This window comes from Agreia sp. Leaf244 (genome assembly GCF_001422695.1).
Lineage (GTDB): Bacteria > Actinomycetota > Actinomycetes > Actinomycetales > Microbacteriaceae > Agreia.
In genome coordinates this window covers 1-57671 of record NZ_LMLX01000008.1, presented here as the reverse complement: position 1 = coordinate 57671, position 57671 = coordinate 1, and the positions used below count along the sequence as shown (strand labels likewise).

The 57671-nt window shown below is 68.1% G+C and carries 48 protein-coding genes (1 of these 48 running past the window's edge); 22 read left to right on the top strand and 26 right to left on the bottom strand.

Features of this window, described 5'->3' with window-relative positions; translation table 11 throughout:
• Positions 1-508: the start of an MFS transporter gene (locus ASF06_RS18445; RefSeq protein WP_082501087.1), read on the bottom strand. The gene continues 884 nt to the left of window position 1, outside the view; 508 of the gene's 1392 nt are visible here — the first part of the coding sequence; the start codon lies at positions 506-508; the stop codon falls past the left edge of the window.
• Positions 509-781: 273 nt separating this feature from the next.
• On the opposite strand from ASF06_RS18445, the gene ASF06_RS18440 reads away from it, so the two are divergent.
• Complete coding sequence (locus tag ASF06_RS18440; RefSeq protein ID WP_055950565.1) at positions 782-2215, top strand: L-serine ammonia-lyase; 1434 nt, start codon at positions 782-784, stop codon at positions 2213-2215.
• Between the two features lie 7 nt (positions 2216-2222).
• On the opposite strand, the gene ASF06_RS18435 is transcribed toward ASF06_RS18440, so the two are convergent.
• Positions 2223-2792, bottom strand: coding sequence for an MOSC domain-containing protein (locus ASF06_RS18435; RefSeq protein WP_055930502.1), 570 nt, complete (start codon positions 2790-2792; stop codon positions 2223-2225).
• Between the two features lie 81 nt (positions 2793-2873).
• Here ASF06_RS18435 and ASF06_RS18430 point away from each other — a divergent pair, with 81 nt between their 5' ends.
• Positions 2874-3251: a hypothetical protein gene (locus tag ASF06_RS18430; RefSeq protein ID WP_157439258.1), complete on the top strand. Its 378-nt coding sequence runs from the start codon at positions 2874-2876 to the stop codon at positions 3249-3251.
• Here the strand turns inward: ASF06_RS18430 and ASF06_RS18425 are convergent.
• On the bottom strand, positions 3207-4007 hold the full coding sequence (locus ASF06_RS18425; RefSeq protein ID WP_055950561.1) for a DeoR/GlpR family DNA-binding transcription regulator: 801 nt from the start codon (positions 4005-4007) through the stop codon (positions 3207-3209). The two genes, ASF06_RS18430 and ASF06_RS18425, sit on opposite strands and share 45 nt — an antisense overlap.
• 105 nt (positions 4008-4112) lie before the next feature.
• On the opposite strand from ASF06_RS18425, the gene galT reads away from it, so the two are divergent.
• The 6 genes from galT (at position 4113) to ASF06_RS18395 (ending at position 13863) form a co-directional block, all read left to right on the top strand.
• The gene (gene galT / locus ASF06_RS18420; RefSeq protein ID WP_055950554.1) at positions 4113-5234 is read left to right on the top strand and encodes a galactose-1-phosphate uridylyltransferase; all 1122 of its coding nucleotides are present in this window, start codon (positions 4113-4115) and stop codon (positions 5232-5234) included.
• On the top strand, positions 5231-6397 hold the full coding sequence (gene galK / locus ASF06_RS18415) for a galactokinase (protein ID WP_055950551.1): 1167 nt from the start codon (positions 5231-5233) through the stop codon (positions 6395-6397). Before galT ends, galK begins: the two co-directional genes overlap by 4 nt.
• A 107-nt stretch (positions 6398-6504) precedes the next feature.
• Positions 6505-9567, top strand: coding sequence for an FtsX-like permease family protein (locus ASF06_RS18410; RefSeq protein ID WP_055950548.1), 3063 nt, complete (start codon positions 6505-6507; stop codon positions 9565-9567).
• Positions 9564-12242, top strand: coding sequence for an ABC transporter permease (locus ASF06_RS18405; protein WP_055950545.1), 2679 nt, complete (start codon positions 9564-9566; stop codon positions 12240-12242). Before ASF06_RS18410 ends, ASF06_RS18405 begins: the two co-directional genes overlap by 4 nt.
• Positions 12239-13138, top strand: a complete 900-nt coding sequence (locus ASF06_RS18400) for an ABC transporter ATP-binding protein (protein ID WP_055950542.1) — start codon at positions 12239-12241, stop codon at positions 13136-13138. The genes ASF06_RS18405 and ASF06_RS18400 overlap by 4 nt, the downstream gene beginning before the upstream one ends.
• Complete coding sequence (locus tag ASF06_RS18395) at positions 13135-13863, top strand: ABC transporter ATP-binding protein (protein ID WP_055950539.1); 729 nt, start codon at positions 13135-13137, stop codon at positions 13861-13863. The genes ASF06_RS18400 and ASF06_RS18395 overlap by 4 nt, the downstream gene beginning before the upstream one ends.
• On the opposite strand, the gene ASF06_RS18390 is transcribed toward ASF06_RS18395, so the two are convergent.
• From ASF06_RS18390 to ASF06_RS18370, 5 genes are read right to left on the bottom strand one after another with little or no spacing between them, the layout of a single operon-like run.
• On the bottom strand, positions 13831-15690 hold the full coding sequence (locus tag ASF06_RS18390) for a thioredoxin domain-containing protein (RefSeq protein ID WP_055950535.1): 1860 nt from the start codon (positions 15688-15690) through the stop codon (positions 13831-13833). The genes ASF06_RS18395 and ASF06_RS18390 overlap by 33 nt on opposite strands.
• 28 nt (positions 15691-15718) lie before the next feature.
• On the bottom strand, positions 15719-16555 hold the full coding sequence (locus ASF06_RS18385; protein WP_055930531.1) for an aldo/keto reductase: 837 nt from the start codon (positions 16553-16555) through the stop codon (positions 15719-15721).
• Complete coding sequence (locus tag ASF06_RS18380) at positions 16552-17982, bottom strand: aromatic amino acid lyase (protein WP_055950532.1); 1431 nt, start codon at positions 17980-17982, stop codon at positions 16552-16554. Before ASF06_RS18380 ends, ASF06_RS18385 begins: the two co-directional genes overlap by 4 nt.
• On the bottom strand, positions 17982-19283 hold the full coding sequence (locus ASF06_RS18375; RefSeq protein WP_055950529.1) for an NtaA/DmoA family FMN-dependent monooxygenase: 1302 nt from the start codon (positions 19281-19283) through the stop codon (positions 17982-17984). The genes ASF06_RS18380 and ASF06_RS18375 overlap by 1 nt, the downstream gene beginning before the upstream one ends.
• Before the next feature lie 50 nt (positions 19284-19333).
• Positions 19334-20380: a PLP-dependent cysteine synthase family protein gene (locus ASF06_RS18370; RefSeq protein WP_082501086.1), complete on the bottom strand. Its 1047-nt coding sequence runs from the start codon at positions 20378-20380 to the stop codon at positions 19334-19336.
• 129 nt (positions 20381-20509) lie between these two features.
• On the opposite strand from ASF06_RS18370, the gene ASF06_RS18365 reads away from it, so the two are divergent.
• Both ASF06_RS18365 and ASF06_RS18360 read left to right on the top strand, forming a co-directional pair.
• On the top strand, positions 20510-21373 hold the full coding sequence (locus tag ASF06_RS18365) for a patatin-like phospholipase family protein (protein ID WP_055950526.1): 864 nt from the start codon (positions 20510-20512) through the stop codon (positions 21371-21373).
• 2 nt (positions 21374-21375) lie between these two features.
• Positions 21376-21972, top strand: coding sequence for a gamma carbonic anhydrase family protein (locus tag ASF06_RS18360; RefSeq protein WP_055950521.1), 597 nt, complete (start codon positions 21376-21378; stop codon positions 21970-21972).
• Here ASF06_RS18360 and ASF06_RS18355 read toward each other — a convergent pair.
• Positions 21933-23126 carry an MFS transporter gene (locus tag ASF06_RS18355; RefSeq protein WP_055950517.1) on the bottom strand — a complete coding sequence of 398 codons (1194 nt, stop codon included), beginning with the start codon at positions 23124-23126 and terminating at the stop codon, positions 21933-21935. The genes ASF06_RS18360 and ASF06_RS18355 overlap by 40 nt on opposite strands.
• A gap of 38 nt (positions 23127-23164) precedes the next feature.
• Here ASF06_RS18355 and ASF06_RS18350 point away from each other — a divergent pair, with 38 nt between their 5' ends.
• The 3 genes from ASF06_RS18350 (at position 23165) to ASF06_RS18340 (ending at position 26404) form a co-directional block, all read left to right on the top strand.
• Positions 23165-24160 carry a LacI family DNA-binding transcriptional regulator gene (locus ASF06_RS18350; protein WP_157439257.1) on the top strand — a complete coding sequence of 332 codons (996 nt, stop codon included), beginning with the start codon at positions 23165-23167 and terminating at the stop codon, positions 24158-24160.
• A 346-nt stretch (positions 24161-24506) separates the two neighbouring features.
• On the top strand, positions 24507-25811 hold the full coding sequence (locus ASF06_RS18345) for an HNH endonuclease signature motif containing protein (RefSeq protein WP_055950512.1): 1305 nt from the start codon (positions 24507-24509) through the stop codon (positions 25809-25811).
• Between the two features lie 179 nt (positions 25812-25990).
• Positions 25991-26404 (top strand): SRPBCC family protein, encoded by a 414-nt coding sequence (locus ASF06_RS18340; RefSeq protein ID WP_055950509.1) that lies wholly within the window; start codon positions 25991-25993, stop codon positions 26402-26404.
• Here ASF06_RS18340 and ASF06_RS18335 read toward each other — a convergent pair.
• The gene (locus ASF06_RS18335) at positions 26379-26879 is read right to left on the bottom strand and encodes a GNAT family N-acetyltransferase (protein ID WP_055950689.1); all 501 of its coding nucleotides are present in this window, start codon (positions 26877-26879) and stop codon (positions 26379-26381) included. The genes ASF06_RS18340 and ASF06_RS18335 overlap by 26 nt on opposite strands.
• A gap of 74 nt (positions 26880-26953) precedes the next feature.
• Between ASF06_RS18335 and hrpA the strand changes: the two genes are divergently transcribed.
• The 3 genes from hrpA to ASF06_RS18320 are packed head-to-tail and all read left to right on the top strand — an operon-like array spanning position 26954 to position 32698.
• Complete coding sequence (gene hrpA / locus ASF06_RS18330; protein WP_055950506.1) at positions 26954-30796, top strand: ATP-dependent RNA helicase HrpA; 3843 nt, start codon at positions 26954-26956, stop codon at positions 30794-30796.
• Between the two features lie 12 nt (positions 30797-30808).
• A complete protein-coding gene (locus tag ASF06_RS18325; protein WP_055950503.1) occupies positions 30809-32020 on the top strand; it encodes an MFS transporter in 1212 nt (403 codons plus the stop codon).
• A gap of 24 nt (positions 32021-32044) precedes the next feature.
• Positions 32045-32698: a pyridoxine/pyridoxamine 5'-phosphate oxidase gene (locus ASF06_RS18320; RefSeq protein WP_055950500.1), complete on the top strand. Its 654-nt coding sequence runs from the start codon at positions 32045-32047 to the stop codon at positions 32696-32698.
• Positions 32699-32707: 9 nt separating this feature from the next.
• On the opposite strand, the gene ASF06_RS18315 is transcribed toward ASF06_RS18320, so the two are convergent.
• From ASF06_RS18315 to ASF06_RS18285, 7 genes are all read right to left on the bottom strand, one after another.
• Positions 32708-33880, bottom strand: a complete 1173-nt coding sequence (locus tag ASF06_RS18315) for a glycoside hydrolase family 1 protein (protein WP_055950497.1) — start codon at positions 33878-33880, stop codon at positions 32708-32710.
• A complete protein-coding gene (locus ASF06_RS18310; protein WP_055950495.1) occupies positions 33880-34707 on the bottom strand; it encodes an alpha/beta fold hydrolase in 828 nt (275 codons plus the stop codon). The genes ASF06_RS18315 and ASF06_RS18310 overlap by 1 nt, the downstream gene beginning before the upstream one ends.
• Complete coding sequence (locus tag ASF06_RS18305) at positions 34704-36374, bottom strand: ABC transporter ATP-binding protein (protein WP_055950493.1); 1671 nt, start codon at positions 36372-36374, stop codon at positions 34704-34706. Before ASF06_RS18305 ends, ASF06_RS18310 begins: the two co-directional genes overlap by 4 nt.
• Positions 36371-37309, bottom strand: a complete 939-nt coding sequence (locus ASF06_RS18300; RefSeq protein ID WP_082501083.1) for an ABC transporter permease — start codon at positions 37307-37309, stop codon at positions 36371-36373. The genes ASF06_RS18305 and ASF06_RS18300 overlap by 4 nt, the downstream gene beginning before the upstream one ends.
• Positions 37306-38340 carry an ABC transporter permease gene (locus tag ASF06_RS18295; RefSeq protein ID WP_442853938.1) on the bottom strand — a complete coding sequence of 345 codons (1035 nt, stop codon included), beginning with the start codon at positions 38338-38340 and terminating at the stop codon, positions 37306-37308. The genes ASF06_RS18300 and ASF06_RS18295 overlap by 4 nt, the downstream gene beginning before the upstream one ends.
• Entirely contained in the window at positions 38333-39985 is a 1653-nt protein-coding gene (locus ASF06_RS18290) for an ABC transporter substrate-binding protein (protein WP_055950490.1), read from the bottom strand. Before ASF06_RS18290 ends, ASF06_RS18295 begins: the two co-directional genes overlap by 8 nt.
• 134 nt (positions 39986-40119) lie before the next feature.
• Positions 40120-41184 (bottom strand): LacI family DNA-binding transcriptional regulator, encoded by a 1065-nt coding sequence (locus ASF06_RS18285; RefSeq protein WP_055950488.1) that lies wholly within the window; start codon positions 41182-41184, stop codon positions 40120-40122.
• A gap of 96 nt (positions 41185-41280) precedes the next feature.
• Here ASF06_RS18285 and ASF06_RS18280 point away from each other — a divergent pair, with 96 nt between their 5' ends.
• Positions 41281-42105: an aldo/keto reductase gene (locus tag ASF06_RS18280; RefSeq protein WP_055950485.1), complete on the top strand. Its 825-nt coding sequence runs from the start codon at positions 41281-41283 to the stop codon at positions 42103-42105.
• 61 nt (positions 42106-42166) lie between these two features.
• On the opposite strand, the gene ASF06_RS18275 is transcribed toward ASF06_RS18280, so the two are convergent.
• Positions 42167-43471 carry a hypothetical protein gene (locus ASF06_RS18275; RefSeq protein ID WP_055950482.1) on the bottom strand — a complete coding sequence of 435 codons (1305 nt, stop codon included), beginning with the start codon at positions 43469-43471 and terminating at the stop codon, positions 42167-42169.
• 99 nt (positions 43472-43570) lie between these two features.
• A complete protein-coding gene (locus tag ASF06_RS18270; protein WP_055950479.1) occupies positions 43571-44554 on the bottom strand; it encodes an aldo/keto reductase in 984 nt (327 codons plus the stop codon).
• Positions 44555-44665: 111 nt separating this feature from the next.
• On the opposite strand from ASF06_RS18270, the gene ASF06_RS18265 reads away from it, so the two are divergent.
• Together ASF06_RS18265 and ASF06_RS18260 are read left to right on the top strand one after the other, a co-directional pair.
• A complete protein-coding gene (locus ASF06_RS18265; protein ID WP_055950473.1) occupies positions 44666-45526 on the top strand; it encodes a DUF4349 domain-containing protein in 861 nt (286 codons plus the stop codon).
• A 78-nt stretch (positions 45527-45604) separates the two neighbouring features.
• A complete protein-coding gene (locus ASF06_RS18260) occupies positions 45605-46741 on the top strand; it encodes a bifunctional 2-methylcitrate synthase/citrate synthase (RefSeq protein WP_055950470.1) in 1137 nt (378 codons plus the stop codon).
• A gap of 21 nt (positions 46742-46762) precedes the next feature.
• Here ASF06_RS18260 and ASF06_RS18255 read toward each other — a convergent pair whose 3' ends face one another.
• The 4 genes from ASF06_RS18255 to ku are packed head-to-tail and all read right to left on the bottom strand — an operon-like array spanning position 46763 to position 50560.
• Positions 46763-47986 carry a glycoside hydrolase family 3 N-terminal domain-containing protein gene (locus ASF06_RS18255; protein ID WP_055950467.1) on the bottom strand — a complete coding sequence of 408 codons (1224 nt, stop codon included), beginning with the start codon at positions 47984-47986 and terminating at the stop codon, positions 46763-46765.
• Positions 47973-48482, bottom strand: a complete 510-nt coding sequence (locus ASF06_RS18250) for a gamma carbonic anhydrase family protein (RefSeq protein WP_055950464.1) — start codon at positions 48480-48482, stop codon at positions 47973-47975. The genes ASF06_RS18255 and ASF06_RS18250 overlap by 14 nt, the downstream gene beginning before the upstream one ends.
• Positions 48479-49633, bottom strand: a complete 1155-nt coding sequence (locus ASF06_RS18245; protein WP_055950461.1) for an acyl-CoA dehydrogenase family protein — start codon at positions 49631-49633, stop codon at positions 48479-48481. Before ASF06_RS18245 ends, ASF06_RS18250 begins: the two co-directional genes overlap by 4 nt.
• Before the next feature lie 9 nt (positions 49634-49642).
• A complete protein-coding gene (gene ku / locus ASF06_RS18240) occupies positions 49643-50560 on the bottom strand; it encodes a non-homologous end joining protein Ku (protein WP_055950458.1) in 918 nt (305 codons plus the stop codon).
• A 71-nt stretch (positions 50561-50631) separates the two neighbouring features.
• Between ku and ASF06_RS18235 the strand changes: the two genes are divergently transcribed.
• Both ASF06_RS18235 and ASF06_RS18230 read left to right on the top strand, forming a co-directional pair.
• On the top strand, positions 50632-53052 hold the full coding sequence (locus ASF06_RS18235) for an ATP-dependent DNA ligase (protein WP_055950455.1): 2421 nt from the start codon (positions 50632-50634) through the stop codon (positions 53050-53052).
• A gap of 18 nt (positions 53053-53070) precedes the next feature.
• On the top strand, positions 53071-53505 hold the full coding sequence (locus ASF06_RS18230; RefSeq protein WP_055950452.1) for a DUF3592 domain-containing protein: 435 nt from the start codon (positions 53071-53073) through the stop codon (positions 53503-53505).
• Between the two features lie 23 nt (positions 53506-53528).
• Here the strand turns inward: ASF06_RS18230 and ASF06_RS18225 are convergent, their stop codons facing one another.
• Positions 53529-53996: an NUDIX hydrolase gene (locus ASF06_RS18225; RefSeq protein ID WP_055950449.1), complete on the bottom strand. Its 468-nt coding sequence runs from the start codon at positions 53994-53996 to the stop codon at positions 53529-53531.
• Between the two features lie 47 nt (positions 53997-54043).
• Between ASF06_RS18225 and ASF06_RS18220 the strand changes: the two genes are divergently transcribed.
• Entirely contained in the window at positions 54044-55540 is a 1497-nt protein-coding gene (locus ASF06_RS18220) for an SDR family NAD(P)-dependent oxidoreductase (protein ID WP_055930613.1), read from the top strand.
• 19 nt (positions 55541-55559) lie between these two features.
• Here ASF06_RS18220 and ASF06_RS18215 read toward each other — a convergent pair whose 3' ends face one another.
• Both ASF06_RS18215 and ASF06_RS18210 read right to left on the bottom strand, forming a co-directional pair.
• Positions 55560-55739, bottom strand: a complete 180-nt coding sequence (locus ASF06_RS18215; RefSeq protein WP_055950443.1) for a hypothetical protein — start codon at positions 55737-55739, stop codon at positions 55560-55562.
• A 66-nt stretch (positions 55740-55805) separates the two neighbouring features.
• Positions 55806-57512, bottom strand: a complete 1707-nt coding sequence (locus tag ASF06_RS18210; protein ID WP_055950440.1) for an AMP-binding protein — start codon at positions 57510-57512, stop codon at positions 55806-55808.
• Between the last annotated feature and the right edge of the window lie 159 nt (positions 57513-57671).

Genomic DNA, 57671 nt, shown 5'->3' with positions numbered 1-57671 from the left:
GCCAACCGACGTTCTCATCGAAGACGTCGGGGTTAAGCAGGAACAGGTTCGCGGCCGAGCCCAGGGCCGCCCCGCCCCAGTAGGTGCCGTTGATGGCGATGTCGACGCGGCCCCGGTACTTCGACGGGATGAGCTCGTCGATGGCCGAGTTGATGGCGGCGTACTCGCCGCCGATGCCCATGCCCGCGAAGAACCGGAAGACGAGCAGGAACCACATGTTCGGGCTCAGGCCCGCGATGCCGCTGGCGATCAGATAGATCGCGAGGGTCAGGATGAACAGCTTCTTGCGCCCGAGCTTGTCGGAGAGCCGTCCGAAGATGAGCGCGCCGGCGATCTGCCCGAACAGATAGACGGTTCCGAGCAGTCCCACCTCGGCGGCGGTCATGTCGAGCGACTTCTGGAACCCGGCCGAGGCCACGATCTGGATCTCGAGCCCGTCGAGCACCCACGAGAAGCCCAGCCCGACGACGATCGACCAATGGAATCTGGTCCACGGCAGACGGTCCATACGGGCGGGCACGAGGCTCCGGACTCCGCCATCCTTGTCGCGAGCTGGTGTAGACGTGGACACCGGAACTCCTTCTCGTCGGTTGCAGAACGTCAACAGGTTAGTCACCCCGAGAAAGTGCTCCGCAGCCGGTGCGGATCGGGCCTCGGGAGGTCTAAACTCCGCGCGGCGATTCGTGCCATCCACGCCTCGAAGCGCTCGCTTTTCCCGCGAGCCGAGCCAGGATGTTGCGCGGCGGATGCTCGTGCGCCGGTCGAGCATTAGGGTCTGGATGTGACTGCTTACGTCTCCCTCTTCGACCTGTTCTCGGTGGGCATCGGCCCCTCGAGTTCGCACACCGTCGGCCCCATGCGCGCCGCACTCGATTTCGTCGACCGACTCCGCGCATCCGGTTCTGTCGATGCCGTGAGCCGCGTGACCTGCACGCTGTACGGCTCGCTGGGGGCCACCGGCCTCGGCCACGGCACGCCCGACGCCGTGGTCGCCGGGCTCATGGGCCTCGACCCGGAGACATGCGATCCGACCCTCGTTCACGGCGCCTGGTCAGGACTGGTTCGCGGGTCGTCGACCGCGCTGCGCGACGCGGGCTTCCTCGAGCTCGCGTCGGGCGGCGACCGGCGATCGATCGAGCTGGGCGGCACTCATCCGGTCGCGTTCGAACAGTCCGACATCGCGTTCGAGCCGCACACCCGACTGCCCGCGCACCCGAACGCCCTCAGCCTCACGGCCTGGGGCGACTCGGATGCCCTGCCCGTGCTCAGCGAGACGTACTACTCGGTCGGTGGCGGGTTCATCCAGCGCGACGGCGACGACTCGTCGAGCATTCAACTCGTCGAGCATCCCCTGTCGTTCGCGAGCGCCGACGCGCTACTCGAGGTCTGCGAATCGACCGGGCTCAGCATCGCCGAGGTCGCGTGGCGCATCGAATCCGAGTTGCACGGCGAAGAGGCCGTTCTCGCGCAGCTCGACCGCATCTGGAACGCCATGGAGGCGTGCATCGACGCCGGCCTGCACAACACCGGCACCCTTCCCGGAGGACTCGGCGTGCCCCGCCGGGCCGCGCGCCTGCGCGAGCGCCTCGAACTCGAGCGCCTGACCGCCACGGGCGACCACGACACGTCGACCGAGTGGCTGCACGCCTATGCCCTCGCGGTGAACGAGGAGAACGCGTCGGGCGGCCGGGTCGTCACGGCACCCACCAACGGCGCCGCCGGCATCGTGCCCGCGGTCGGCCGCTACTACCTCGACTTCGTGCGCGGCGCCGACCGCGAGGGAATCCACCGCTACCTGCTGACGGCCACCGCCATCGGCTCGCTGTTCAAATCGAACGCATCGATCTCGGGCGCCGAGGCCGGATGCCAGGGCGAGGTCGGCTCGGCCTGCGCCATGGCGTGCGGTGCGCTGTGCGCAGTGCTGGGAGGTACGCCGCGCCAGGTCGAGAACGCGGCGGAGATCGCCATGGAGCATCACCTCGGCCTCACGTGCGATCCGGTGGGCGGCCTGGTGCAGGTTCCGTGCATCGAGCGCAACGCGATCGCCTCGTCGACCGCCGTGAGCGCGGCGCGGCTTGCCATGAACGGCGACGGCACCCATCTGGTGTCGCTCGACATGGTGATCGAGACGATGCGCCAGACCGGTGTCGACATGTCGACGAAGTACAAGGAGACGAGCGAGGGCGGGCTCGCCGTCAACGTGATCGAGTGCTGACGGCGGATTAGAAGAGCGTGGCGTCGCCGTCGTCGAGGCGGTGCGACGAGCGCAGCACGGCCGGTCCTCTGGCGAGCTCACCGCTGCTCAGCGGTTCGCAGCGCAGCCCGCCTCTGCCGCGCAGCGCCTTGTGCGCGCCGGGGGCGAGCATCACGTCCATCCACGCGCACGGGTTGGCCGGACGGTGCGCGTGGAAGAGCACCGGACCGGAGCCCGAGTCGAGAGAGAAGTCGGCTCCGCGCAGGCGGTCGACATCCACACCGCGAATCAGGATGTTGCGGCGCGTGTCGAGCGGGTCGAGCGCGTGGGCGAGACCCAGGGTTCGTTGCACGTGTTCGACTGATTCGACGGCCATGATCGTGACAGAGGCCGTGCGGTGCGCCGCCTTGCCGAAGTGGCGGTCGCCGACGATACCGAGGTGCGCCCTCACGGTCACCCGCGCAAACTCTTCCGGACCGACCGCGGGCCTGGGCCCGTCCGACGGGCGGCCCTCGTAGCGGTGGATGCTCGACGCCAGCAGGTGTTCGATGCTCACCCGGTATTCGAACTCGAGAGCGGTTCCGGATGCGTCCTCCACAGCACACAGGCTAGCCGAGGCTTTGTTACCCCCGCTTACGAGGGAGGCTGCGCTGTCGGTGGCCCGGGTTAGCGTATGCGTGTGAACACCGTTACCCCGCTCGCGCCTGGGCCCTACCTCGCGTCGCCCTCCGTGTCGACCCAATGGCTCGCCGACCACCTCGGGGCCGACAACCTCGCCATCGTCGAGGCCGCGAATCGGGTCCGGCTCCGCTCACTCCAGCTCGATGTCGCCGCCACCACGGTCGTCGTCTTCGACGCGAGCGACGGGCTGTGCGCGCAGGAGTCGGCACGGTCGCTCCGCGAGGCCGGCTACGAACGCGTCGCAATTCTCACCGGCGGCCGCGCACGCTGGCTCCTCGAAGAGCGACCGGGCGACCTCGACTCCCTGGCGCATCGCGGCGGCAGGCCGCCTCTATACCCGGGTCACGTCGAGCCCCGCCTCGCGCAGCTCGGCTAGCGGCTTCGCGCGGGCCGAACCGCCCGTGATCACTCCGTCGACCTGCGAGACCTCTGCCACGCGGCCCAGATGCACCTGGCCGATCTTCGACCCGTCGGCCAGAACGATCCTGCGGGTCGCGGCCCCGAGCATCCGTCTCTTCACCTCCGCCTCGGGCAGGTTGATGTTCGTGATGCCCCGCTCGGCATCGACACCGTTGCATCCGATGAAGGCGATATCGGCGTGCAATGTGTCGAAGAGACTGTCGGCCAGCGGATTGACGAGGGAATGCTGCAGCGCCCTGAGCGTGCCGCCCGTCACGATCACGGTGAAACGGGGCAGCGCCCGCTCGAGCTCGAGGGCGATCTTCAGGCCGTTCGTTATCACGACCACATCGTGCAGCTCGCTGCGTTCGACCAGCGCTCGCGCGAGCGCCGCGGCCGTCGTTCCCACATCGACGATCACGGAGTCTCCCGGCGACACCAGCGACGCGGCGTGGCGCGCGATGCTCAGCTTCTCCCGCCGCTGCGAACCGAGCGCCTCTTCGAAAGCGGGCTCCGTGCGCCTCGGCGAGGCGGCCATCACGGCGCCCCCGTGCACCCGAGCGAGGTCGCCCGACGCCTCGAGCGCGTCGAGATCGGATCTGATGGTGACCTCGGAGACGCCGAACGATGCGCTCAGCTCGGTGACCCGCACGAAGCCGACGGCCGACAGCAGGTCGAGAATGCGCGTGCGTCGAACGGCGGCGGGCGCGCTTGCGAATTCGTGGTCGACCATGGTCTGACTTTCGTTTATTTGCGATTGCTTGTCAATTCTTGCCGTGCCATACTTTCGCATGTTCTGATCTCGAGCGCGCCGCGCGCTCCCACCGAAGGGTTCGCCATGACCGCCATCGTTGTTCGCGAGACCGTGCTCGCAGACGGGCGCCAGCTCATCTATTTCGACGATGCCGACACGACGCTCCCTCCCGAGCGCCGGCCCGACGAGCGAATTCTCGACCCTCGCCCCGTCACCGCGACCATGAGGCAGGATGTGCTCACCGGCGAGTGGGTCTCGATCGCCGCGGCACGCCAGAACCGGGTCTTCCTGCCGTCCAACGACGCCGATCCGCTCGCGCCGGCGACCCCCACGAACCCCTCCGAGATTCCCGACAACTACGACGTGGCCGTCTTCGAGAACCGCTCCCCCTCGTTCGGCCCCCTGCTGCAGGACGACGACGCGCCTCTCGGCCTGGCGGACCTCGCCGAGCTGGGACTCGAGCGCACCCGCACGTCGGTGGGCCGCTGCGAGGTCGTCTGCTTCAGCCCGGCGCACACCGGATCGTTCGCGTCGCAGACGCCCTCGCGCGCCCGCACGATCGTCGAGGCATGGGCCCAGCGCACGGCGGCACTGAGCGCGATGCCCTCGATCGAGCAGGTCTTCCCGTTCGAGAACCGTGGCGCCGAGATCGGCGTCACCCTCAACCACCCCCACGGCCAGATCTACGCGTACCCCTACGTCACGCCCCGCACGACGAAGCTCCTCGACTCGATCGACCGCTTCGGTCCGGACATGTTCGCTCAGATCCTCGAGCGCGAGCAGTCCTCTGAACGCGTTCTCCTCCGCGGCGAGCACTTCACGGCGTTCGTGCCGTTCGCGGCACGCTGGCCCATCGAGGTGCATATGCTCCCGCACCGCCACATCCCCGACCTCGCGGCGACGACCTCCGAGGAGCGCGACGAGCTGGCCGTGCTCTACCTGCGGCTGCTGCGCGGTATCGACGCTCTCTACGACACCCCCACCCCCTACATCGCCGCCTGGCACCAGGCCCCCGTGAACCGTGGCCGCGATGACGTGAGGCTCATGCTTCAGGTCACCTCGCCCCGCCGCGCAGCGAACCGCCTCAAGTTCCTCGCCGGATCCGAAGCAGCCATGGGCGCCTTCATCGGCGATGTGCCCCCCGAGACATCCGCGGCGCTCGTGCGCGACGCGATCGCCCGCGCAGACCTGGAGAACCCCGTATGACCCACGACGATTTCACTTCGCAGGCGGCGGCCGACTTCCTCGACCGCTTCGGCCGTGCAGCCGACGGCGTCTGGTCGGCACCCGGCCGCGTCAACCTCATCGGCGAGCACACCGACTACAACGAGGGCTTCGTGCTTCCCTTCGCCATCGATCGACGCACGTGGGCTGCGGTCGGGCTGCGCGACGACAACACCGCGCGGGTCACGAGCACGTTCAGCGAAGACGAGGTCGAGGTCGAGCTCGCACAGGTGAGCCCAGAGATCCTCGACGGCTGGTCCGCCTACCCGCTGGGTATCGCCTGGGCCCTCGGAGAGAACGGCATCGACCTCGCCGGCCAGGCGGGATTCGACGTGCACATCTCCTCCGACGTTCCCGTCGGCGCGGGGCTGTCGTCGTCTGCGGCCATCGAGTGCGCCGTCGCGATCGCCCTCGACGAGCGCTGGCAGCTCGAACTCGACAGGCCGACGCTCGCACGCGTCGGGCAGCTGGCCGAGAACAAGGCCGTGGGCGCTCCCACGGGCATCATGGACCAGTCGGCGTCGCTCCTCGGGCGACGCGATTCCGCAGTCTTCCTCGATTGCCGCTCGCTGCGCTCCGAGATCGTCGACCTCGGCTTCCAGGCCGCAGGGCTCGAGATCGTCATCATCGATACCAAGGTCAGCCACTCTCACGCGACGGGCGGCTACGCGGCGAGACGCGCATCCTGCGAGGCCGGCGCCGCCGCCCTCGGCGTCGAGAGCCTCCGCGACGTCGGCGTGGCCGATCTCGATCGCGCTCGCGAGGTCATGGACGACGAGACCTTCCGCCGCGTTCGCCACGTCGTCACCGAGAACGCCCGCGTGCTCGCCACCGTGCGGGCGCTGCGCGAAAGCGGCCCCCTGGCCATCGGCGAGATCCTCGACGCCTCACACGTCTCGATGCGCGACGACTTCGAGATCTCGGTTCCCGAGCTAGACCTCGCTGTCGTCGCGGCTCGTGAGGCCGGCGCCATCGGCGCCCGTATGACCGGTGGAGGATTCGGCGGAGCCGCTATCGCGCTCACCCCGTCGCACCTCGTCGCCGAGGTCACATCTCAGGTCGCCGCGGCATTCGCCGAGGCCGGATACACGGCCCCGGAGATCTTCACGGTCAAGCCCTCGGACGGGGCGAAGCGCGAGCTCTAGTCGTCCGTTTCACTGAGCGTCACACCCGCCGGCTCGTAACCTACCCATAGACTCGAACAGCGCTCACGTAAAGAGGCGGGCGCCACACGGTTGGAGTTGTTGGTTCAGTGACGAGACTTCGTGAGAGCGCTCCCATCCTGGTGGCGATCCTCGTTGTCGTGGCTCTCGTCTGCGCTTTCTCCGTTGCGACGTCCGCGTACCTCGATCGGCAGGCCACAACCGGTGTCCGTGCCGAGCTCTCCGCTCAGACGGGTGAAGACCTCGCCCTTCGCGCATCCCTCGATATCGCCGACGATGCCGATCAGCAGGATGCCGAAGTCAGGCGCGCGATCGCGAAAACGTTCGATCGCGTCGAGGTCGAGTTCGAGACCACTCGAACGCTGGAAGCCGGCGCCATCTACTCGACCAGCGACCGGTCGGGTCCGGCGGAGGCGCTCACCGTTCCCGATCTCGCGTCTCGCGCCGACTTCGAAACGGGAGCCGCACCCGTCGGCGCCGACGAGGTGGCAGTGCAGGCGGATGCAGCGGCCACTCTCGGCCTGCACCTCGGCGACGAGGTCATTCTCAATCGCGCACCCTTCACCGTCTCCGGCACGTGGCGCGCCCTCGACGCCCTCGACCCTCGCTGGTACGGCGATGAGTCGGTCGAGACGGGTGGATCATCGGACCGGTTGGGCCCGTTCGTCATCACCGAAGACGCGTGGACCCGCTTCGACCTTCCGCCGAAAGCGGTGTGGACGGTGGTGCCCGCCTCGATCGACGACTTCACCTCGATCAACGGCAGTTCCGTGAGCGCGGCGTGGGGCACGGTGCAACGGGCCTGGCGCGGCGAGGTTTCGGGGTTCGATTCACTGCAGGTCCAGCGCCAGCTCGCCCGCACGCTCGATGATTTCGATGAGCGCGTCGAGGGGCTGAAGGCCATCGAGCCTGCTGCCGCAGTGCTGGTTGCGGGCAGCGCACTGGTCGCGCTGTGGCAGCTCGTGCAACTTCTGGTCGCCGCACGCGAACGGGAGACTCTGCTGTTCTGGGCCCGGGGCCGGTCGACGACCGCGATCGCCTCGCGCGTGGCCGGTGAGGTTGCCGTCACCGCCGTGCTGGGCGCGGTGGTCGGCGTCTCCGCCGTCGCACTCGGCCTGTTCGCGGTCTCTGAGGCAGGTCAGGGCACTCTCGTTCGACCCAGCGCTTTCGCCGTTCCGGCCGTGGTGCTGATCGGTGCGATCGTGATCGCCGCCGTGTCCTCCTACCGGTCGACCACGAGCGTGACGCAGTCGACACAGGGCGGCCGCGGCGGCACCAGGGCCCGCCGCGCGGCACTTCCCGGCGCGGTCCTCCTCGTCGCCATCGCGGCAGCGCTCTCGGTCTGGCAACTACGGCGATACGGGTCACCGCTCACGCCCGACGCGGAGGGGACATCGAGCATCGATCCCATCGTGGTCGTCGCCCCGGCCGTCGCCCTCATCGCGGTCGTGCTCACAGCGCTGGCCGCTTTTCCCGCTGTCGTCGGTCTCTACGCGAGACGCACCCGGAACTCCGGCGTGGGCACCCACCTCGCCGCTCGCACGCTCGCGCGCCAGACGGCACGCATCGCAGCCCCGCTGGTCATCGTCGCCCTGGCGGTGGGGGCCGCCACAGTGGCGGCGACCTTCTCCGCCACGTGGGCGCATCTCTACGCGCAGAACGCCGCGCTTCATTCGGGTTCAGACGTGCGCATCTCGTCGCCCCTGGCACCGCTCTCGGCCGAGCAACGCGACACGGTGGCCGCAACGAAGAACATCACCGACGTCGTCCCGGTCGACGTGCAGACTCTCTCGGTCGGCACGGTCACGGGATCGGTGGTTGCCACAACCCCCGATGCCCTGCGACAGGGTGCAGACGACGCGGGTGGAATCTTCTCCCCCGACGATGCGGCAGACGCCATCCACGCAGATGACCCGGAACCGATCATTCCCGTCGGCGCCACGAGCCTGACACTCCGAGTCGAGGCGCGCCAATTCGACGAGTCACCCGCCGTGAGCGCCTGGATCGCCGATTCGCTCGGCAGCCTGCGCAGGGTGGTGTTCGAGAGCCCGACGATCGACGCGGACGGCGTTCTCGCCTATACGGTCGCCCTTGTCGACGGCGCCAACACTGCCCCGGGGTCACTCGTCTCGCTCGACATCTCGTTCGCCAACCAATCGTTCGATGCGGTTCGGCCCAGTTTTCGACTCAAGAGCCTCGACGCCCAGGTCGACGGCGCAGCCGAGACTGTCGAGCTCGGCCAATTCTGGCTGATCGACACGCTGAGCGAGTTCTCGATTCCTCCTGAGAGCACCACCACCGGCGATGGTTTCGTGCTGGATTCGCCGCTGCCGTCGCTGCGGATGACGGTCTCCAGCGACGGCACAGCGAGCGACTACCTGCGTCCCCCGATCGTCGTCTCCGAGCCGCTCGCGCGATCCCTCGACCTGCAGATCGGTGACACTATCGCGCTCAGCCTGCGCGATGCCGTCGGCGACGCCAACGCCGTGGTCACGGCGATCGTGCCGGCGATCCCTGCCGCCGACAGCGATAATGCAGTGCTCATCGACCTGTCCGTGATCAACCATCTTCACCAACGGGTCAGCAGCGCTCCGGCCGAATCCACCGATCTGTGGGTCACGACCGCCAGGCAGCAGCAGGTGCGCGACTCCGTGCGCGGCGTCCTACCCGCGAACGCCCATATCGGACTGCGCGATGACCCGGAGGCTCGCCAGGTGTTGGGCGCCGCGGCGATCGCCTTCTGGGCCGCCGCCTCCGCCTGCTTGCTGTTCGCCTTCATCGCGGTGGGTTCGGCGTCGAGTTCGCGGCTTCGCTGGGGCCGCGCCGATATCGCGGCGCTTCGCGCACTCGGAATGCGGGCGGGTGAACAGTCGGCGGTGCTTGTGCGAGAGCTGGTGCTTGTGCTTGTCGTGGCCGTTCTCGCCGGTATTGCCGCCGGAGTGCTCGTCAGCGTGCTGACCGTGCCGCAACTCGCGCGTGCCGCCGTCGATCGCGGATACCTCTCGTCTACCGCGACGCTCGCGGTGGACTTTCCCGGGCTCATCCTGCTGCTGGGCGCGCTCGTCGTGGGAGTCGCAGTCGTTCTCATAGACCTGAGCAGACGTGTCCGATCTCTCGCATCGCGGCTCCTGCCGAGTGAGGGGCACGAATGAACGACGTCTCCTCACCCGCTCGCCTGCTCGTCGATCACCTGCGAGCCGGGTTCCGGGCATCCCTTCTCGTCGCTGTTCTCGTCGCGGCGACGGTCTTCGTCTCCGCAGCGGTGCCGAGGGCGTTCGCCGCGGTCGCAACCGCGGAACTGAGCTTCGAACTCGGCCAGGAGAGGCCCGCTCGCCTCGACCTGAGCGGCGAAGGACGTGTCGGCCTGCCCCCGTCAGATGAGGGAGCGACGGCCGAGAGCATGCTCGGTGAAACGGACAGCGTGATCGACGAGCTTCCGTCGACGCTGCCGCATCCGCTGGCCGATGGTGCCGGAGCCGCTGTCTGGCTGGTCAAGAGCACAACGGGCGCGAGCTCGAGCAAGGCCGACGACAGCGTGGACCTCTCGCTGCGGCTCGCCGTGGACCTGGGGTTCGACAAGCGACTGCGGTACGTCGCGGGCGAGGCCCCGCTTGCCTGGACACCCGACCAGAACGCCTCCGCAGAACAGAATCCCATCGAGATAGCCATCTCGCAGAAGTCGGCGACGGAGATGAAAGTCGGGGTCGGAGACATTCTGCCCTATTCACCGGCCGCCCTGAGAATCGCGGGGATCTACGAACCCACCGATCCCGACGATGCGTACTGGAGCCACGCCTACGACCTCGAACACCCGTTGGTCATCCGCGAGACCGGCAAACCCCCGACGATTCAGGCGTCGGTCTACGTCGCGCCAGACTCGATAGCCGCACTGCGCGAATCGTTCGCCGCAGGTGCTCTCCTTGCCTGGATCCCCATCGACGCGACCGCGTATTCCTTCGCAGACAGGGAACAGCTGGCGACGCAGATCCGCAACCTCACGGCGACACCGGTGTCGCTTCGTGAACCCGGCGCTCTCACCCTCACGTCCTCGTTCACCGACGTGATCGAGAGTACGGCGCTGAAGGTCGCTGCGATGGTCGCCCTCGTCGCGCTGTCGGTATCCGGTCTTCTCGGTGTTCTCCTGGCGACGTACGCTCTGAGTGTTCAGACCCTCGTGCGCCGTCGTCGGTTCGCGCTCAGCCTCGCATCGGCCCGGGGCGCCTCGCTCGGTCAGCTGCGCGGGGTTATGGCCATCGAGGCCGCGGTGATCTCGCTTCCCGGGTCGATCGCGGCGATGGTGGTCGCCGCGATCGTCTTGCCGGAGCGGGTCGGGCTCGATGGATTGCTCGCGCCGGTGGCCCTCGCGCTCAGCCCGATCGTGCTCGCAGCGGTCCTGGTCTCGCCCGCCGGCCTGCGCGACTCGCGCCACGACATCTCGGTGCGCTCGACATCGCGCATCCGGTGGGTTCTCGAAGCGGCGCTCGCGGGCGCCGCCGTCGTCGCGCTAATGCTCCTGCAGCGTCGCGGACTCGTCCCGTCGAGTGACGTCTTCGGTGTCGATCCGCTGCTCGCCGCGACCCCGCTGCTCCTGGCAGTGTCCGTCGGACTTCTGGGGTTGCGAGTGTTCCCCATTCCCCTGCGCGCGGTGCGCGCGATTGTTCGCGGGCGGCTGGCGCCGGTGGCCGAGGTGGGTTCGGCCCGCGCCATCCGGGAGCCGGCCGTCGGTGCGATCGCGGCGCTCGCTCTCGTCGTCGGCGTATCCATGGTGTTGTTCTCGACGATCATGATCAGCACCGTCGACGCCAGCCAGCGGCGCGCGGCGGCCGAGATCGTGGGCGCCGACGCACGCGTCGACGCCCACGATCTGCCCGGCACGCTGCTCGACGACATTCGCGAACTGCCGGAGGTCGACGCTGTCGCGGCGCTGACGGTGCAGGAGAACCTGGCTCTGACAGACGAGGCGGGCACCACCCGCGTCGACGTCGTGCTCGTCGACCCGGCCGCGCTCGCGGCGGTGCGAGGCGACCTTCCCGGGCTCGCGTCATCGACCTCATCACCGCGGCCCGTCCTGGTCTCCCAATCGTTGGCCGACCTTCTGCGGGGCACGTCGGTGCGGCTAGGAGATATTCCGGTGAAGCTCGCGGGCGTTGTCTCCGACACCGCGATCCCCGGGATGCCCGACACCTGGCTGATCATCGACGACGACGCGGCAGCCGAACTCGGCGTGGACGAGCAGGGGCCGACGAGCGTTCTCATCGATCTTGTGCAGGATTACGGCCCGGCCAGCATCGACGCGATTCGGAGCGCCGTGCTGAGTGCCCAGCCCGACCGGTTCGTCGAGTCCGCAGGCACCTACGACGTGCGCTCCGAACTCCTCCAGCGAAGGACGGCCCCTACCACCGCGGCGATAGAGGCATCTCTTGTGCTCACGGCGGGGGCGACCCTCGTCTTCACGGTGCTCATCATCGCGCTCGCAGCCATGGCGTCTGCGGCTTCCCGAAACCGCGTGGTGGCCGTGATGAGAATCATCGGCATGACGCCGCGACAGGTTCGCGCCCTCGTGGCGTGGGAGTTCGGGCCTGTCGCGCTCGCGGCTCTTCTGCTGGGCGCGGCCCTCGGAGCAGCTCTGCCCTACCTTGTGACGGCGGTGCTCGACCTTCGCGGATTCATCGGCGGCACGACACTGCCCACGCCGATGCTCGATCCACTCTGGATCGCCGGCGCTGTGGGCATCTACGCGGTGACGATCGTGGTCGCCGTTCTCGTCGCGGCGGCATTGGGACGACGGTTCGCCCCCGCATCAACCCTCAAGATGGGAGAGTCATGACGCTTCAGATCGAGTGTTCAGACCTGGTCAAGATCTTCTCGACAGAGGAGGTGGAGGTGCAGGCGCTGCAGGGACTGACGCTGCGGGTCGACCGAGGCGAGTTGATCGCGATCGTCGGCGCTTCGGGCTCGGGCAAGTCGACACTGCTCGCAATCCTCACCGGCCTCGAGATCCCCACGGCGGGCAGGGCGATCGTCGCCGGCCACGACCTCCTCGCCATGTCGTCTGCCCAGCGAACTCAGTACCGACGACACACCGTCGGCTTTGTCTGGCAGCAGACCTCCCGCAACCTCCTGCCGTACTACACGGCGCGCCAGAACATCGCGATGCCGCTCGCGCTCGCGGGTGTGCCCCGGCCACAGCGCAAGAACCGTACCGAAGAGCTCATAGAACTCCTCGGCATGGGCGAGTTCGCGGGGCGCCGGCCCGCACAGCTCTCGGGAGGCCAGCAGCAGCGCGCATCCATCGCGGTGGCGCTCGCGAACGACCCCGAAGTGCTCTTCGCCGACGAGCCGACCGGCGAACTCGACGAAGTCAACTCGCAGCTCGTGCTCGATGCCCTGGGCGCGGTGAACCGCGAGCTCGGAGTCACCGTTCTCATCGTGACGCACGACGAGGAGGTGTCGACGAAGGTGCGCCGCACGGTGCAGATCCGTGACGGTCGCCTGTCGACCGAAGTGCATCGCAGCACCGAGACAGATGAGCTCGGCCAAGAGCAGCACCGGTCGCAGGAATTCGTTGTGCTCGACCGGGTGGGGCGCCTCCAGCTCCCGCAGGAGTATGTGCGCAGTCTCGGACTCAGCGGGCTTGTTCGAGTGGAACTGGCGGATGACCACGCGCAGGTGCATCCGTCTGATCAGCCGACAGCGGCCGAAGCGAAGGAAGACGATCGATGAGCAACGACGTGGTGCTGCGAGCCGAAGGTCTGACACGCACCTACGGCAGTGGAGCAACGGAGGTCCGGGCGCTCGTCGACGCGACGCTCGAGGTTCGCGCAGGTGAACTCGTGGTGCTGCGGGGGCCGTCGGGTTCGGGCAAGACCACCCTGCTCAACCTTCTCGGCGGGCTCGACGTTCCCACCGCGGGCGTGGTGTCGCTGGGCGAGCGACAGGTGACCGGGGCGAGCGATCGCGATCTCGTCGATCTGAGACGGCGAGAGATCGGCTACATCTTTCAGACGTTTGCGCTGCTCTCTGCGCTCACTGCGGCAGAGAACGTCGAGCTGCCGATGCGGCTCGTCGGGGTCGCTGCAGGGGAACGCGCCGCACGAGTCGACGAACTATTGTCGGTGGTCGGGTTGGCAGAGCACGCACAGCAACGGCCGGACGAACTCTCCGGCGGCCAGCAGCAGCGGCTGGGAATCGCACGAGCCCTCGCCAACAACCCCCGGCTGATCATCGCCGACGAACCCACCGGGCAGCTCGACAGCGTCAACGCGGAGGCGATGATGTCGTTGATCTCGGCCCTCGTGCACGAGCGCGATGTCGCGGCGGTCGTGTCGACTCACGACCCTCGGATGGCGGCACACGCCGACCGCATTCTCGAGATCCGCGACGGCCACCTCGTAAGACGACGCGGACGCCACTCGCTACCCCTCGGCGTTGCCGAACGCGAGCTGTAGCCCCTCTGCGTCGGTCACCGGCAACCTGCACACGAAGTCGGTGCAGAGGTAACCGGTGTGCAGCCCGGACTGAGTCGTGCGCCCTTCGAGCAAGGCGAACCCCGCGTCGGCCCACGCGCGCGCCTCGGCGTCGGTCACGACGACCGTCGGCGACCAGGCGTGAGACCGGGCCGCGTCGACGAGGTCGTCGGATGCCTCATGGCCGGTTTCCGACAGCACGATGACCAGTTGCTCGCTCGGCTCGATCAGCCTCTGCACGAGCTCGAGCGTGGCGCCGTAGCCGATGGGGCGCTGGAACGCCTCCTCGCCCACCGAGCCGATCGCCCCCGACACCGCGTCGCGGTAACGGCTGTCTCCCGTGAGACCGAACAGGGTGAGGGCCGCGTCGCACACCGCGCTGGTGCCCGAGGGATACGCACCCTCCGAGGTGTCGGCGACGGCCGCGATGTTCTGCGCCGAGAGCACGGAGTCCCGACCTCCCGGGGCGACGAAGCCCGCGTCGAGCACCGCATCGACGAGCCGACGCGCACCGACCGCGTAGTCCACCCGGCCGGTCACCGTTCCGAGCGCCAGCAGTGCGCCGGCGAACGCCCCGTAGTCCTCGAGCGTCGCGGCCGCATCCGACCGACGCCCGCCGATGGATGCGCGCACGAGCGCGCCGTCCGGTTCGAGATGCGACTCGAGCACGTAGTCGGCGGCCCGCGCCGCGGCTGCGATCCACTCGGGCCTGTCGAGAGCGAAGCCCGCCCGCGCGAGGGCGGCGATGGCGAATCCGTTCCAGCCGGTGAGGATCTTGGCATCGACGGCCGGAGGCGTCTCGAGAGCTCGACCCGCGGCATCCAGCGCGTAGTAGCCGCCCTCGCTCCGCGATCCGGCAACGGTACTCTCGGAATCCTGGGCCGACCCGAATCCGCCCTCCGGCTGCTGCAGCACGGACGTGAGGAACGACGCGATTCCCTGGGCGGTCTCGCGCGCCTCCGCCGCGGCGGCATCCGGGCTCGACCCGAGTCTCGCGTAGTCGTCGAGCAGCAGCGCATTGTCGTAGAGCATGCGCTCGTAATGAGGGTCGCTCCAGTCGCGATTGACGCTGTAGCGGAAGAAGCCGCCCTCGACCACGTCGCGCAGCGGCGAGCGGCTCATGGCGAGCAGTGTGCGCGCAGCAAGCGGGTTGCCTCGGCGAAGAAGCAGCGACAGCACGGGGGCCACGGGGAACTTCGGGGCGCCCCCGAAGCCGCCGTGCTGGGTGTCTTCGTAGCCCTCGAGCTCGCGCTCGACCGCTCTGAGCCGGGCCTCGGCGTCGGAGGGGATCGCGCCTTGCGGTGTGGCAGCGGCCGCCTGCGTCAGCGCATCCGAGATCGCCGCTGCGGTCAGATCGACCTGGTCACGTCTCGCCTGCCAGGCGTCGTCGACGGCGTCGAGAACCTGGCTGAACGACGGGTGACCCTGAACAGGCGTCGGCGGAGAGTAGGTGCCCGCGAAGAACGCCTTGCCCTGCGGGGTCACGAACACGTTCAGCGGCCAGCCGAGACCCTGCGTGAAGGCGCCGGCCGCCGCGAGGTACACCGAGTCGACCTCGGGATGCTCCTCGCGGTCGACCTTGATCGCCACGAAGCGGGAGTTCAGCTGCTGCGCCAGCTGCGGGTCGGAGAACGACTCGCGCGCCATGACGTGGCACCAGTGGCAGGTCGAATATCCGATCGAGACGAGAACGGGAACGTCTCGCCGCGCCGCCTCATCGAAGGCCTCCTCGCCCCACGGAAACCAGTCCACCGGGTTGTCGGCGTGCGAGCGGAGGTAGGGACTGATCGCGTGCTCAAGCCTGTTCACTGTGTCGGCGCTCTGCCCGGTCGCTCGGTCAGTTGACCTCGTCGGGGTGCCCGCCGACGCGGCCGTCCTTCTCGAGTGCGGTGATCGAGGCCTGCTCGTCGTCGCTGAGCTCGAAGTCGAAGATCTCGAAGTTCTCGACGATGCGGTCGCGGCTGTTCGACTTGGGGAAGATGATGTTGCCGAGCTGGATGTGCCAGCGCAGGATCACCTGGGCCAGCGACTTGCCGTGCGCATCCGCGATCGCCTGCACGTTCGGATCCTTCAGCAGTGCACCGTGCGCCAGCGGGCTCCACGCCTCGGTCGCGATGCCGTGCTCCCGTCCGAACGCGGTGATCTCGCGCTGCTGGAACTCGGGGTGCAACTCGATCTGGTTGACGGCGGGAACGACGTCGGTCTCGCCCAGCAGGCGGGTGAGGTGCTCGACCGTGAAGTTCGAGACGCCGATCGACTTGGCGCGACCCGACTCGCGGATCTTCTCGAGCGCCTTCCACGCCTCGACGTAGTTGTCGTTCGCAGGGGCCGGCCAGTGGATCAGGTACAGGTCGACGTAGTCGAGCTGCAGGCGGCCGAGGCTCTTCTCGAATGCGGCGAGGCCCGAGTCGTAGCCCTGGTCTGCATTCCACAGCTTCGTGGTGATGAACAGCTCGTCGCGATCGATGCCGCTGGTCTTGATGGCGTGCCCGACGCCCTCTTCGTTGCCGTAGATCTTGGCGGTGTCGATGTGGCGGTAGCCCACCTCGAACGCCTCGCTGACGACCCGCGACGTCTTGTCGGGATCGACCTTGAAGACTCCGAAGCCGAGCTGGGGAATGGTATTGCCGTCGTTCAGGGTGATCGTGGGGACTGAGGATTCAGAAGTAGTCATTGGTCAATGCTGTCACGTTCGCCCGCCGAGGAGACGGCCTTGACGGCGTGGGCTACGAGGTTCCGACCGGTGTCGAGATGCCCGATCCGCTCCACCAGCTCGGCCGCGAGGTCTCGCGTGCCACGGCCCAACGTCGGCGCCTCGTCGAGGCTCGCCACGAGCTCGGCGGCATGCAACGCCTCCACGGCGAGGATCTGACGGTGAAGCAACACCTGTCGCTGCAGCAGGCGCACCGCGAGGGGCGCGAACGAGGCCTGGTCCTCCACCTCCGACAGCGTGGTTCCGGATGCCGACACCGGGTTGGCGAGGTGCCTCACCTCGGCGAGCATGTCGGCCGCCGCGTACCAGGTGAGACCCGGAACGGTGTTGCGGCCCGCGCGCCGGAGCGGCGTCGCGAGACCGGAGAGCACGGCGATGCGTCGCTCGGAGATACCGGCCGCGTGGGCGACGGCGACGCGCAGACTCTCGAGGGCCAGAACCAGACCGAGCGGCTCGAAGTTTCCGTTCGACACCAGCGCTCCCCCGGCTTCGGACTCGTCGAGCACCACGAGCGGGTTGTCGGCCGCAGTGTTGAGCTCGGCCTCTACGGCCGCCGCGGCGAGCGCGATGGCGTCGCGGAGGGCACCGTGCACCTGCGGAACCGTGCGGAACGACAGCGGATCCTGCACCGACGCCGTACGCCCGGCATCGTCGAGCAGGCCGCCGGCCACCCGCGCCAGGATGGTCCGGGCAGTCTGCTGCCTTCCGGCCGAGCGGCGCGCGTGCACGCGCGGGTCGAATGGCGCCAGCGAGCCTCCCGAGCCGACGGCGCCCAAGGCCTCGAGCGACAGCGCCGCGACGGCGTCTGACTCGTCGACGAGCGCCCGCAGATCGGAGATCGCGAGAGCGCCGACGCCGATCGAGAACGAGTTCGCGCTGATGGCCGCGAGCGCCTCCCCCGCGCCGAACGGCAGGGTGTCTCGCACGTGCGCCGCCACCTCGGCGAGCAAGGCGAGATCGGATGCGCCGACCGAGCCCGTCGTGTAGACCTCGGGAAGCGGGCCGCCGTCGAGAAGCCGCGCGTAGGCATCCGCCAGCTCGGGTCGCACGCCCGAACCGCCAAGGCTGAAGCCGACCACGCGGGCGAGGACCAGCGCGCGCACCTCGCGCTCGGCGAGGGGGTCGCCGATGCTGCCGCGGTGATTGTCGATGACACGGTTCTGGAAGGCGGCGATCTCGTCGGCTGCCACGAGCGTGTCCCGACCGGCGCCCAGCTGGGTGTTGAGACCGTAGACGGCGGATCCCGACTGCTGCACCGACTCGACGACGCGACGCGACCGGGCGATCGTGTCGACGACATCCGGGGCCAGCTCGACCGTCGCACCGTCGGCCACGGCGACGACGTCGTCGATCGTGACCGGCTGCCCCTCGAGTCGGAGCGCGGGCATCAGAAGTCCAGGAGGTTGCCGCGCAGGCCGCCGTCGCCGAACTCGCGACGAATGAGCCCTCGTCGGCGCAGCACGGGCACGAGCGGATCGAGGGTGCGGTGCACGTTGGCGGGATGCACTTGGCCGGCGAAGAGGAATCCGTCTCCGCCACTGGCCTCGCCGAGCGCCTCGAGGTGATCGACGATCTCGTCGGCCGTGCCGATCACGGCGAGACCGTCGCGATTGGCGCGCACCTGCAGGATCTCGCGCAGCGTCGACCCGGGGGGCGCCGACTTCACGAAGTTGTCGAGGGTTCCCTGGTTGCTGTTGGTGGTGAGTTCGGGCAGGGGCGCGTCGAGGTCGAACGCCTTGAAGTCGACTCCAGAGAGGTACGAGATCGACTGCAGCGCTTCGTCGATCGCGGCCTGGTTGAGATCCGAGCGCCGGGCCTTGACGCTGGCCGTCTCCTCGGCATTCGCGGTGACGATCGGCGTGACCGCGAAGAGCACCTTCACGTGGTCGGGATTGCGGCCTGCCGCCAGCGCGACCTGGCGGATGCTGTCGCGGAACTCGCGGTTGCGCTCAGGCGTCGACGACAGCGCGATGATCACGTCGGAGTTCTGCCCCGCGAAGTCACGGCCACGGCCGGATGCCCCCGCCTGCACCATCACGGGTTCCTGCGGCATGGGAGCGGTGTTGATCGGGCCGCGGACCTTGAAGAATCGGCCGTCGTGGTTGATCGGCGCCACCTTCGTGAAGTCCGCGAACACCCCGCGCTCGGCATCCTCGAGCACCGAGTCGGGTGCCCAGCTGCGCCAGAGTTTGCGGATCACGCTGACCCACTCGTCGGCGCGGTCGTAGCGCAGGTCGTGCTCGATCTGCAAGGCGCGCCCGTAGTTCTGGGCGGCGAGGTCGCTTCCGCTGGTCACGACGTTCCAGCCGAGGCGGCCGTCGGCGAAGTGCTGCAGCGTGGCCAGCAGGCGGGCCGCTGTGAACGGTTCGTAGAACGAGGCGCTGAGCGTGGGCACGATGCCCAGGTTCTGCGTCGCCGACAGCAGGTACGGCACCAACGGCAGCGGGTCGTGCTTCGGTGCGAAACGGGCGTTGGCGAGGTTGACCTCGCTCGTTCCGCCGTAGGTGTCGGGAACGGTGACGCCGTCTTCGATGATCAACAGGTCGAGACCGCTGTGCTCGAACAGCCGAGCAGCGTCCTGATAGACGTCGGGCTTCTTCCAGTCGTAGCCGATGCCGTAGGTGGGATCACCCCATCCCTGCACGCCGAAACCCGCGCCGAGAAACCATCCGAAGTGAAGCAGAGCCATAGAAAGAGCCTAAAAGTAGAAGAGCGGGCGTGCCGGGTCGAAGGGGCCGGTCAGATCGAATAGGTGCCGACGCCGATGTCGGTGAGCCACTCGTCGTCGAACGCCTTGGTCAGATAGTTCGCTCCCGTGTCGGGGGCGATCGCCACCACGACCGATCCCTCGGGCGCCGTGGCCGCGACCCGCAGGGCGACGGCGACGGCGAGGGCAGACGACGGACCCAGCAACAGGGCTTCCGACGCGGCGAGCGTGTGCACCGTGTCGTAGATCTCCTGGTCGGAGACCACCAGGTACTCGTCGACCACTTCATGGTGGTAGGTCTGCGGCCAGTTCGCCTGGGTCCAGCGGTTGCCCGCGCCCTCCACGTTGATCTGGCCGGCGACGTTGCCGCTGTAGGTCGACCCGGTCGGGTCGGCCCCGATGACCCGGATGCGATCGGCCGAGACGTCTTTCAAATACCGGCCGGTTCCACTGATGGTTCCGCCGGTGCCGACGGACGCGACGAGGTGCGTGACCTTGTGGGCCGTCTGTCGCCAGATCTCCGGCCCGGTGGTCTGGTAGTGCGCGCCCGGGTTGCTCTCGTTCTCGTATTGAGAGGGTCGCCAGGCGTTGGGCAGCTCGGCCGCGATGCGGTCGGCGATGGCCCGCGCGTTGTTCGGGCTCTCGGGCGGCGCCTCCCAGTCGGCCTCGACCAGTCGCGCTCCGTAGGCCTTCAGCACGGCGCGCTTCTCGTCGGAGATGTAGGCGCTGTGGATGATCACGACGGGGTGCCCGGTGAGGCGGCCGACGAGTGCCAGGCCGATGCCGGTGTTTCCCGAACTCGACTCCACGATCGTGGCCCCGGGCTTCAGCGCACCGCTCGCCTCGGCCGCCCGAACCATGTGCAACGCGATGCGGTCTTTCGCCGATCCGCCGGCGTTGCGACTCTCGAGCTTCACCAGCACGCGCGCCGGCAGCCCATGGGCGAGCACGTTGAGCTCGATCAGCGGAGTGTTTCCGATGAGCGAGACGACAGAGGGCGTGATGTCCTCGACGAGGTCGACACAGGGCTCGTCTCCCGACGCCGCAGCGGCCAGGGGATGCGTGTCGATGTTCGTCATGGGTCGAGCGTACGACCGGAGCCGTCGCACACGGGCCGCTGTGTCGCTCTGTTACGCACAGCACGCCCTCACTCGGTCGGCGCTAGCATGGCTCGCGGTACGGACAAGCACTCAACTGGAGGTCGTCGCATGGGCACAGGATCACTCGTCTTCGCCGGCGGAGGTGTCGCCGGAATCGCCTGGGAGCTGGGCGTCGTGCAGGGACTTCTCGACGCCGACCCTGCTCTCGTCGACCGGCTGCTCGCGCCGTCGACCCGGTTCATCGGAACCTCCGCCGGTTCCGCGGTCGCCGCGCAGCTCGCGGGCACAACCGGTCTCGCCGCGTCGTTCGCCGCGCAGCTCGAGGAGGAGACCGCGGAGCTCGGGGCAGACGTCGACGTGCAGGAGCTGCAGGCGCGCTTCCTCTCCGCCGTCCAGGGTGCGACCTCGCCCACCGACGCGCTCCAGCGCATCGGCCGCCTCGCGCTCGAGACACCGTCTGTCGACGAGTCGGTTCGTCTCGAGGTCATCCGATCGCGTCTCGCCGACAGCGAGTGGCCCGAGCGCGACCTGAGGATCACCGCCGTCGAGGTCGAGCGCGGCGAGTTCGTCGTCTTCGACCGGTCGAGCGGCGTCGACCTCGTCGACGCCATCGCCGCCAGCTGCGCCGTTCCGGGCGTCTGGCCGCCGGTCACCATCGGCGGTTCCCGTTATATGGATGGCGGGGCCCGGTCGGGCAGCAACGCCGACCTCGCCGCCGGCTCCGATTGGGTCGTCATCGTGACGCCCCTTCCGGGCGTGGGCGATCCCGGCGTCGGCACCGTCCCCACCGCCGAGCTCGAGGCGCTCGGCGGCGCTCCGACCGTCATCGTCTACGCCGACGCCGCGTCCATCGCGGCCTTCGGGCCGAATCCCCTCGACCCCACGACCCGGCGCGCATCGGCCGAGGCGGGCCGAGCGGTCGGCCGCGCATCCGCCGCCCGCATCGCGGCCGCGCTCGGCCAGGCCGACTGACCGTGCTGTACGAGAGCCGGGGCGCGCGGCCGAGGGTCGATCCGGATGCGCTCGTCGCGGCATCCGCCATCGTTTCGGGCGATGTGACGATCGGTGCCGGCTCGCGCATCATGCACGGCGCGGTAGTGACCGCCGAGGACGGACCGGTCGTGATCGGGGCCGACGTCGTCGTGCTCGAGAACGCGGTGATCCGCGGGCGGGCGCGCTATCCCGCCATCATCGGCGACAGCGTGATGATCGGGCCGCACGCCCACGTGAACGGGTGCGTCGTGGGTGAGGGCGCGTTCCTTGCCACCGGTTCATCGGTCTTTCCCGGGGCGACCATCGGCGACGGGGCCGAGGTGCGCATCAACGCCGTCGTGCAGGTGAACACGCGGCTCGCTGCGGGCACCGTCGTTCCCATCTCCTGGGTGGCCGTCGGCGATCCGGCACAGCTGTTCTCCCCCGACAGGCACGACGAGATCTGGGCCGTGCAGCGCACCCTGAACTTCGTGGGCACGGTGTACGGAGCCGGTCCGGAGGCGACGATGGCCGACATCATGCGATCGCAGTCGGAGTTCTACGGGGAGCACCGCCGAGACACGACACTGCCCGGCTGAGTCGCTTCCGCCGGCGCGAGGGTTCCGAGCTTGAGCCCGAGAGGCGCGAGCACGCCGAACGCGACGACGAGAATCGCCACACCGATCATCGCGCCACGTAGACCTGCGGTGCCCGATAGCAGGCCGACGTAGACGGGTCCGAGAAGGAACCCGATATAGGCGGTGGTGGCGATCGTCGATGTCGTGCTGCCGCGAACGTCATCGGCGGTACCCCGCACGGCTTGACTCAGCAGAGTGGGGAATAAGACGGATGTTCCGGCTGCCGCCAGCGCGAGCCCCGCGAGAGCCATCGCCACATTCGGCGCGGCAGCGACGACCAGCGTGCCTGTCATCGCGATTGCGGCACCTCCCACGAGAAGCACGGCAGCAGGCATCCTGTTCGAGAAGCCGACAGCGAATCGGGTGATGGCGGCGCACGCCGCAAACGTCGCCGGCGCGATGGCAGCAAGAGCCGCCGACGCCTTCAGCTCGTCTACGAGATAGATCGCACCCCAGCTCTGGTGGGCGTTCTCGGCCGCGAAACCGAGCGCCCCCACGAGGCCCACGGCGATGAACGGCAACAGGAGACTCGGCTGTCGGCGCACGGGTGGAGAGCGATGGGCGGCGGTCGCCGTGGAGGCTGTTCCGCGGGCGAACACCACGACGCCGCTCGCGAGAATCACAACGCCGGAGAGGAGGAAGATCAGCGGTGCTCCGCCGCCGCTGCCGAAGATCGCGGCGGCTCCGAGACTGCCGATCACGACGAACGATGAGAAGACAGCGTGCGCGAGCGTGATGATGCGACGGTTCGATCGCGCCTCTTCGCCACCGGCCAGAGCATTGGCGGCGACGTCGGACGCTCCTGATGCGGCACCGACCAGCAGCATGCCGACGCATACGGCCACGATGTCCCGGGCGAGGATCGCGACGAGGATTCCGGAAAGAGCGAGGCAGCCGATTAGCAGGCCGGTGATCCGGCTTCCGAATCGATCGACCGCACGCCCTGTGAACAGCATCGCCGGCAGCGCGCCGAGACCCACGCACAAAAGGGCCCCGCCGAGTTGCGCGTCGGACACTCCTGCGGTCTGCCTCAAGGCGGGCAGAGCCGCACCCCACACGCCCCAGAAGACGCCGAATCCGGCGAATGCAACAAAGGAGAGTGGAATGCGGTTCATTTGTGTAACGATACACACTGCGGCGATAGACTGGCTGCATGGCATCACAACGCGTCACTATGCGGCAGGTCGCCGCCGAAGCGGGCGTCGCCTCGATGACCGTCAGCTACACCTACACGAGACCGGATCGCGTTGCTCCCGACACCCGCGCCCGGGTACTGGCCGCCGCTCAGCGCCTCGGCTACGCGGGCCCCGACCCGGTCGCCCGATCCCTGCGCCGTGGAGCCACGGGAAATCTCGGTGTCGTGATGGGGGAACACCTCAGCTACGCCTTCGAGGACCCCCAGGCCGCCCGATTTCTCGCCGGCGTGTCGAGCGTCTGCGTCGAGAAGCGGCTAGGGCTTGTTCTGATTCCCAGCACCGGCGACCCGGAAGACGTCGACCGGGTGCGCGAGGCGGCCGTCGACGGCTTCGTGTTGTGGACGACCGACGAATCAGACGCGGTTCTCGACGCCGTCGCGGCGACAGGCCGACCAGCAGCCATCCAAGGCGGTCCGACCGTTCCGGGGATCTCTGTCGTCTCCCCCGATGATCGCGGCGCAGCTCGAGCCATGGCGTTTCACATGCTCGCCGGAGCCGCGTCTCCTCTGATCCTGTCGATGCCCCTCGACCGCGGCAGGCGGGCGGGACTGCATCGAGGACCGGACACGTCTGTGAGCTTCCCCGTTACCCGGGCACGACTCGAGGGTTATCGAGACGCCGCCGAAGAGGCGGGTCGGCCGTGGCAGGACATGCCCGTCGCCGTCGTCGCCCGGCACAGCCGCAACGACGCAAGGCTGGCCATCGAGGACGCGCTCGCCCACGTGCGCCCCGACGTCGTCATCGCCATGAGCGACCAGCTCGCCGCGGGCGCCGTCGATGTTCTCGGCTCGAGCGCTCTTGTCAGCGGGTGGGACGACAGCGAGCTCGCACGGGCGTTGGGCTTCTCGAGTGTGAGCCAGTCGCTGTACGACCAGGGCGTCGCGTGCGCCCGCATCGCCTCGGGAACCATGACGACGGTCGAATCCCCCACGTGGAATCTCGCTCTGCGCTGACCCGGCCCGCACAGAAACCGCCGTTCCCAGAGCCTGTCGAAGGGCACCCACGTCCGATCCAGACCCCGTTCCCTGAGCCTGTCGAAGGGCACCACCGTCCGGTCCAGACCCCGTTCCCCGAGCCCGTCGAAGGGCCCACCCTCGTTCCGCGCCTGCGCCGGCCGAGTAGGCCGCCCGCGGCCGTATCGAGACCCGTTCCCTGAGCTTGTCGAAGGGCACCCCCACCAGGCCACGTCCTCTCCTCCACAGCCCACCTTCCCCGACACTTATCCACAGACGTTTCCGCTGGTCAGGCATCGAATGCATGTTCGGAACCAGTGTCGGTGGTCACTGTTTGACTTGTCCCATGACATTCGAAAGCCCACCCTTCTCGGCCGACCCGTACGTGGTCGCGCTCGATGAGGTCGCCGCCCTCGACACGCAGATAGCCCGCCTATCCGCAGTCAGGGCCAGACGCGTCACCGACGCCGCCCGCAAGCTCCATCGCCAGGCACCCGTCGACACGTCCACCGCCGGTCCGGTCTGGTCCACAGCCCGGGTCGAACGCATAGAGCTCGTCACGGAACTCGCGCTCCTCACCCGTCGCACCGAACACCGCACTGCCGTCCTCGTCGACACGAGCACGACTCTCGTCGACCGGCTCCCCGCAACCCTGGCCGCGGTCGCCGCAGGTGCTGTTTCGTGGGAACACGCCGAGGTCATCGCGAAGCACGCCGAGAACCTCGACGGCGACGCACTGGCCACGTACGACGCCCGCCTGGCGGTGCTCGCTACGGAGGTGAACCCGAAGCAGCTGGAGAAGAAGGCCCGCCACGAGGTGGAGCTCGCCCAACCATCGACCGCGGTCGAGCGAGCAGAGAAGGCAGCGGGGACGCGCCGCATCTATGTCGATCCGGCAGCAGATGGCATGGCCCAACTCACCCTCCTCGCACCCGCCCCGGAGATCCACGCCATCGCCGACAGGGCCGTGCGCCTCGCGGCGGGACTCAAGACTGCAGGGGACCCGCGGAGCACGGGACACCTCAAGGTCGATGTCCTCACCGACCTGCTCCTCAACGCAGAACCGTCGATCCCCGGAGCAACCCGCGGTATTCGCGGTCGGGTGCACGTCATGGTTCCCGCGATGACGCTGTTAGGTGTTGGTGAGGAGGCGGCCATCCTCCGCGGCTACGGACCCATCGACCCAGCCACAGCCGCCCAACTCACCGCCGACGCGACGTCATGGCGGAGAATCCTCACCGACCCGATCACGGGACGCATCCTTGCCACCGACCCCCGGGACTACCGGCCGACCGCGGCAATGATCGACCACGCCCGACTCGTCCACCCGGAATGCGTGTTCCCCGGGTGCACGGTCCCGTCGGAGCAGGCGGACATGGACCACACCGAGGACCACGCCTACGGCGGAGGCACCATCCCCGAGAACCTCGCCCCGCTGAGCGCGGGACATCATCGGGCGAAGCACCACACGAGGTGGCAGTTCATCCAGAACGGAGACGACACCCTCACCGCAACCTCACCCGCAGGCCACGTGTACACCGTCCGGCCAAAAGGGCGGATGCGGCCCGCACCCAAGGCACTGATCACAGCGGTGGCGGCCGCCAGAACAACGACCACCGACGAGGAGGAACTCGCCGACTGCCCCTTCTAACCAACCCGACACCCGGGGTCTCGATACGGCCGCAAGCGGCCTACTCGACCGGCGTAGGGAGACGAGAACAGCCCAGCCCTCCCCTGCGCCGATCGAGTAGCGGCGCGAGGAACGAGCACCGCGAATCGAGATCACCCCGACCGTGGCAGAACCACGGCGCATTCCGTCATGCTGGACGCATGGAAAGCCGTCACGTCAGCCGCGTCATCTCGGCGAGCCCGCAGACTGTCTACGAGGTCGCCGCGAACGTCGACAACCTGCCGATTTGGGCGTCCGGGCTGGCGCATTCCGAGGTGACCCGTGAGGGTGACACCCTGTGGGTCGACTCCCCCATGGGTCGTGTCTCGGTGCGCTTCGTCGCGCCCAACGAGTTCGGCATCCTCGATCACGATGTGACCCTGCCATCGGGGGCAACCGTCACCAACCCGCTGAGAGTGATCGCCCACCCGAACGGGGCGGAGATCATCTTCACCGTGCGCCAGCTCGACCTCAGTGACGACGAATTCGACAGCGATGCGACGACGGTCGGAGAAGACCTCGACCGTCTGCGCGAGCTCGTCGAAGAAGCTACGAGGTCTCGACCCGGTACTTGAACCCGACGTGAGACGCGTCGAAGCCGAGCCGCTCGTAGAAGCGGTGCGCATCCACGCGGGCAGCATCTGACGTCAACTGCACGAGCGGCACACCGGAGACGCGAGCGTCCTCGATCGCCCAGCGCATCATCGCCGCACCGATGCCGCGGCCGCGCTGGCTCGACGAGACCCGCACGGCCTCGATCTGCAGGCGAGACGCTCCACGCCTGGCGAGACCGGGAATCACCGTGAGCTGCATGGTCGCAACGACCGCACCCACAGAGTCGACGACGACCAGCAGTCGCTGGGCCGGGTCCCGGTCGATCGCGGCGAAAGCGGCCTCGTAAGCCTCCCGATCGCTGGCATCGGCCGAGTCACCGCGCGCCGCACTGATCGGGTCATCGGCCAGCAGATCGATGATCACCGAGAGGTCGGCGACCGTCGCACGCCTGAGCATCACGTGACCATCGGGCAGATCAAGAGTCACAGCATCCATTCCGGCCACGATACCGGCCGAGACACCAGCCATGAGGGCGCGACCGGCGGCGGAGAATCTAGAATGGAATGCCCATGGATTCCCTCCCCCGTATCGTCTTCCCCCCTGAACTCCCGGTCAGCCAGCGTCGCGACGACATCGCCCGCGCGATCGCAGAGAACCAGGTGGTCATCGTCGCGGGCGCAACGGGATCGGGCAAGACGACGCAGCTTCCGAAGATCTGCCTCGAGCTGGGGCGCGAGGCGATCGGCCACACTCAGCCCCGTCGACTCGCGGCACGCACGATCGCCGAGCGTATCGCCGAGGAACTGGGCCAAGAGGTCGGCGGCCTTGTCGGCTATCAGGTGCGCTTCACCGACAAGGCGTCGAAAGACACCCGCATCAAGCTGATGACCGACGGAATCCTGCTCAACGAGATGCACCACGACCGCATGCTCTCGAAGTACGACACGATCATCATCGACGAGGCCCACGAGCGGAGCCTCAACATCGACTTCCTGCTGGGCTACCTCAAGCAGCTGCTGCCGAAGCGACCCGACCTCAAGCTCATCATCACGTCGGCCACGATCGACCCGCAGAGCTTCTCCAAGCACTTCGACGACGCCCCGATCGTCGAGGTCTCGGGGCGCACGTTCCCGGTGGAGATCCGGTACCGACCGCTGGTCGCGGACGCACCACCGGAGGGTGACGATGACGACCCTTCGACAGGCTCAGGGAACACGACCCCCGACCGCGACGTCTTCGAGGCCATCGGAGACGCCGTAGACGAGCTGGGACGCGAGGGCGACGGCGACATCCTCGTCTTCCTGTCGGGAGAGAACGAGATCCGCGACGCCGAGGAGTCACTCAAGGGCAAGTTCGCCAACCGCAGCTCGGCGGGCGGCGTCACAGAGATCCTCCCCCTCTACGGTCGCCTCTCGAGCGCCGACCAGCACCGCGTGTTCCAGCGCAGTAGCACTCCCGGTGTGCGCCGGCGCATCGTGCTGGCCACGAACGTCGCCGAGACCAGCCTCACGGTGCCCGGCATCAAGTACGTGATCGACGCCGGCACGGCGCGCATCAGCCGCTACAGCGTGCGCTCCAAGGTGCAGCGTCTGCCGATCGAGGCGATCTCGCAGGCCTCCGCGAACCAGCGATCGGGCCGTTCGGGCCGCACCAGCGATGGAATCGCCATCCGGTTGTATTCGCAGCAGGACTTCGAGAAGCGCCCCGAGTTCACCGAGCCCGAGATCCTGCGCACGAACCTCGCCGCCGTCATCCTGCAGATGATCTCGCTCGGCCTCGGCGACATCGCGTCGTTCCCGTTTCTTCAGCCGCCGGAGTCGCGCGGCATCAAAGACGGCCTCGACCTGCTCGGCGAGCTGGGCGCGCTGCGCACGGCATCGTCTTCGTCGGCGTCGTCGTCAGACGCGAACACGAGAAGCAAGACACCGGATGCCCAGCCACGGCTCACGAGGATCGGTCGCGACCTCGCGCGCCTGCCCATAGAGCCACGCTTCGCCCGCATGGTGATCGAGTCCAAAGAGACGGGCACGAGCCGCGAGGTGATGCTCATCGTGGCAGGGCTCACGATCCAGGATCCCCGCGAGCGCCCGCTCGAACGGCGACAGCGAGCCGACGAGCTGCACGGTCGCTTCACCGATCCGACGAGCGACTTCCTGACCCTGCTCAACCTCTGGAACTACCTCGAAGAGAAACAGTCCGAGCTGTCGTCGAGCGCGTTCCGCAGACTCTGCAAGAACGAGTTCCTCAATTACCTGCGCATCCGCGAGTGGCAGGACGTGTATCGCCAGCTGAGGCAGCTCTCGAGGCCGCTGGGGCTAACGATCGGCGAGCCCGCGGTGAACCCCGACGGAATCCACCGGTCGATCCTGTCGGGCCTGCTCTCGCACATCGGCCTGAAGGACGCGGTCAAGAAGGACTACGTGGGCGCACGCCAGTCGCGCTTCAGCATCTTCCCGGGGTCGGTGCTGAACAAGAAGCAGCCCGCCGCCGTGATGAGCGCCGAGCTGGTCGAGACGAGTCGCCTGTTCGCGCGTATGAACGCGGCCATCGACCCGGCCTGGGCCGAGAAACTGGCGGGCGACCTCGTCAAGCGCAGCTACTCCGAACCCCGCTGGGAGAAGAAGCAGGGCTCCGTCGTCGCCTACGAGCGGGTCACGCTGTTCGGCGTTCCCATCGTCGAGAAGCGGCGCATCCAGTTCTCTCGTGTCGATCCGTCGTACGCGCGCGAGCTGTTCATCCGCCACGCACTCGTCGAGGGCGACTGGGAGTCGCAGCAGGCGTTCGACCGGGCGAACCGCGCCTTCCGCAAAGAGCTCGAGCAGATCGAGGAGCGAAGCCGCCGCCGCGACCTGCTGACCGACGACGAAGCGGTGTTCGACTTCTACAACGAGCGCATCCCGCGCGACGTGTTCTCGCAGCGCACCTTCGAGGGCTGGTGGAAGACGGCGAAGCACGACACCCCCGACCTGCTCACCATGACCATCGACGCGCTGGTGCCCGAGGGTGCACCCGAGATCGACGAGAACGAGTACCCGACGACGTGGCAGCAGGAGGACCAGCGCCTGGGCCTGAGCTACCGCTTCGAACCCGGCACCGAAGATGACGGCGTAACTGCGACCGTGCCCCTCGCGTTGCTGCCAAGACTCAAGCCCGAGTCGTTCGAATACCAGGTGCCCGGCCTGCGCGTCGAGCTCGTGACGGCGCTCATCAAGTCGCTTCCCAAGAACATCCGTCGCAATTTCGTGCCCTCGACAGACTGGGCGGTGCGCCTGGTCGCCGAGACGCCAGAGGGCGGAGGCGACGAGGGGTATCTCGCAGCCCTGGCCTCCACGATGTCGAGGCTCGCCCACGTCTCGGTGTCGGCATCCGACTTCGACCGCGAGCGCCTGCCGTCGCACCTGCGCATGTCGTTCCGCGTCGTCGACGAACGGGGCAAGACGCTCTCGGTCGGCAAGGACCTGCCCGCCCTGCAGCAGAAGCACCGCGGCGCCGCCCGCGAGTCGGTGGCGAAAGCCACGACCCGCATCTCGAGCGACCTCGAACGCTCCGGACTCACCACCTGGAGCATCGGCGAGCTGCCGCGGCTCGTCGACACGAAGCAGCACGGCGGAGTGATCCGCGCCTACCCCGCCCTCGTCGACGACGGCTCGTCGGTGTCGCTGCGGCTGATGACCTCGCCCGACGAGCAGGCCCTCCAGACGCCCGACGGCATCGTGCGCCTGCTGCTGCTCGCCGTGCCCTCTCCGCTGTCGTATGTGCGCGAGCACCTTACGCAGAATGAGAAGCTGATGCTCGCCACGAGCCCGTACCAGAACGTGCAGGCTCTCTTCGACGACTGCCTGCGCGCGGTCGCGCAGCGCGTGCTCTTCGAGGTGGCACCGGATGGCATGCTCTGGAACGAGGCCGGCTTCCAGACGGCCCGAGACCGCCTCTCGGCGACGGTCATGGACGAGCTCTACGCGACCGTTGGCGTCGTCACCACCGTCCTCTCTGCGGCGCGCGATGCGGAGAAGGCGCTCAAGGGCGTCACGAGCATGGCCCTGCTTGCGGCGCTCGGCGATGCCCGGGAGCAGCTGAAGGGGCTCATCTACCCGGGCTTCGTATCGGCCACGGGAACGACCCAGCTGCGGCAGCTACCCCGCTATCTCAAGGCGCTCACGCAGCGGCTCGACAAGCTCGCCGAGAATGCGGCCCGCGACAGGGCCTGGATGACCGAGGTGCAGGCGGCGACGAGCCGCTACACCGATGCGGGCGGCCGCATCCCCCTCGCCCCGCATTCGCCGCCGAACATCGTGCGCGCGCGCTGGCTCCTCGAGGAGTTCCGGGTGAGCCTGTTTGCGCAATCGCTCGGAACGGCGGAGCCTGTCTCTATGCAACGTATTCAGAAGGCACTTGTACCGGCTGGACGGTAGAGTAGAGAAGTTGTGAGCAGCTACTCGAATCTCCTGAAAACCCGCGGGGTCGCGCGCATTATCGCCGCGCAACTCACCGCCCGGTTTCCCTTCGGCATGCTCTCGCTCGCCTTCCTTCTGCACATCGAAAGGGTCCACGACTCCTACGGCGCGGCCGGCCTGGTCCTCGCCGCCCTGAGCATCGGCCAGGCGGTCGCCGGCCCCCTCACCTCGCGGCTGATGGGTGTCTGGGGCATGCGCCAGGTCATCACCATCACGATGATCATCTGCGCCTTCGCCATCTCGGCCATCGCGCTCCTGCCCCTCACCATCCCGGCCGCCATGGGCGTCGCTCTCGTCGCCGGCCTGACCATGCCGCCCATCCAGCCCGCCGTGCGCACCATCTACCCCAAGATGGTCAACTCGAAGCAGCTCACCCCGCTCTTCTCGCTCGACGCCTCGGCCCAGGAGATCATCTGGGTCGTCGGCCCGGTCATCACCACGTTCGTCTCGACCCAGATCGGCACAGTCTGGGGCATCCTCCTCGCCGTCGTCTTCCTGGTCGGAGGAGGCACCTGGTTCATCGCGAGCCCCGAGCTGGGCCGGGTGCGCATCCCCCGCTCGCGCCGCAAGCTGGGTGCCGTGCTCGCCAAGCCTCCCGTGCTGCTGGCGACGATCGTCGGATTCCTCCTGGTTGCGGCCTGCGCGGCGATCGAGGCCGGCGTCGTGGCCACGTTCGGTCACGATGGCCTCGAGGCCGGAATCGTTCTCGCGATCTTCGCCGTCGGCTCCCTGGTCGGCGGTCTGTCGCTCGGCCACGTTCCTATCGGGCCGTGGGCACTGGCCCGCCGCATGCTGATCGTGTTCGTCGGAACAGCACTCGCGGCCGTGTCGCTCAACATCTGGTGGCTCGCCGTCACCCTGTTCATTGCGGGTGTCGGCATCGCCCCGGCCCTTGCCGTGATGTTCTCCATCGTCTCGGCGAGCGTGCGCTTCAGCGACACGGCCGAAGCCTACGGCTGGGTCGGCACGGGTCAGCTCATCGGAGCCGCCGTGGGAAGCGCGTTCGCCGGATTCCTCATCGACGGCCAGGGCGCCTCGGGCGCCTTCTACGTCGCCGGCGTGCTGGGCCTGCTCGGGTTCCTCGTTCCGCTCGTCGGAAAGCGGTGGCATCCCGATCTTCGCGGAAAAGACGCCAGCCCCATTCCCGATACCGAACCCATCCAGACAGTGAGCGGACTCTGACTCCTGGAGCGTAGTGTCGATACAGTGCACCCTCTGAGAGACAGCCTTCGTCCGCTCGCAAGCCTCGCGGCCACTCCTCCGCCGTTCGATCCGACCGTCGCGCCCGAGAACCCCCTCGAGCTCTTCGTGGCGTGGTTCGGCCAGGCCGTCGAGGCTGGTCAGCTCGAACCGCACGCGATGACGCTCTCCACCGTCGACGCCGACGGCGTTCCGGATGCCCGGGTGCTGATCCTGAAGGACCTCACCGACGACGGCTGGTGGTTCGCCAGCAGCTCAGCGAGCGTCAAAGGCGTCGAGCTCACGGCGAACCCCGTCGCCGCCCTCACGTTCTACTGGCCCACCGTCGGCCGCTCCGTGCGCATCCGCGGCGCGGTGACGCGGGGCTCAGACGACGAGAACGCCCGCGACTTCTCCCGCCGCGGGCTGGGTGCCCGCGCCGTCGCGCTCGGAAGCCCCCAGAGCAAGCCGCTCGGCAGCCGCGACGAGAGCGAGGCCGCCATCGAGAAGGCCGCGCGCGAACTCGACGCGCATCCAGAGCTGGTGTCGCCCACCTGGACCCTCTGGTGCGTCAGGCCGTCGACCGTCGAATTCTGGCAATCGGATGCCGAACGCCGGCACCAGAGACTGCGTTACAGCAGTCAGGGCCAGAGCTGGTCGACGACACTGCTCTGGCCCTGACTCGAGGCTCTAGAGCCCGTTGGCCTTGGCGACTTCGCCGTACCAGCTTGCGCTGGGCTTAGGCGTGCGCTCGAAGGTCTGCTTGTCCCAGCCGATGAGGCCGAACGTGGGAGCGAAGCCCGAGGCCCACTCGTAGTTGTCGAGCGCGGACCAGTGCTGGTAGCCCAGCAGCGTGATGCCGTCTTCGATGCACGCGTGCAGTCCCTCGAGCGCTCCCCGGGTGTAGTCGATGCGACGCGGGTCGTCCTGGGTGGCGATGCCGTTCTCGGTCACCATGACCGGAGTGTGGTCGCTCAGCTCCCACGCCGCGCGAACGCCGATGCCGGCGGCCGGAGGGAAGTACTCCCACTGCGTGAGCGTCTTCTCCACGTCGGCGGCGGGCGGGCGGATGCCCTCCGGTCCCACGATGTTGCGGGTGTAGGCCTGCACACCGATGAAGTCGTCGCCGGCGGCGTTCTCGAGGTACCAGTCCTCGGCGGGGTAGGCGATCTCGCGCTTCTTCTCTTCGGAGCCGGGCTCGTCGGCCGCCTCGAACGCCTGGGTGGCGATCGTCCAGCCCGTCTTGAGGCCGGAGACCTGCGACAGCACCTCCCGGGAGCGCTTGTGCGACTCGAGCAGCGCGTCCGCCACGCCGAGGTCGGGCTTGGGCAGGCCGTAGGCGACGAGGTTCGAGGCGTCCTCTCCCCCGGCGAGCATGGCGGCGATGTTGGGCTCGTTGATGGTGCAGACGTAGTTCACGCCCTCGGCCACGACGGGCAGCGCGAGCTCGGTGTAGCGGGCGAAGAGGTCCGCGGCATCCGCTGCCCGCCAGAAGCCGTCGTTCTCGAACCAGCGGGGCACGGTGAAGTGCATCAGGGTCACGATCGGCTCGATGCCGAACTCGTGGCAGGTGTCGACCATTCGCCGGTAGTGGTCGACGGATGCGCGCGAGTAGAGGCCGCGCTCGGGCTCGATGCGCGACCACTCGATGCTGAACCGGTAGGAGTTCAGCCCGAGCTCGGCGAGCAGGCGGATGTCGTCGCGGTAGCGGTGGTAGCTGTCGGCCGCGTCTCCCGAGGGCTCCACGATCGTGGTGCCCGGCTCGTTCTCGTGAACCCACCAGTTGCTGTTGACGTTGTTTCCCTCGATCTGGTGGGCGGCGGTGGCCGCACCCCACAGAAAGCCGTCGGGGAAGGTGAGCATCAGGATTCTCCTTTGTGTTCTCCACTCGACCAGAAGCCGTCGAGCAGCTCGGTCGTGTAGTTCGGGTTGTCGATATTCGGCAGGTGTCCGGCGTTCGGGATGACCTCGTAGCGGGCTCCGAGCCGCAGGGCCATGGCGTGCTGGAATGCGATGGGCCAGGCGTCGTCGGCGTCGCCGTGCGCCACGAGCACGGGCAGCCCGGTCTCGCGCAGCTCGTCGCTCGAATCGGGCGTGTCCCTCAGGATCGCGGCCAGGGCGAGAAAGTTGTCGTCGCTCGACGTGGCGGCACGCTCGCGCACGAACACCTCGTCGGCGTTCGTGGCGCCGAGGGGATTGTTGTGCTCCCACCAGGCCAGCGTGCCGTGGCGGGCCACGAATGCGGCGTCGTCGACGTGATGATCGGGCCCTTGACCGCCAGGACCCGAGCAGAGCATCGTCAGGTCGGCGAAGACGTCGGGGCGCAGGATGGCCGCCGCACGGGCGACGAGTCCGCCGAGGCTGTGGCCCACCAGGTGCACCGGTCGACCACGGGCGATCCGTTCCGCGACGACGACCGTGTCTTCAGCCAGCTTCTGCAAGGAGTACTCGTCGACACCGCGGGGCGCGATCGAGTCCGCCTGTCCGCGCTGGCTGTACGAGAACGACTCCCATCCCCGTTCCGCGGCGAGCGCGACGAGAAAGCGGTGGTCCTCCTTCGAGCCCGTGAAGCCCGGCACGAAGAGGGCGACGCCGCGCTCCTCAACCCGGGCCAGCGCGCGGAAGGCCGTCAGGCCGTCGAGGGTGAAGATCTCGAGCGAGTCGGGCAGCGCCAGCCCGCCGAACGTCACGCCACGTCCTGTCGGCCGGGGTTCGGGATCGCGTCGAGCAGTCTGATCGTGTACTCGTCAGTGGGATTCCGCAGCACCTCGGCAGTGTTGCCGCGCTCCACGACACGACCACCGTTGAGCACCATGATGTTGTCGGTCACCACGCGCGCCGACAGCAGGTCGTGCGTGATGTAGAGCAGCGAGACGCCCCACTGCTCGCGCAGGTCTTCGAGCAGCGCGAGCACACCGGCGCGCAGCGACACATCGAGCATCGACACCGGCTCGTCGGCGATGATCACCTGCGGGTCGCTGGCGAGGGCGCGGGCGATCACCACGCGCTGGCGCTGGCCGCCCGACAGCTGGTGCGGAAGCTTCGCGGCGAACTCCTCGACCGGCGACAGACCGACGGTGTCGAGCAGCTCGAGAACCCGGCGACGCGCATCCAGGCCCTTCAGACCGGTGAAGTTCACCACCGGTCGCGTCAGCGTGTACTCCACGGTGTGCAGCGGGTTGAGCGCGGCATAGGGGTCCTGGAACACCATCTGCACGTCGCGGTGCAGGCGCCGGAACTGGCCGCGGCGAAGCGATCCCACGTCGAGGTCGCCGAAGCGTACGCTGCCCGACGACGGCTTCTCGACCGCGGTGATCAGCTTGGCGAGCGTCGACTTGCCGCTTCCGGATGCGCCGACGAGCGCGAGCGACTGGCCCGGCTCGAGCGTGAACGAGACGTCGTCGACGGCGGTCACCTGCGACTCGCCCCGACGCGGCGCCGGGTACACCTTCGAGACGTGGTCGACGACGATGGCCTTCTGGTCCTTGCGCCGGGTGCGCGACGACACGGTCGGTGGATGGGCGTTGGCGGGCGCGCGGTGGCGGTCCTCGAAGCCGGGCAGCTCCACGACCTCCGCGCGCGGGTCGGCGTAGTGCGACAGCAGCATCCTGGTGTAGTCGTCGCCGGGCTTCTCGAGGATCTGCCGCGACGGCGCATCCTCGACGATCTCGCCCTCGTGCATCACGAGCACGCGCTGCGCCGACTCGAGAACGATGCCGAGGTCGTGGCTGATCAGCAGGGCGGTGAAGTTCTCCTTCTTCTGCAGCTCGATGATGGTGTCCATCACGGCGTGCTGCACGAGAACGTCGAGCGCCGTGGTCGGCTCGTCGAAGACCATGAGCTTCGGTTCGAGCGACAGGGCGAGGGCGATCGACACGCGCTGGCGCATGCCGCCGGAGAGCTCGCCCGGGTACCGGTCGAGAACGGAGGCGGGCAGCTCGACCTTGCCCACGAGTTCGGCGGCGCGCGATCCCCAGTCAGCGCGGGCGATGTGGCCGTGCGCCCGGAAGATGTCGACGAAGTGGTTGCGGATGCTGCGCACAGGGTTCAGCGCGTTCATACCCGACTGCAGCACCATGGCGACGCCGCCGTGGCGCTGCTCGCGCAGCTCGCCGGGCGACAGGCTCGCGATGTTGACGCCGTCGAGCAGGATGCTGCCGCCCGCGATGCGTGCCGGCGGCTTCGACAGGCCCGTGACCGCGAATCCGAGGGTGGACTTTCCGGAGCCGGACTCGCCCACCAGCCCGACGAACTCGCCGTGCTCCAGAGTGAACGACACGTGGTTCACCGCGTGCGTGCTGCCGGTGCCCTCGCCGTAGTCGACAGAGAGGTCGGTGATCTCGAGCAGGGCGGTCATCGCTGCTTTCCTTCCCGGAGGCGCGGATTGGAGATTCCGTCGACGCCGAAGTTGATGAGGGTGAGGCTGGTCGCCAGCAGGGCGATGCAGAGGCCGGGTGCGAACAGGAGCGCCCACTGGCCCGTGAGGAGGGCGTTGGAGTTCTGCGCCCAGAAGAGCATCGTTCCCCAGCTCACCACCGTGGTGTCGCCGAGGCCCAGGTATTCGAGTCCGGCCTCGGCGAGGATCGCCGCAGTCGCCGCCCCGAAGAAGTTGCCCACGATGAGCGAGGTCATGTTCGGCAGGATCTCGCGGAACACGATACGGAAGGGGCGCTCGCCGCTGAACACGGCCGCGGTCACGAAGTCGCGCGATCGCAGCGACTGGGTCTGACTGCGCAGCACGCGCGCTCCCCAGGCCCATCCGGTGATCACCACGACCACGATGATCATGCCGATGCCGCCTCCCGAGAGATAGGCCGCGATCACGATCATGAGCGGCAGGCCCGGGATGACGAGGAACAGGTTGACGATGAAGTTGATCACGTCGGCGCCGAATCCGCGCACGTACCCCCAGCTGAGGCCGACGAGAACCGCGATCACGGTCGACAGCAGGCCTGCGACGAGGCCGACGAAGATGCTGATCTGCGATCCCCAGATGAGCTGCGACAGCACGTCCTCGCCGGCAGCCGTCGTGCCGAGCCAATGGGCGGCCGACGCATCCGCCGACCGATCGAACCCGTTCTGGCGGGCGCCGTACGGGGCGATCAGCGGGGCGAACACGGCGATCAGGATGAACAGACCGAGGATGACGATGCCGATCCGGGCCTTGCCGTTCGACCACACGGTCGATGCGACTCGCAGCACAACCTTGAGCGGGCTGGGTGCGGGCGCGATCGACGCTTCCTCGATGGCGCGCACAGCGCGGGTCGAGGGGGGAATGCTCTGGGTGCTCATCGGCGGGTCCTCGGGTCAAGCACGCCGTACAAGATGTCGACGAGGAAGTTGGCGATGAGCACGCTCACGGTGATCATCAGGAACAGGGCCTGCATCAACGGGTAGTCCTGGTTGGTGACCGCGTTGAAGAGCAGGTAGCCGATGCCGGGGTATCCGAACACCCGCTCGACCAGGATCGATCCGCCGACGACGCCGCCGAGCGCGAGCCCGAACGAGGTGAGGTTCGGAAGGATCGCGTTGCGGGCGGCGTAGCGCAGGGCGACGGTGCGGGGCTTCAGCCCATTGGCCTCGGCGAAGGTCACGTAGTCGTCGCCGATGGTCGAGATCATCGTGTTGCGCATGCCGAGGATCCAGCCGCCCAGCGAGGTGATGAGGATCGTCAGCGCCGGCAGCGCCGCGTGGTAGATTGCATCGCCAAGGAAGCCGATGGTGAACTCGGGCGTGGCCGTGGGTCCGTAGGCGCCCGAGGTCGGGAACAGCCTCCCCACGTATCCCGCGAAGAAGAGCAGCAGAAGCGCCGTCCAGAAATACGGAAACGCGCTGGCGAACGATCCGGCCAGGGTCGGCAGGGTGTCGAGCCAAGTGCCCCGCTTCCACGCGGCGAGAACGCCGAGCAGCGTGCCGAGCACGAAGGCGATGATGGTGACGACGCCGACGAGCACGAGCGTGTAGGGCAGCGCGGTGCTGACCAGTTCCGACACGCTCTGGGGGTAGAACGTGTACGAGACGCCGAAGTCGAGCGTCACCACCTGGTGCAGGTACGCCACGTACTGCTCCAGGATGTTGCCGGTCGGCACCCCGAGCTGGGCCTCGATCGCCGATTTGGTCGCCTCGCTCACGGGCCCGTTCTGCGCGAGCTTCGCCAGTGCGGCGTCGGCCGGCGATCCGGGCATGAGTCTCGGCAGGATGAAGTTGAGCGTGATGGCCGCCCACAGCGTGAGCAGCAGGAGCCCCGCCTTGCGGGCGATGTAGCCCAGGGCTCTTCCTGAGACCCTCCCTGGAACCGTGGGCGCGATCGTGACGCTAGTCATCGTTGACCTTCTTCAGATGGGTGAGTACGAGCAAGGGAGTGGATTCGTAGGTCTTGGGCGACGCGTACGGATCAGCCTCGCTGGGCCAGCCGGTGAACTTCGCGTCGCTCATCAGGCCCCACGACCCGCCGTAGTAGAGGCTGAGCACGGGCAGGTCGTTGTAGACGATGTTCTGCAACTGGAAGCCCAGCTGCTTCTGCGTCTCCGGATCGATCGCCAGCTTGTAGTCCTTCAGCACCGCATCGGCCTCGGGGTTGCTGTACCGCTCGTAGTTGAAGACGGCCTCCTCGCCGACCGGCTTGAGGTAGTCGCTCGAGAGCAGCTGGTTGAAGTCACGGAAGATGGAGCCCGTTCCGCCCGTTCCTCCCATGGCGAGGTCGTACTCGCCGTTGCGCAGGGCCAGCTGGTAGGCCGCGGGCTGCGGGCTCTCGACCTTCACATCGATGCCGATGGCGCCCCACTGCTTCTGCACCTCCTGAACGCCCTTGAGCCAGTCGTTGTAGCCGTTCGCCGTGGTGATGGTGAAGCTCAGCTGCGACCCTTGAGCATCCACCAGCTTGCCGCCCTGCTGCGTGTAGCCGGCCTGGGCGAAGTACTCGAGCGCCTTCTGCTGGTTCTGAGCGATCAGGCCCGAGTCGGGAATCGACGGATCGAGCAGGCTCTGCTGATACGGCAGCAGGATGTTGGTCTGGCCAGCCACATCCATGTAGCCCTCGGCCGCGGAGTCTCCCACGGCCTTTCGGTCGAGCGCGAGCGAGAGGCCCTGGCGAACGTTGAGGTCGTTGAACGGCGCCTTCGTGAGGTTCGGGAACAGGGCGACGGTTCCTCCCGGCGGGAACCAGTAGGTGTTCTTGTTGCCGGCTCCGACCCAGGCCCCGTCGACGTCGGAGATGAACGAGTAGGCCCAGTCGTAGCCCTTGGTGGCCACGTCGAGCTGCGTGTTGGTGGCCGGCAGGATGATGTGCTCTGCGGCCACCTTCTCGGCCTGCCAGTAGTTGGGATTCTTGTCGATCGTGTACTGCTGGGCGGCGAAGTTGCCGAGCGTGTACGGGCCCGTGCCGACGGGATCCGGGTTGCGGAACGTTGACGGATCGTCCACGTCCTTCCAGATGTGCTCGGGAACGATGAGGGTCGTCGCGATGAGCTGCGCCGCCGGAACGTCTGGCGCCTTGAGGTGCACGGTCACCGTCGTGTCGCTCGTCTCGACGGTGTCGATGTAGGTCCAGATGCCCTGCAGGTCGAAGGTCGGGTACTTCTTGAGCAGCTCGAAGCTGAACGCCACGTCTTCCGGTGTGAACGGCTTGCCGTCGCTCCAGGTGACGCCATCGCGGATGGTGAACACCACGGTCGACGGGTCGGGCAGCGCGTAGCCCGTCGCGAGCCAGGGGTGCTCCTCGCCGGTCACGTTGTCGAGAACCACGAGCGGCTCGTACATGTACCAGGCGGCGGTGCGCTTGTTCGTCATGTACGGGTTGACGTTGCGCTCGAACAGGGGCGAGCCGTTGTCGGCCGCGATCAGCATCGTGTCGTCGGGAATCGACGGATCGGGTGCGCTCTCGATCTGGATGCTGCAGGCCGCGAGCCCCGAAGTCAGCACGATGGCTGCGACGATGGCGCCCAATCGGCGTCGGGATGGGTGCTTCATGGGAACCGCTTCTCTCAGGTCGACGATGAACTGACGGGATACTGATCTATCCGCTGAGCCCAACTGTATGCGCTTACAGTTGGACTTCGCAACCCTGAGATCGCAACCCCACGGCCGCAACCCCGACCGCGCCCCTACGGGCAGCTGTCGCGCAGAACCACCTGCACCGGGAGCACGAGCGACTGCGCCTCCAGAGACGGATCGTCGAGCCGGGCGGTCAGAGCCTGGATGGCGGCCCGACCGAGTTCCACCATCGGCTGGTGCACGGTCGTCAGGCGCGGGGTCGAATGCCGACCCGCCGCGATGCCGTCGAATCCGGTGACCATCACGTCGTCGGGCACGCTGATCGATCGGCGACCCATCGCATCCAGAACCCCGAGCGCCGTCTGGTCGTTCGCGCAGACGATCGCCTCGGGCATCGCCTCGATGCCCAGCGCGATCTCGCGCCCGCGCACCCTGCTGAAGTCGCCTCGCACCAGCTCGACGGACACGCCCTCCGCGCCGTCGACCGCCGCACGGAACCCCTCGAGCCGCTCCCTGTCGTCGGGCGAATCCTCGGGGCCGGCGATGTACATCAGCCGCCGCGCGCCCGTGCCGAGCACGTGCTCGGTGATGGCCCGCATGCCGGGGGCGTTATTGACGCTGACGTGGTCGAACTCGTCGGTTCCCCTGGTGGCCGCGAGAACGACGACCGGGATGCGCCGGGCCACATGGGCGAGCAACTCGTCGGGCACGGTGCGCGCGAGCACGGCCAGGCCGTCGACGCGCCCCGCGATGTCGTTCACGATCGCCTCGCGCGACGCGCCGCGACCGGCGGCCACCATCAGCGCGAAGCCGCGCCGCCAGGCCTCGATCTCCGCCCCGCGCAGCACCTCGTCGAAGTAGTAGTTGTGGGTCTCGGGGTCGCCCGTCGCGTCGTCGCGCACGACGGTCACTCCACCGGATGCCGCCACGAGGCGCCCGTCGGATCCTGCGACATCGTCGTGGCCCGGAAAGAAGAGTCCGATCACGTTCGTGCGCCGGGCCGCGAGTCCGCGGGCGTTCGCGCTCGGAACGTAGCCGAGGTGACGCACGGCCTCGAGCACGCGCTCCCTCGTCTGCTCCTTCACGGAGTCGGGGTTGCGCAGCACGCGCGACACACTGGCGATCGAGACGCGGGCGCGCTCGGCCACGTCGTACACCGTCGGTGCCTTTGCCATGATCGCGTCGTCCTCCCTCGTGCCTCTAGTCTGCACGACGCCCCCGCACCGACCGCACGCCCAGCATCGTCGATACGTGTCGTCGATAATGGAGGGATGCCGACTTCTCCCCTTGTGACCCTGTCCGACGGACGCGCCATCCCCCAGCTCGGCCTGGGCGTCTACAAGGTGTCGGACAGCGAGGCGACGGATGCCGTCGGTCACGCGCTCGAGGCCGGGTACCGACACATCGACACGGCCGCGTTCTACGAGAACGAGCGCGGAGTGGGAGAGGGCATCCGCTCGAGCGGCATCGCACGGCACGAGGTCTACGTGGCGTCCAAAGTGTGGCAGAGCGACCACGGCTACGACGAGACCCGACGCGCCTTCGACGCCAGCCTCTCCAAGCTCGGCTTCGACTACCTCGATCTCTACCTCATCCACTGGCCGGCGCCGAAGCAGAACCGCTACGTCGAGACCTGGCGGGCGCTCGAGAGCCTCAAGGCCGACGGGGTCGTTCGATCGATCGGCGTCTCGAACTTCCACCCTCATCACCTCGAGCGTCTGGCGCAGGAGGGCGGCGAGACGCCCGTGATCAACCAGGTCGAGCTGCACCCGTGGCTGCAGCAGCAGACGACCCGCCAGTACGACGCCGCGCACGGCATCGCGACCGAAGCCTGGTCGCCGCTGGCCCGGGGCCGCATCCTCGACGATCCCACGCTCGCCGCGCTGGCCTCGAAGCACGACCGGTCGCCCGCCCAGATCGTTCTGCGCTGGCAGCTCGACCTCGGCAATATCGTCATCCCGAAGTCGATCACCCCCGCGCGCATTATCGAGAACATCGATGTCTTCGACTTCGCGCTCGACGATGACGACCGCGCCCGCATCGCCGCGCTCGACAGCGGTCAGCGCACGGGAAAAGACCCCGACGACCTCGACTGACCCACCGCTCGTTCCCTCAAGCGCCGTTCCCTGAGCCTGTCGAAGGGGCAGCGCCGAGACTCTACAGATCGTCGATGTGCAGGTGCGTGCAGGTATCGGCGAAGTCGGAGAAGTTCGACAGCTCGGGCTCGTTGCCGGCGGCGATGCGGCACTGCCGCTGCCCGAGGCCGGAGCCCGAGGGCATCACGGTGTCGAGCACCTGGATGAGCCGCAGGGAGTTCTCGTCCGCGCCCGAGAGACCCTCTCCGCCGAGACGATTGAAATCCACGGCGTGCCCTCCCCCATCGACGTAGTGCGCCGAATAGATGCCGGCGCCCTCGATCTGGCCGGTGCACTTGCGATTGATGTCGCTGACTCCCGCGCTGCCGAAGGTTCGCACGGCCACCACGATGGCCGCCAGGATCTGCGTGTCGATTCCGCAGTTGCCCACCGACTGGCCGGCGGCGATCCACTCGATCTCGGGCAGGTGATCGGGGTCGGAGCCCGTCAGGCGTCCGGCCTGGATGTCTCCGACCAGCTCCAGGGCGAGGGCCTGGGCGTCGTCGGAGATCGGGGCTCCCGGAGCCGAGCCCGCTGACGCTGCAGCGGCCGCCGCAGCAGCCGCCGCCGCCGCGGCCGCAGCGACTCCGGCCTGATAGTCCGCCTCGGTCGTGGCGACGTTCTGGGTGAGCGATGCGAGCTGGGCCTGCAGCTCCGACTCATGCGACGTCTGGGCGTTCACCGCTCCGACCGCCGCCTTCTGGGCGGCCTGAGCGTCGGCGAGCGCCGACGCGGCCGTGTCCGCGAGAGCGGCGAGCGCATCCCTCGCCACCTGCGCCTGGTCGTTCATGGCGGCGGCATCGTTGCTCTCGGTCTCGGCCGTCGCGTAGACGCCCGAGACGGTCTCGCTCAGCTTGCTCAACGAGCCGAGCCGCCCGAGAAGGTCATCGCTCTCGCTCGACGAGTCGGTGATCAGCATCGTCGTGACGTCTTCACCCCCGCCCAGCCGGGCGAATTGGGCCGCGAGCTGTGCGGCCTGCTTCTTCGACGCATCCGCCGACGCCTGAAGTGCCGCCGCACGGTCTGCCAGCGAGTCGGCCGTCGCCTGGCCGTCTTCGAGCGCCTTCTGGGCCTTCTCGTTGAGGGTCCACTTGGCATCGGCCTGCTGCTGGGCCTGGGTCGCCTCGTCTTTCAACTGGGCGATGAGCTGCGTGATCTCGTCGACCTCGGACTGCTTGGCCGATTCGCTGGCCTTCGCCGCCTGCACGTCGTCCCACGACGGATACTCGTCGGCCTGCGCGGCGCCTCCGGAAAGAACGCTCGCCCCGAGCAGGGCGGTGACGACCAGTGCCGTGACCGTGCGATTCGTGCGACGTACTCTGTTCACCGGTGTCCTCGTTCTCGTGGGGCCGCCTACGAAAGTAGCCCTGAGCACGGAGACCGGCGTGCAGCAACACGCCGCCGGGCGCTCACGCCCAGCAGCTTGTCACCAACGCCCGTGCACGGCCTCGCGGAAGTACCGGTCGTAGATGCCCGTCACGCCCTCTTCGAATGCCTCGCCGAGGTATCCCACCGAACCGGCAGCGGCATTCGCCCGGGCCTGCGCCACGTTGCGCGCTCCCGGAATGACGGTGCCTACACCGGGGCGCGATGCGACCCAGGCCAAGGCGGCCGCGGCGGGAGTCGTGCCGTCGGGAACGAGCGCGGAGAACTCCTGAGCCGCAGCGACGCCGGAAGCGAAGTCGACACCGGAGAAGGTCTCGCCGACATCGAAGGCGCTGCCGTCGCGGTTGTAGGTGCGGTGGTCGTCGGCGGCGAAGACCGTGTCGGCCGTGTAGCGGCCGCTGAGCAGACCGGATGCGAGGGGCACGCGGGCGATGATCCCCACGCCGGCCTCGAGCGCAGCCGGAAGAACGGCATCGAGCGGCTTCAGCCGGAACGCATTCAGGATGATCTGCACCGTGGCGGTGCCGGGCCGCGCGATGGCCGCCAGTGCCTCGTCGCACGTCTCGACGCTCACTCCGTAGTTGGCGATGACGCCGTCGTCGATGAGGGTATCGAGAGCGTCGTAGACGGCATCGGAGGAGAGGACCGAGGTGGGTGGGCAGTGAAGCTGCACGAGGTCGAGCGTCTGCACGTTGAGGTTTCGCCTCGACCGATCGGTCCACTCGCGGAACTTCTCGAGCGTGAAGTTCTCGGCATCCTGCGCCTCGCGGCGGCCCATCTTGGTCGCGACGGTCACCTCGCTGTCGGGATGCGCCTCGAGGTACTCCCCGATCAGCTGTTCGCTGCGCCCGTCTCCGTAGACGTCGGCGGTGTCGAAGAAGGTGACTCCCGACTCGACGGCGGCGTCGAGAACGGCGTGGGCCTCGGCTGCGCTGACGTCACCCCAGTCCGCTCCGAGCTGCCAGGTGCCGAGTCCGATGCTCGATACGGTTCGTCCAGTTCGTCCGAGGGTGCGATAGTCCATGCGCCGAGCCTAGGCGGTGCGGCTGCCCGCCCATAACGGGGCCATAACGAGAGCGTAACCATCGGGTCTCGCTCACTCCGCTCCCAGACAACCGTCCCTAGCGTGAGCGTCATGAAGAGATTCGCGCTCACCGCCGTCGCCTCGGCCGCCGCACTCCTGCTTCTCGCCGGGTGCTCGAGTTCCTCTGGAACGTCCTCCCCATCCGAGGGAGGACGGCCCGTGTCGCCGCAGCAGGACAAGTCGGCCTCGGGCACCGCCGAAGACGGCTCCGTGCAGGCGGATGCGCAGGTCATCACGACCGGCTGGGTCTCGATCAGCGTCAGCGATCCGGCCGCCGCGAGCGCCGATGCCGCCGAGGTGGTCGAGACGCACGGCGGACACATCGACAACCGATCCGAGCAGGCCGGTACCGGATCCCAGTCCGCGAGCGCGCAGCTCACGATCCGGGTGCCCGAAGACCAGGTCACCCAGACGCTCGACGAGCTGAAGAAACTCGGCACGGTCGAGTCGGTGTCGATCTCGTCGACTGACGTCACCTCGCAGACCACCGATCTGGATGCCCGAATCACGGCCATGCAGGGATCGGTCGACCGTCTGCTCGACCTGATGGCCGCCGCCACCGACATCGATGATCTGATCACGCTGGAGACCGCGATCTCGACTCGGCAGGCGGACCTCGATTCGCTGAAGGCGCAGCGCGACTTGCTGGCCGACCAGGTCGCCTACTCGACGATCGACCTGCAGCTCTATGAATCCGGCGCCGTGCCCGCGGGCGGGCCGAAAGACTTCTGGGGCGGCCTCGTCGTGGGCTGGAACTCGCTCCTCACCGCCCTCGGTGGCGGGCTCGTCGCGATCGGTGTCGCCCTTCCCTGGCTCCTCGTGCTCGCGGTGCTCGCCGCGGTCACGGTCATCATCGTCCGTGTGGCATCCCGACGAACCCCCACTCCCACTCCCCCTCCCTCGACCGATTGATCTGACACCCACGTTCGATAGCATGGCGGCGGCGCCCTCCGATCTGGAGGACACCGCCGTCTTGCGAAGGAGCTCACCGTGTCAGATTCACCCGCCACCACCGAAGAACCTCGCATCCACAAGGGCCTGGCCGGGGTTGTGGTCGACACGACCTCCATCTCCAAGGTCAATCCCGAGACCAACTCCCTGCTGTACCGCGGCTACCCCGTACAGGAACTGGCCGCCCTCTGCTCCTTCGAGCAGGTCGCCTACCTCCTGTGGCACGGCGAGCTCCCGACCGACGAGCAGCTCGCCGACTTCGAGCGTCTCGAACGGGCCCAGCGCGCCCTGCCCGTCGCCGTGCGACGCATCATCGACGAGCTGCCGCTGACGGCGCATCCGATGGACGTGCTGCGCACGGCCGTGAGCGTCATCGGCGCGAGCGACCCCCGGGCATCCGATGACTCGCCCGAGGCCGAGCTCGAGAAGGCGATCGGCCTCTACGCGCGCATCCCGGCGATCGTGGCCTACGACCAGAGGCGACGCCACGGCGACGATGTCGTCGAGCCGCGCGACGATCTGGGCTACTCGGCGAACTTCCTGCACATGACTTTCGGCGACGTTCCCGAGCTGGTCGTGGTCGATGCGTTCGACGTGTCGATGATCCTGTACGCCGAGCACTCGTTCAATGCGTCGACCTTCACGACCCGGGTCATCACCTCGACGCTCGCCGACCTCTATTCGGCGGTGGTCGGCGGCATCGGCGCGCTGAAGGGCCCGCTGCACGGTGGCGCCAACGAAGCAGTGATGCACACCTTCGACGAGGTCGGCCGGGCGGACAAGGCGGCCGCGTGGCTCGACACGGCCCTCGCCGAGAAGCGCAAGATCATGGGCTTCGGCCACCGCGTCTACAAGCACGGCGACTCGCGCGTGCCGACGATGAAGACGAGCCTCGACGCGCTCCTCGAGCACTACGACCGTCCCGACCTCGGCGCCCTCTACGACGCGCTCGAGACGACCATGACCGCACGCAAGAACATCCTGCCGAACCTCGACTACCCGTCGGGCCCGGCGTACCACCTCATGGGTTTCGACACCGAGACGTTCACTCCGCTGTTCGTTGCGAGCCGCGTCGTGGGGTGGACCGCGCACATCATGGAGCAGCGTGCCTCGAACTCACTGATCCGCCCGCTGAGCGCCTACTCGGGCCCCGACGAACGGCACGTCGAGGGCTGACGATCAGCACCTGCTGAGGTCCTAGAACGACAGTTCCGGGTGCTGGCGCAACCAGAGTTCGCGCCGCAGCTCGAGGTCGCGGGTCACCGCGTCGTCGATGATTGCCGCGTCGATCCGGCCCGACTCGACGGCGCCGACGACCGCGGCGATCATCGCGTCCACGTCTCCCGGGGTCACGTAGAGCAGCAGGTCGTTGCCGGCTGCCACGGCCCTGATCGCGTTCTCGTCGGGATTCGCGTACTCGGGAATCCCTGAGGCCTCGAGCATGCCCATGTCGTCGGTGACCGTCACGCCCGTGAAGCCCAGCTCGTCGCGCAGCACGGAGTGCCAGGTTGCGGAGAGGCTCGCGGGCTGCGCGTCTACAGGCGTGTAGGCCAGATGGCCGAACATCACGAGTTCGGCACCGGCGTCGATGCCGGCCTGGAACGACGGCGCATCCCGTGCGCGCCATCCGCCCAGGTCGACGTCGCTCTGCGGCACGCTGGAATGAGAGTCGCCCGTCGTCTCACCGTGACCGGGAAAGTGCTTGAGCGTGCTGAAGACGCGACCGTTCTCGCCGGCCACGGCGGCCGCCACCCGCGGCGACGCTGCCGAGGCATCGCCGCCGAGCACCCGGCTGAACATGAACGAGGAGGGGTCGGCCGTGACGTCGGCGACGACGCCGAAATTGACAGAGACGCCGGATGCGGCGAGCAGTTCCGACCTACCGGTGAACGCGTCCTGCGTCGATGACTCGGGCTCGGCAGACAGGGTGTCGGCGCCGGCGAAGCCGTCGTAGGGCAACCGTGTGACGTCACCGCCCTCCTCGTCGATGGCGATCAGCGGAGCCAGGCCCGCGCCGCCCGACGAGACGCCGGCCGTGAGGGCGGCCAGTTCCTCCGGTGTCGCCGGCACGTTGTCCCCCATGAGGATGAGACCTCCCAGTCCCCTCGACGACACCGTGGCCTGCCACGCCGGCCCGTCGACACCGGGCGCGCGCACGATGAACATCGAGGCGACTTTCTGCTGCAGGGTCATCGCGTCGAGTCGCACCGCGACGTACTGGGCCGTCAGCTCGTCGACGGATGGCGCGGGCTGGGCGGCCGCAGGCTCGGGCGTCGCCGACGACGACGACGACGATGATGGCGCCGGCGCCGGCCCGGTGTCCGCTCCTGCATACGGGCCGCCCGGGAACGACGTGCACGAGGTCAGGAGCAGAGCGAGACAGGCGACGGCGGGCAGCGTGGCGAGACTACGACGCACCATAGGCCCGGGAGAGCTCGACGTAGTGCCTGGCGTTGGCACGGATGCCCTCGCGCTCGTCTGCGCTCAACTCGCGCCGTACCTTGCCCGGCACTCCGGCCACCAGCGAGCCGTCGGGAATGACAGTGCCCTCGAGAACGACCGCTCCAGCGGCGATGAGGCAGTTCGCGCCGACCACTGCGCCGTTCAGGACCGTGGCGTTCATGCCGACGAGGCTGTCGTCTCCGACCGTGCAGCCGTGCAGCACCGCGCCGTGTCCCACGCTCACCCCGTCGCCGACGAGAGTCGGATAACCGGGATCCGCGTGAACCACGACGTTGTCCTGAAGGTTGCTGCGCTCCCCCACGGTGATGTCGGCGGAGTCGCCCCGCAGCACGGCGCCGAAGAAGACGCTGCTGTCGGCACCCAGCCGAACCCGACCGATGACGGTGCTCGTGGGGGCGAGCCAGGTCGTCTCGGCCGGCTGCGGCGCGTGGCCGTCGAACGATAGGAGACTCATTCGGCCACCGGCCCCAGCAGTGAGTTGGCGACAGTCGCGTGGGCGGACTCGTCGTCGGACGGATGGAACAGCCCGGCGAGCACGTCGCGGTAGAGGCGCCCCAGCTCGCTCGAGTTCGACATGGCCGAGCCGCCGGTCACTCGAATCGCCTGGTCCACCACGAGCCGCGCGGTCTCGGTCGAACGCACCTTGAGCCCGACCAGCTTCGCGAACCAGGAGGCACCGTGGTCGACGAGACCGTCGACGTCCTGCGCCATCCGGTCGATCTGCGGCGCGAGCGCGTCGAGCGCGATTCCCGCCTCGGCCACCCGATGCCTGATGTCGGGGTCGGATGCGTAGGGTCGGCCTCCCGACTTCAGGCTCGTGCGGCGGTGGGCCGCCTCGACGGCGAGCTCGAGCGCACGGTCGGCGATGCCGGCATACACGGCGGCGACGAGCACCTCGAAGTTCGCGAAGATGGCGAAGACCAGCGGGTCTGCGCTCGGCCCCGGCGCGATGCGGCGGAACACCCGGTCGGCCGGGGCCGTCACTCCCTCGAGGATCGTCGTGTGGCTCTGGGTCGCGCGCATGCCGAGCGTGTCCCAGTCCTCGTCGATGCGGTATCCGTCGGCGGCCCTGTCGATGAACGCGTGCACGAGCTTCGGCGCATCCGGGCTCGTGTCGTCGCGCCCGAACACGCCGAGCCTGGTCCAGACCGGCGACAGCGAGGTGAAGATCTTGCGCCCCGTGAACGAGTACGAGCCGTCGGGGTGGGCGTCGGCGCGGGTGCGCGAGTCGAGAAGAACCAGATCGTTGCCCGCCTCACTGTTGCCGAACGCGAAGATCTCGCCCTGAACCGCCTCGTCGAGCACGAAGGCCAGTGAGTCGTCTCCTCGGTCGTGGAGCGCCTTCGCCACCCCCGACCACACGAGGTGCATGTTGATGGCCAGGGCCGTGGCGGGCGCGGCCGCGGCGAGGCGACGCTGCTCGCGGGCCACCTCGGCCAGGCCCAGCCCGAGCCCCCCGCGCGCGGCCGGTGCGAACAGGCGCAGGTAGCCGAGGCGGGTCAGCTCGTCGAGGTCTTCGTGGGGAAAGGTGTTGTCACGGTCGTAGCCGGCTGCGCGCGAACGGATGCGTTCGATCACGTCGTCGGGGATCAGCGGGGAGGACACCCACCCACACTACGCCCGGCGCTTCTTCTCGGCCGCGGGCTCCTTCTTCGCAGCGGGCTTCTTCGCGGGAGGGGTCTTCGTGGTCGGGCTCTTCTTGGCCGCAGGTTTCTTCGCCGATGTCTTCTTCGTCGACGTCTTCTTCGCGGCGTTTCGCTCGACGCTGCGCCTCAACGCCTCCATGAGGTCGATCACCTCGCCACCGGTCTCCTTCTCGGGCTGCTCGCCGAACGTCGCCTCGGTGTCGAGAGTCTCGCCCTGCTCGAGCTTGGCCTCGATGAGCGTTCGCAGCTGCTCCTGGTAGTCGTCGGTGAAGTCCTCGGGCGAGAAGTCGCTGGCGAAGCTGTCGACGAGTGCGCTCGACATCTCGAGCTCCTTCGCGGTGATGCGCACCCGTTCGTCGAGCGCGGGGAACGTCGCCTCGCGCACCTCGTCCGACCAGAGCAGGGACTGCAGCATCAGAACGTCGCCGTGCACCCGCAGAGCTCCGAGTCGCGTCTTCTGGCGCAGGGCGAAGTGCACGATCGCGGTGCGGTCGGTCTGCTCGAGAGTGCGCCGCAGCAGCACGTACGACTTGGCCGACGAGGAATCGGGTTCGAGGAAGTAGCTGCGGTCGAGCATGATCGGGTCGATCTGGTCGCTCGGCACGAACTCGACGACATCGATCTCACGGCTCTTCTCCTCGGGCAGGCTCGCCAGGTCGTCGCCCGTGAGAACGACGGTGCGTTCGCCGTCGTCGTACGCCTTGTCGATGTGGGCGTAGTCCACGACCTTGCCGCAGATCTCGCAGCGTCGTTGGTACCGGATGCGCCCGCCGTCCTCGTCGTGCACCTGGTGCAGCGCGACGTCGTGGTCCTCCGTCGCGGCGTACACCTTGACCGGCACGTTCACGAGGCCGAACGTGACGGCGCCCTTCCAGATCGCTCTCATAGAGACGAGTGAACTCCTCTTGCGGCGCAAGCACTAGCCCTTGACCCCCGGGGCGTGAGGAGAATGTCAGCATGAGCGCGACGAAACAGGTGGTGTCGGTGGGCGGACAGCGCCTCACCCTGACCAACCTCGACAAGGTGCTGTACCCCGAGACGGGCACGACGAAGGGCGAGGTGCTCGACTACTACGCGTCGATCGCCCACGTGCTGATCCCGCACTCGCGAGCAAGGCCCGCCACACGCAAGAGGTGGGTCAACGGCGTCGGAACCGACGAGCATCCGGGCGAGATGTTCTTCCAGAAGAACCTCGACGACTCGACACCCGACTGGATTCCGCGCGGCACGATCGAGCACAAGAACCACTCGAATGACTACCCCCTGGTCAACAACCTCGCCACCCTCACCTGGTTCGGCCAGATCGCGGCCCTCGAGATCCACGTTCCGCAGTGGCGCTTCGCCCGAACCGGCGAGGCGAAGAACCCCGACCGCCTCGTGCTCGACCTCGACCCCGGAGAGGGTGCCGGCCTGCAGGAGTGCGCGGAGGTCGCGAGGGAGGCCCGCGCGATCCTGCGCGACATGGGGCTCGACCCTATGCCCGTCACGAGCGGGTCGAAGGGAATCCACCTCTACGCCGCCCTCGATGGCAGGCAGACCTCCGACGAGGTCTCCGCGGTCGCCCACGAACTCGCCCGCGCCCTCGAGGCCGCTCATCCCGACCTCATCGTCAGCGACATGAAGAAGGAACTGCGCCGCGGCAAGGTGCTCGTCGACTGGAGCCAGAACAACGGGTCGAAGACCACGATCACGCCGTACTCGCTGCGGGGCCGCTCGCATCCGATGGTCGCAGCTCCCCGCACCTGGCGCGAACTGGCCAGCCCGTCTCTCGCCCAGCTCGATTTCCAGGAGGTGCTGCGGCGAGTGAAGCGCCGAGGTGATCCGCTGGCCGACCTGGTGAAGGGGCACCTCGACGCGCTGGAGCCCACGACCGACCGGCTCGCGACCTACAGGCGCAAGCGCGACGCATCCAAGACGCCCGAGCCCGTGCCCAGTGAGGCCGCACAGCCGACGGAAGGGCAGTCGTTCGTCATCCAGGAGCATCACGCCCGGCGGCTGCACTACGACTTCCGACTCGAGCACGACGGTGTGCTCGTGAGCTGGGCCCTCCCGAAGGGTGTGCCGACCTCGAAGACAGAGAATCACCTCGCCGTGCAGACCGAGGATCACCCGCTCGCCTACGGCTCGTTCGAAGGCACGATCCCGGCCGGCGAGTACGGCGGCGGCGAGGTGAGCATCTGGGATGCCGGCACCTACGAACTCGAGAAATGGCGCGACGGAAAAGAGGTGATCGCCACCCTGACCGGCACGAAGCCGTCGGGGCTCGGCGAGCCGCGCAGGTTCGCGCTCATCCACACCGGGGGCGGCGGCCGGGCGGAGAACAACTGGCTGATCCACCTGATGGACCCGGTGCAGCAGCCGGGCCCGTCGCATCCGGTCGCGAAGCAGGCACCCCTGTCTCCCATGCTGGCGATGCTGGGAACAGCGGAGTCGGTGCGTGCCGACGACTCGCCCGCGGGCTGGGCCTTGGAAATGAAGTGGGACGGCATCCGCGCGATCGCCCGGGTCGAGGGCGGCGCCGTCCGGCTCACGAGTCGCAACGGCAACGACCTCACCCGCAGCTTCCCCGACATCGCCGAGGCCGTGGCGCACTCGATGGACGCCTCTGTCGACTGCGTGCTCGACGGCGAGATCGTCGCACTCGATTCCCGGGGCCGGCCCGATTTCGGACGCCTCCAGGGCCGTATGAAGCTCACAAAGAAGGCCGAGGTCGAGCGCGCGATCGACCAGACGCGGGCCCACTACTTCGTCTTCGACGCGCTCGAACGGGGCACGGAGTCGCTCGTCTCCCGCGGATACGACTTCAGACGCGAGGCGCTGGAGAAAATCGTGCAGACCGACACCTCGTCGCTCGTGCAGTGTCCGCCCGCCTACGAGGGCGACCTCGACGAGGCCCTCGCCGCGAGCGCAGAGCTCCATCTGGAGGGCGTCGTGGCGAAGAAGCGCGACTCCACCTACAGGCCGGGCAAGCGCTCGCCCGCGTGGGTCAAGCTCAAGCTCCACAAGACGCAGGAGGTCGTGGTCGTCGGCTGGAGGCCGGGGGCGGGCAGGCGAGCGAACACCATCGGCTCCCTGTTGCTGGCCGTTCCTCAGGACGGCGCGCTGCGCTACGCCGGACGCGTCGGAACGGGGTTCAGCGAGCGGGACCTCGCCGAGCTGCAGGCGAAGTTCTCCCGCATGGAGCGCAAGACCTCGCCCGCCGAGGACGTTCCTGCCGCCGATGCGCGCGACGCCCATTGGGTCACCCCGTCCGACGTCGGCGAGGTGGAGTTCGCGGAGTGGACGTCGACGAACCGCCTGCGCCAACCGGTCTGGCGAGGGTGGCGCGTCGACAAGAAACCCGACGACGTCGTGATCGAAGATCCTCGGCCCGCCTAGACCCCTAAAATCGATTCCATGACCACACCCCTCGACGCAGCCTCGCTCGTCTTGGAGGTGCTGTCATGGGTGGGCCTCATCATCGGCGTGCCGCTGCTGATCGGCGGCTACGTTCGCCGACTCGCGTTCAGCGGCTGGACCGAGACCATGGCCGTGATCGTCTCTCGCCAACCGATCCCGGATGCGCCGGGCGGCGACGACTCGGCCGCCCACGTCTTCCGGTGGCTGGGCGACGACGGCCACCTCTACGAGCTGCCCGCAGACACCGAGGAGACGGCCCATCTCGAGGAGGGCGACGACGTCACCGTCTTCGTCAACCCGAGACGCCCCGACCAGGCCCGCACCGACCCCGCGCACAGGGAAGGGCACCTGCTGCGCCTGCTCGGCTACATCTTCCTCGGCGTCGGAGTGCTCAGCGTCGTGCTGTCGATCGTGATCGCCGTCGTCGAGTAGCGGCGCGCTCCAGCTCGACCGCTCTACAGCTCGAAGCGCGCGGGCTCGATGTCGTCGAGGGCGTACCGGATGCGCGTGCGCATGTCGAGCGACATCTCCGGCAGGGCGTCGAGCGCGAACCAGCGGGCCTCGGTGTTCTCTCCGTCGGCCGGATAGGGGTCGCCGGAGACGTAGCGCATGCGGAACGTGAGATCGAGGTACTCGGACTGGTCGCCGTTCTCGTAGGTCAGCATCGGGAGGGTGTGCACCCAGGAGAGCCGCTCGGCGACGGCCACGACCCCTGCCTCCTCGAGCACCTCTCGGGCCGCCGCCGTTGCGGGCTGCTCCCCGGGATCGATGATGCCCGTGACAGGAGTCCAGGCGCCGTTGTCGGCACGCCGCACCATGAGCACGCTGCCCTCATGCGTGACCACGGCCGTGATGCCGGAGAGCCACAGAGGAGCGTTGCCGATCTTCTCGCGCAGGGCCAATACGAAATCTGGAGTCGCCATAAGACGAGACTATGGTGCCGAGCGCGCGCGGGTAGAATCGACCGGTTATGACAGACCTCCCCCCGCACCCCGAAGCGCCGCAGAGCGGCTTCACCGCCGACGAACTCGAGGTGACCCTTCGGGTGCTGGCGCAGTTGCACACACTCGAGCAGGAGCATCCGGATTTCGTGGCCGTGCGACGCGCGACAGCCAAGATGTTCAAGGCCGTCAAGAACCACGGCCGGCAGGAGAAGCGAGCCCGCATCGCCGCGGCCGACAGAGCCGTCGTGGCCGCCACCGCCACGGGAGCATCCGATCGCATCGACGACGAGACCCGGGGCATCCCGCTCGCCACGGCCACCGAGGCGCCGACGGCCGGCACGCTGCTCAAGTCGCGCGCCTGCTACATCTGCAAGCAGCACTACACCGTGGTCGACGCGTTCTACCACCAGCTCTGCCCCGACTGCGCGGCCATGAGCCACGCGAAGAGGGATGCCCGCACCGATCTCACCGGCAAGCGGGCGCTGCTCACGGGCGGTCGCGCGAAGATCGGCATGTACATCGCTCTGCGTCTGCTGCGCGACGGGGCGCACACCACGATCACGACCCGCTTCCCGCGCGACGCCGTTCGCCGCTTCTCCAGCCTTCCCGACGCCTCCGAATGGGTGCACCGGCTCAAGGTCGTCGGCATCGATCTGCGCGATCCGGCCCAGGTCATCGCCCTCGCCGATGCTGTCGCCGCCGACGGGCCCCTCGACATCCTCATCAACAACGCCGCCCAGACGGTCAAGCGCTCCCCCGGGTCGTACGCACCGCTGACCGACGCCGAACTGGAGCCGCTGCCCACCGACAGGCCCCTGCCCGAGCTGGTCACCTTCGGCCACACCAACGATCCGCACCCGCAGGCGCTGGCGGCCTCGGTGGCCGCGCACCCCATCCTCGGATCGACCGCGCTCGTCGCCGACAAGCTCACGGCGTCCGAGCTGACCAGCCTCGCGATGGCGCCGGGATCGAGCTCGCTCGACCGACTCGCGGCCGGAACCGCGATCGACGCCGGCGGCCTCGTCCCCGACCTGCACGACGTCAACAGCTGGACCCAGAATGTGGAGCACGTCGACCCGCTCGAGATGCTCGAGGTTCAGCTCGCGAATACCACCGCGCCGTTCATCCTGGTGAGCCGCCTGCGCCCCGTGCTCGCGGCGTCCCCCGCGCGACGCACCTACATCGTCAACGTCTCGGCCATGGAGGGCCAGTTCGGCCGTCGCTACAAGGGCCCGGGGCATCCGCACACGAACATGGCCAAGGCGGCGATGAACATGCTCACCCGCACCAGTGCCGGCGAGATGCTCGAGAACGACGGAATCCTGATGACCAGTGTCGACACCGGCTGGATCACCGACGAGCGGCCCCACCCCACCAAGGTGCGGCTGGCGGAGGAGGGCTTCCACGCCCCGCTCGACCTGGTGGATGGCGCGGCCCGGGTATACGACCCGATCGTGCAGGGCGAGGCAGGCGTTGACCTGCACGGCGTCTTCCTGAAGGACTACAAGCCCGCCGCCTGGTAACGGCGCCGGGCGGGCGGCGCTAGGCGCGGTCGAGCCACCGCAGAACGCTCATGGGCACGAAGACCGCGGCCGACGAGAGCAGCACGCCGCCCACGAACACTTCCCCGATGAATCCGCCCTCACCATCGAATGCGTACGCCATCACAACCATCCCGGCGACGAAGGCAGCCAGGCACAGGACGAAGACGATCACTCTCATGGAAACAACTACCGTTCGGTCGGGGCGGCACCGCGTGCGCCACGTGAAAAAGACTGTTCTCCCAGACTATCGCGAGCCCGAGTCCTCCGGCTCACGCAGCTCGCGCCTCAGGATCTTGCCCACGTTCGTCTTGGGCAGCTCGTCACGGAACACGATGTACTTCGGGCGCTTGTAGCCGGCCAGACGCTCCTTGAGGTACCCGCGGATGTCGGCCTCGGTCAGCGACGGATCCTGGCGCACCACGAACAGCTTCACGGTCTCGCCCGAGTGCTCGTCCTGCACGCCGATGACGCCAGCCTCCTTGACCCGGGGATCGCTGAGCACGGCCTCCTCGACCTCTGCCGGATACACGTTGAAGCCGCCCACGACGATCATGTCCTTCATGCGGTCCACGATCGTCACGTAGCCGTCGGCATCCATGATCGCCACGTCACCGGTGTGCAGCCATCCGTCGGGCCCGATCGCCTTCGCGGTCTCCTCCGGCTTGTTCCAGTAGCCCTTCATGACCTGGGGGCCGGAGATCACCAGCTCGCCGCGTTCGCCGAGCGCAACGGCACGATCGTCATCGTCTCGGATCTCCACGTAGGTCGAGGGCAGAGGAAGACCGATCGTGCCGAGGCGCGCTGTTCCGACCGTAGGGTTGACCGATACGACGGGAGACGCCTCGGTCAAGCCGTACCCCTCCACCATCTGCGTGCCCGTTCGCCGCTCCCACTCCTCGGCGACCTGAGTGCGCAGGGCCATGCCGCCGGCCACGCTCAGCTTCAGCGGAGCGAAGTCGAGCGTGTCGAAGTTCGGCCTGTCGAGCAGGGCGGCAGCGAGTGTGCTCACGAGGATCAGGACGCTCGGGCGGTACTTGGCGACGGTCTTGATGAGGGCATCCGTCTCACGGGGATTCGTGATGAGCACGTTGTGCGCCCCGAAGTGGAAGAAGCCCAGGCAGTTCACCGTCAGACAGAACACGTGGTACAGCGGAAGAGCGGCGATGACCGTCTCCGCGCCCTCCTGCAACGCTACGCGAATGGGCCCCATGATCTGGAACTGGTTCGCCAGCATGTTCTGGTGCGTCAGCATGGCGGCCTTCGTGCCGCCTGTCGTGCCGCCCGTGTATTGCAGAAAGGCCAGGTCTTCGGGGGCGAGGCTCGGAGCGTCGAGAACGAGCTGCGCTCCCCTGCTGAGGGCGTCGCGGAAGGAGATCGTTCCGGCCAGCGAGTGAGCGGGAACCATCTTCTTGACGTAGCGCACGGCGAAGTTGGTGAAGGCGCGCTGAGGCAGCGGCAGCAGGTCACCCACGGATGTCAGGATGACGTGCCGGATGTCGGTGCCCCCGATCTCCTGATCGAGTGTCACGGCGAAGTTCTCGAGCACGACAATGGCCACGGCACCCGAGTCGACGAGAATCGACTTGAGCTCGTGGGCGGTGTACAGCGGGTTGGCGTTGACCACGACGAGCCCCGCCTTCAGCGCCCCGAACATCGCGACAGGGAACTGCAGCAGGTTGGGCAGCTGGATGACGATGCGGTCACCCGGAACCAGGCCCAGTTCCTTCTGGTAGAACGCGGCCATGCGGTCGGACAGCTGGTCGACCTCGCGGAACGACAGTGCGTGCCCCATGTTGGAGAACGCCGGCTGATCGCCGAACTTCTCGCACGTGGCCGCGACGAGTTCCGGAATCGAGCGGAAGGTGATCTCCGGAATGTCGGAGTCCTGTCCGGACGGATAGCTCGCGAGCCATGGTCGGGGTGATTCGGGATGATTCTCTACTCTGAGCACCCTACGACTTTACCCGTCCCTGAAGACGGTCGTGCTCTGCGGGCATTCGTGGTTAAACGAGAAATGGCCACCCCGTGTGGGGTGGCCATTCGTGTAATAGGAGTCCGGCGGTGTCCTACTCTCCCACAAGGTCCCCCTTGCAGTACCATCGGCGCAGAG

Coding starts and splice junctions, on each gene's coding strand:
- ASF06_RS18425 (WP_055950561.1), bottom strand. CDS start 4,007: ATGGTCGACCACGAATTCGCAAGCGCGCCCGCCGCCGTTCGACGCACG.
- galT (WP_055950554.1), top strand. CDS start 4,113: ATGACCGCCATCGTTGTTCGCGAGACCGTGCTCGCAGACGGGCGCCAG.
- galK (WP_055950551.1), top strand. CDS start 5,231: ATGACCCACGACGATTTCACTTCGCAGGCGGCGGCCGACTTCCTCGAC.
- ASF06_RS18405 (WP_055950545.1), top strand. CDS start 9,564: ATGAACGACGTCTCCTCACCCGCTCGCCTGCTCGTCGATCACCTGCGA.
- ASF06_RS18400 (WP_055950542.1), top strand. CDS start 12,239: ATGACGCTTCAGATCGAGTGTTCAGACCTGGTCAAGATCTTCTCGACA.
- ASF06_RS18395 (WP_055950539.1), top strand. CDS start 13,135: ATGAGCAACGACGTGGTGCTGCGAGCCGAAGGTCTGACACGCACCTAC.
- ASF06_RS18385 (WP_055930531.1), bottom strand. CDS start 16,555: ATGACTACTTCTGAATCCTCAGTCCCCACGATCACCCTGAACGACGGC.
- ASF06_RS18380 (WP_055950532.1), bottom strand. CDS start 17,982: ATGCCCGCGCTCCGACTCGAGGGGCAGCCGGTCACGATCGACGACGTC.
- ASF06_RS18375 (WP_055950529.1), bottom strand. CDS start 19,283: ATGGCTCTGCTTCACTTCGGATGGTTTCTCGGCGCGGGTTTCGGCGTG.
- ASF06_RS18370 (WP_082501086.1), bottom strand. CDS start 20,380: ATGACGAACATCGACACGCATCCCCTGGCCGCTGCGGCGTCGGGAGAC.
- ASF06_RS18365 (WP_055950526.1), top strand. CDS start 20,510: ATGGGCACAGGATCACTCGTCTTCGCCGGCGGAGGTGTCGCCGGAATC.
- ASF06_RS18355 (WP_055950517.1), bottom strand. CDS start 23,126: ATGAACCGCATTCCACTCTCCTTTGTTGCATTCGCCGGATTCGGCGTC.
- ASF06_RS18350 (WP_157439257.1), top strand. CDS start 23,165: ATGGCATCACAACGCGTCACTATGCGGCAGGTCGCCGCCGAAGCGGGC.
- ASF06_RS18345 (WP_055950512.1), top strand. CDS start 24,507: ATGACATTCGAAAGCCCACCCTTCTCGGCCGACCCGTACGTGGTCGCG.
- ASF06_RS18340 (WP_055950509.1), top strand. CDS start 25,991: ATGGAAAGCCGTCACGTCAGCCGCGTCATCTCGGCGAGCCCGCAGACT.
- ASF06_RS18335 (WP_055950689.1), bottom strand. CDS start 26,879: ATGGATGCTGTGACTCTTGATCTGCCCGATGGTCACGTGATGCTCAGG.
- hrpA (WP_055950506.1), top strand. CDS start 26,954: ATGGATTCCCTCCCCCGTATCGTCTTCCCCCCTGAACTCCCGGTCAGC.
- ASF06_RS18315 (WP_055950497.1), bottom strand. CDS start 33,880: ATGCTCACCTTCCCCGACGGCTTTCTGTGGGGTGCGGCCACCGCCGCC.
- ASF06_RS18305 (WP_055950493.1), bottom strand. CDS start 36,374: ATGACCGCCCTGCTCGAGATCACCGACCTCTCTGTCGACTACGGCGAG.
- ASF06_RS18300 (WP_082501083.1), bottom strand. CDS start 37,309: ATGAGCACCCAGAGCATTCCCCCCTCGACCCGCGCTGTGCGCGCCATC.
- ASF06_RS18295 (WP_442853938.1), bottom strand. CDS start 38,340: ATGACTAGCGTCACGATCGCGCCCACGGTTCCAGGGAGGGTCTCAGGA.
- ASF06_RS18290 (WP_055950490.1), bottom strand. CDS start 39,985: ATGAAGCACCCATCCCGACGCCGATTGGGCGCCATCGTCGCAGCCATC.
- ASF06_RS18285 (WP_055950488.1), bottom strand. CDS start 41,184: ATGGCAAAGGCACCGACGGTGTACGACGTGGCCGAGCGCGCCCGCGTC.
- ASF06_RS18280 (WP_055950485.1), top strand. CDS start 41,281: ATGCCGACTTCTCCCCTTGTGACCCTGTCCGACGGACGCGCCATCCCC.
- ASF06_RS18270 (WP_055950479.1), bottom strand. CDS start 44,554: ATGGACTATCGCACCCTCGGACGAACTGGACGAACCGTATCGAGCATC.
- ASF06_RS18265 (WP_055950473.1), top strand. CDS start 44,666: ATGAAGAGATTCGCGCTCACCGCCGTCGCCTCGGCCGCCGCACTCCTG.
- ASF06_RS18255 (WP_055950467.1), bottom strand. CDS start 47,986: ATGGTGCGTCGTAGTCTCGCCACGCTGCCCGCCGTCGCCTGTCTCGCT.
- ASF06_RS18250 (WP_055950464.1), bottom strand. CDS start 48,482: ATGAGTCTCCTATCGTTCGACGGCCACGCGCCGCAGCCGGCCGAGACG.
- ku (WP_055950458.1), bottom strand. CDS start 50,560: ATGAGAGCGATCTGGAAGGGCGCCGTCACGTTCGGCCTCGTGAACGTG.
- ASF06_RS18235 (WP_055950455.1), top strand. CDS start 50,632: ATGAGCGCGACGAAACAGGTGGTGTCGGTGGGCGGACAGCGCCTCACC.
- ASF06_RS18230 (WP_055950452.1), top strand. CDS start 53,071: ATGACCACACCCCTCGACGCAGCCTCGCTCGTCTTGGAGGTGCTGTCA.
- ASF06_RS18225 (WP_055950449.1), bottom strand. CDS start 53,996: ATGGCGACTCCAGATTTCGTATTGGCCCTGCGCGAGAAGATCGGCAAC.
- ASF06_RS18220 (WP_055930613.1), top strand. CDS start 54,044: ATGACAGACCTCCCCCCGCACCCCGAAGCGCCGCAGAGCGGCTTCACC.
- ASF06_RS18215 (WP_055950443.1), bottom strand. CDS start 55,739: ATGAGAGTGATCGTCTTCGTCCTGTGCCTGGCTGCCTTCGTCGCCGGG.